Annotated in this window: 44 protein-coding genes and 2 pseudogenes (1 of these 46 running past the window's edge); 29 read left to right on the top strand and 17 right to left on the bottom strand. The window is 69.0% G+C overall.

Annotation, left to right across the window (positions count from 1 at the left end; all coding sequences use genetic code 11):
* On the bottom strand, positions 1 to 673 hold the 5' portion of the coding sequence (locus O3W51_RS48905; RefSeq protein ID WP_443048308.1) for a discoidin domain-containing protein. Its footprint begins 2,369 nt before the window's first position; the window shows 673 of its 3,042 coding nt (coding positions 1–673); its start codon is at positions 671 to 673; its stop codon lies beyond the left edge, outside the window.
* A gap of 414 nt (positions 674 to 1,087) precedes the next feature.
* A complete protein-coding gene (locus O3W51_RS20950) occupies positions 1,088 to 2,230 on the bottom strand; it encodes a LacI family DNA-binding transcriptional regulator (protein WP_244809532.1) in 1,143 nt (380 codons plus the stop codon).
* Between the two features lie 804 nt (positions 2,231 to 3,034).
* On the opposite strand from O3W51_RS20950, the gene O3W51_RS20945 reads away from it, so the two are divergent.
* Entirely contained in the window at positions 3,035 to 5,686 is a 2,652-nt protein-coding gene (locus tag O3W51_RS20945; RefSeq protein ID WP_269287142.1) for a discoidin domain-containing protein, read from the top strand.
* Between the two features lie 826 nt (positions 5,687 to 6,512).
* On the opposite strand, the gene O3W51_RS20940 is transcribed toward O3W51_RS20945, so the two are convergent.
* Positions 6,513 to 6,842: an MBL fold metallo-hydrolase gene (locus tag O3W51_RS20940; RefSeq protein ID WP_269287141.1), complete on the bottom strand. Its 330-nt coding sequence runs from the start codon at positions 6,840 to 6,842 to the stop codon at positions 6,513 to 6,515.
* A gap of 62 nt (positions 6,843 to 6,904) precedes the next feature.
* Here O3W51_RS20940 and O3W51_RS20935 point away from each other — a divergent pair, with 62 nt between their 5' ends.
* The 3 genes from O3W51_RS20935 (at position 6,905) to O3W51_RS20925 (ending at position 10,085) form a co-directional block, all read left to right on the top strand.
* Positions 6,905 to 7,336, top strand: coding sequence for a MarR family winged helix-turn-helix transcriptional regulator (locus tag O3W51_RS20935; protein ID WP_138353666.1), 432 nt, complete (start codon positions 6,905 to 6,907; stop codon positions 7,334 to 7,336).
* Between the two features lie 836 nt (positions 7,337 to 8,172).
* Complete coding sequence (locus O3W51_RS20930; protein WP_138353665.1) at positions 8,173 to 8,502, top strand: hypothetical protein; 330 nt, start codon at positions 8,173 to 8,175, stop codon at positions 8,500 to 8,502.
* A gap of 23 nt (positions 8,503 to 8,525) precedes the next feature.
* Positions 8,526 to 10,085, top strand: coding sequence for a sodium:solute symporter family transporter (locus O3W51_RS20925; RefSeq protein WP_138353664.1), 1,560 nt, complete (start codon positions 8,526 to 8,528; stop codon positions 10,083 to 10,085).
* Between the two features lie 12 nt (positions 10,086 to 10,097).
* Here O3W51_RS20925 and O3W51_RS20920 read toward each other — a convergent pair whose 3' ends face one another.
* The 3 genes and pseudogenes from O3W51_RS20920 to O3W51_RS20910 all read right to left on the bottom strand — a co-directional run.
* Positions 10,098 to 11,150 (bottom strand): hypothetical protein, encoded by a 1,053-nt coding sequence (locus tag O3W51_RS20920; protein WP_187145089.1) that lies wholly within the window; start codon positions 11,148 to 11,150, stop codon positions 10,098 to 10,100.
* 207 nt (positions 11,151 to 11,357) lie between these two features.
* Positions 11,358 to 12,068, bottom strand: coding sequence for a TetR/AcrR family transcriptional regulator (locus tag O3W51_RS20915; RefSeq protein WP_269287140.1), 711 nt, complete (start codon positions 12,066 to 12,068; stop codon positions 11,358 to 11,360).
* Positions 12,069 to 12,247: 179 nt separating this feature from the next.
* A pseudogene (locus O3W51_RS20910) lies at positions 12,248 to 13,369 on the bottom strand (methylmalonyl-CoA mutase family protein); the annotation flags it as partial.
* A gap of 557 nt (positions 13,370 to 13,926) precedes the next feature.
* On the opposite strand from O3W51_RS20910, the gene O3W51_RS20905 reads away from it, so the two are divergent.
* Positions 13,927 to 14,178, top strand: a complete 252-nt coding sequence (locus tag O3W51_RS20905; protein WP_138353662.1) for a DUF6059 family protein — start codon at positions 13,927 to 13,929, stop codon at positions 14,176 to 14,178.
* Between the two features lie 19 nt (positions 14,179 to 14,197).
* Here O3W51_RS20905 and O3W51_RS20900 read toward each other — a convergent pair whose 3' ends face one another.
* Positions 14,198 to 15,079 (bottom strand): SDR family oxidoreductase, encoded by an 882-nt coding sequence (locus O3W51_RS20900; protein WP_138353661.1) that lies wholly within the window; start codon positions 15,077 to 15,079, stop codon positions 14,198 to 14,200.
* Between the two features lie 185 nt (positions 15,080 to 15,264).
* On the opposite strand from O3W51_RS20900, the gene O3W51_RS20895 reads away from it, so the two are divergent.
* From O3W51_RS20895 to O3W51_RS20875, 5 genes are all read left to right on the top strand, one after another.
* A complete protein-coding gene (locus O3W51_RS20895; protein WP_138353660.1) occupies positions 15,265 to 15,939 on the top strand; it encodes a FadR/GntR family transcriptional regulator in 675 nt (224 codons plus the stop codon).
* Positions 15,940 to 16,257: 318 nt separating this feature from the next.
* Positions 16,258 to 17,433, top strand: coding sequence for a substrate-binding domain-containing protein (locus O3W51_RS20890; protein WP_187145088.1), 1,176 nt, complete (start codon positions 16,258 to 16,260; stop codon positions 17,431 to 17,433).
* A complete protein-coding gene (locus O3W51_RS20885; protein WP_138353658.1) occupies positions 17,418 to 18,980 on the top strand; it encodes a sugar ABC transporter ATP-binding protein in 1,563 nt (520 codons plus the stop codon). Before O3W51_RS20890 ends, O3W51_RS20885 begins: the two co-directional genes overlap by 16 nt.
* A 5-nt stretch (positions 18,981 to 18,985) precedes the next feature.
* Positions 18,986 to 21,265 (top strand): ABC transporter permease, encoded by a 2,280-nt coding sequence (locus O3W51_RS20880; protein WP_269287139.1) that lies wholly within the window; start codon positions 18,986 to 18,988, stop codon positions 21,263 to 21,265.
* 11 nt (positions 21,266 to 21,276) lie between these two features.
* A complete protein-coding gene (locus O3W51_RS20875) occupies positions 21,277 to 22,473 on the top strand; it encodes a flavin reductase family protein (protein WP_138353656.1) in 1,197 nt (398 codons plus the stop codon).
* Between the two features lie 59 nt (positions 22,474 to 22,532).
* Here the strand turns inward: O3W51_RS20875 and O3W51_RS20870 are convergent, their stop codons facing one another.
* Positions 22,533 to 23,180, bottom strand: a complete 648-nt coding sequence (locus O3W51_RS20870) for a TetR/AcrR family transcriptional regulator (protein WP_244809530.1) — start codon at positions 23,178 to 23,180, stop codon at positions 22,533 to 22,535.
* Between the two features lie 112 nt (positions 23,181 to 23,292).
* Between O3W51_RS20870 and O3W51_RS20865 the strand changes: the two genes are divergently transcribed.
* Both O3W51_RS20865 and acs read left to right on the top strand, forming a co-directional pair.
* Positions 23,293 to 24,021 carry a hypothetical protein gene (locus tag O3W51_RS20865; protein ID WP_138353654.1) on the top strand — a complete coding sequence of 243 codons (729 nt, stop codon included), beginning with the start codon at positions 23,293 to 23,295 and terminating at the stop codon, positions 24,019 to 24,021.
* 106 nt (positions 24,022 to 24,127) lie between these two features.
* Entirely contained in the window at positions 24,128 to 26,101 is a 1,974-nt protein-coding gene (gene acs, locus O3W51_RS20860; RefSeq protein ID WP_269287138.1) for an acetate--CoA ligase, read from the top strand.
* Between the two features lie 35 nt (positions 26,102 to 26,136).
* Here the strand turns inward: acs and O3W51_RS20855 are convergent, their stop codons facing one another.
* Positions 26,137 to 26,865 (bottom strand): GntR family transcriptional regulator, encoded by a 729-nt coding sequence (locus O3W51_RS20855; RefSeq protein WP_138353653.1) that lies wholly within the window; start codon positions 26,863 to 26,865, stop codon positions 26,137 to 26,139.
* Positions 26,866 to 27,345: 480 nt separating this feature from the next.
* On the opposite strand from O3W51_RS20855, the gene O3W51_RS20850 reads away from it, so the two are divergent.
* Genes O3W51_RS20850 through O3W51_RS20815 form a run of 8 tightly spaced genes read left to right on the top strand, consistent with a single transcriptional unit; the run spans position 27,346 to position 35,579 of the window.
* Positions 27,346 to 27,720: a cupin domain-containing protein gene (locus O3W51_RS20850; RefSeq protein ID WP_138353652.1), complete on the top strand. Its 375-nt coding sequence runs from the start codon at positions 27,346 to 27,348 to the stop codon at positions 27,718 to 27,720.
* Positions 27,717 to 28,964, top strand: coding sequence for a CaiB/BaiF CoA transferase family protein (locus O3W51_RS20845; protein WP_244809528.1), 1,248 nt, complete (start codon positions 27,717 to 27,719; stop codon positions 28,962 to 28,964). Before O3W51_RS20850 ends, O3W51_RS20845 begins: the two co-directional genes overlap by 4 nt.
* A 60-nt stretch (positions 28,965 to 29,024) precedes the next feature.
* Positions 29,025 to 30,293 (top strand): acyl-CoA dehydrogenase family protein, encoded by a 1,269-nt coding sequence (locus O3W51_RS20840; protein WP_269287137.1) that lies wholly within the window; start codon positions 29,025 to 29,027, stop codon positions 30,291 to 30,293.
* Positions 30,294 to 30,296: 3 nt separating this feature from the next.
* Positions 30,297 to 31,343, top strand: coding sequence for a quinone oxidoreductase family protein (locus tag O3W51_RS20835; RefSeq protein WP_138353650.1), 1,047 nt, complete (start codon positions 30,297 to 30,299; stop codon positions 31,341 to 31,343).
* Entirely contained in the window at positions 31,340 to 32,944 is a 1,605-nt protein-coding gene (gene mhpA, locus O3W51_RS20830; protein WP_417792480.1) for a bifunctional 3-(3-hydroxy-phenyl)propionate/3-hydroxycinnamic acid hydroxylase MhpA, read from the top strand. The genes O3W51_RS20835 and mhpA overlap by 4 nt, the downstream gene beginning before the upstream one ends.
* Positions 32,941 to 34,080: a DUF3500 domain-containing protein gene (locus tag O3W51_RS20825; protein WP_138353648.1), complete on the top strand. Its 1,140-nt coding sequence runs from the start codon at positions 32,941 to 32,943 to the stop codon at positions 34,078 to 34,080. Before mhpA ends, O3W51_RS20825 begins: the two co-directional genes overlap by 4 nt.
* Positions 34,081 to 34,140: 60 nt before the next feature.
* Positions 34,141 to 34,998 carry a fumarylacetoacetate hydrolase family protein gene (locus O3W51_RS20820; protein ID WP_138353647.1) on the top strand — a complete coding sequence of 286 codons (858 nt, stop codon included), beginning with the start codon at positions 34,141 to 34,143 and terminating at the stop codon, positions 34,996 to 34,998.
* A gap of 56 nt (positions 34,999 to 35,054) precedes the next feature.
* Positions 35,055 to 35,579 carry a nuclear transport factor 2 family protein gene (locus O3W51_RS20815; protein ID WP_138353646.1) on the top strand — a complete coding sequence of 175 codons (525 nt, stop codon included), beginning with the start codon at positions 35,055 to 35,057 and terminating at the stop codon, positions 35,577 to 35,579.
* 63 nt (positions 35,580 to 35,642) lie between these two features.
* Here O3W51_RS20815 and O3W51_RS20810 read toward each other — a convergent pair whose 3' ends face one another.
* Positions 35,643 to 37,364 carry a CocE/NonD family hydrolase gene (locus tag O3W51_RS20810; RefSeq protein WP_203218445.1) on the bottom strand — a complete coding sequence of 574 codons (1,722 nt, stop codon included), beginning with the start codon at positions 37,362 to 37,364 and terminating at the stop codon, positions 35,643 to 35,645.
* Between the two features lie 241 nt (positions 37,365 to 37,605).
* On the opposite strand from O3W51_RS20810, the gene O3W51_RS20805 reads away from it, so the two are divergent.
* Positions 37,606 to 38,307, top strand: a complete 702-nt coding sequence (locus O3W51_RS20805) for a FadR/GntR family transcriptional regulator (protein ID WP_138353644.1) — start codon at positions 37,606 to 37,608, stop codon at positions 38,305 to 38,307.
* A 547-nt stretch (positions 38,308 to 38,854) separates the two neighbouring features.
* On the opposite strand, the gene O3W51_RS20800 is transcribed toward O3W51_RS20805, so the two are convergent.
* From O3W51_RS20800 to O3W51_RS20780, 5 genes are all read right to left on the bottom strand, one after another.
* Complete coding sequence (locus O3W51_RS20800; protein WP_269287136.1) at positions 38,855 to 40,084, bottom strand: acyl-CoA dehydrogenase family protein; 1,230 nt, start codon at positions 40,082 to 40,084, stop codon at positions 38,855 to 38,857.
* 105 nt (positions 40,085 to 40,189) lie between these two features.
* Complete coding sequence (locus tag O3W51_RS20795; protein WP_138353642.1) at positions 40,190 to 40,741, bottom strand: nuclear transport factor 2 family protein; 552 nt, start codon at positions 40,739 to 40,741, stop codon at positions 40,190 to 40,192.
* Positions 40,742 to 40,851: 110 nt separating this feature from the next.
* Positions 40,852 to 43,122: a CocE/NonD family hydrolase gene (locus tag O3W51_RS20790; protein WP_138353641.1), complete on the bottom strand. Its 2,271-nt coding sequence runs from the start codon at positions 43,120 to 43,122 to the stop codon at positions 40,852 to 40,854.
* Between the two features lie 214 nt (positions 43,123 to 43,336).
* Positions 43,337 to 43,831: a flavin reductase family protein gene (locus tag O3W51_RS20785; protein WP_244809527.1), complete on the bottom strand. Its 495-nt coding sequence runs from the start codon at positions 43,829 to 43,831 to the stop codon at positions 43,337 to 43,339.
* 347 nt (positions 43,832 to 44,178) lie between these two features.
* Complete coding sequence (locus tag O3W51_RS20780) at positions 44,179 to 45,921, bottom strand: CocE/NonD family hydrolase (RefSeq protein WP_138353640.1); 1,743 nt, start codon at positions 45,919 to 45,921, stop codon at positions 44,179 to 44,181.
* A gap of 115 nt (positions 45,922 to 46,036) precedes the next feature.
* Between O3W51_RS20780 and O3W51_RS20775 the strand changes: the two genes are divergently transcribed.
* Complete coding sequence (locus tag O3W51_RS20775; protein WP_138353639.1) at positions 46,037 to 46,681, top strand: TetR/AcrR family transcriptional regulator; 645 nt, start codon at positions 46,037 to 46,039, stop codon at positions 46,679 to 46,681.
* 715 nt (positions 46,682 to 47,396) lie between these two features.
* On the opposite strand, the gene O3W51_RS20770 is transcribed toward O3W51_RS20775, so the two are convergent.
* The gene (locus O3W51_RS20770) at positions 47,397 to 48,161 is read right to left on the bottom strand and encodes a TetR/AcrR family transcriptional regulator (protein ID WP_198359439.1); all 765 of its coding nucleotides are present in this window, start codon (positions 48,159 to 48,161) and stop codon (positions 47,397 to 47,399) included.
* Between the two features lie 203 nt (positions 48,162 to 48,364).
* Here O3W51_RS20770 and O3W51_RS20765 point away from each other — a divergent pair, with 203 nt between their 5' ends.
* From O3W51_RS20765 to O3W51_RS20745, 5 genes are all read left to right on the top strand, one after another.
* The gene (locus O3W51_RS20765) at positions 48,365 to 50,035 is read left to right on the top strand and encodes an MFS transporter (RefSeq protein WP_244809525.1); all 1,671 of its coding nucleotides are present in this window, start codon (positions 48,365 to 48,367) and stop codon (positions 50,033 to 50,035) included.
* Positions 50,036 to 50,182: 147 nt separating this feature from the next.
* Positions 50,183 to 51,691 (top strand): flavin-containing monooxygenase, encoded by a 1,509-nt coding sequence (locus O3W51_RS20760; RefSeq protein ID WP_138353637.1) that lies wholly within the window; start codon positions 50,183 to 50,185, stop codon positions 51,689 to 51,691.
* Positions 51,688 to 52,860, top strand: coding sequence for a zinc-binding dehydrogenase (locus tag O3W51_RS20755; protein WP_138353636.1), 1,173 nt, complete (start codon positions 51,688 to 51,690; stop codon positions 52,858 to 52,860). The genes O3W51_RS20760 and O3W51_RS20755 overlap by 4 nt, the downstream gene beginning before the upstream one ends.
* 71 nt (positions 52,861 to 52,931) lie before the next feature.
* Positions 52,932 to 53,978 (top strand): tyrosine-type recombinase/integrase, encoded by a 1,047-nt coding sequence (locus O3W51_RS20750; RefSeq protein ID WP_138353635.1) that lies wholly within the window; start codon positions 52,932 to 52,934, stop codon positions 53,976 to 53,978.
* Positions 53,975 to 56,209, top strand: a complete 2,235-nt coding sequence (locus tag O3W51_RS20745) for a tyrosine-type recombinase/integrase (protein ID WP_244809523.1) — start codon at positions 53,975 to 53,977, stop codon at positions 56,207 to 56,209. Before O3W51_RS20750 ends, O3W51_RS20745 begins: the two co-directional genes overlap by 4 nt.
* A gap of 51 nt (positions 56,210 to 56,260) precedes the next feature.
* On the opposite strand, the gene O3W51_RS20740 is transcribed toward O3W51_RS20745, so the two are convergent.
* A complete protein-coding gene (locus O3W51_RS20740; protein ID WP_138353634.1) occupies positions 56,261 to 56,635 on the bottom strand; it encodes a hypothetical protein in 375 nt (124 codons plus the stop codon).
* A gap of 103 nt (positions 56,636 to 56,738) precedes the next feature.
* Here O3W51_RS20740 and O3W51_RS20735 point away from each other — a divergent pair.
* A pseudogene (locus O3W51_RS20735) lies at positions 56,739 to 57,089 on the top strand (hypothetical protein); the annotation flags it as partial.
* Positions 57,086 to 57,671: DNA cytosine methyltransferase (locus tag O3W51_RS20730; protein ID WP_269287134.1), on the top strand; the 586-nt coding region annotated here is incomplete at its 3' end. The pseudogene O3W51_RS20735 and the gene O3W51_RS20730, both read left to right, overlap by 4 nt.

Here is a 57,671-nt window from a genome sequence, read left to right as displayed (position 1 = left end):
AGGCGGTGGTCCCGGTGTCGGTGATCCAGTTACCGGCCGACGGGGCACTGCCGGACCCGCCGGCGAAGTTGTCGCTCCACACGGTGTTCCAGTTACCGGGCGGGGTGGTCGGCGTGGGCGTCTCAGTCGGGGTCGGTGTGGGCGTCGGAGTGGAGGTCGTGCCCGAGGTGCCGTAAACCTGGAACTCCCACAGCGCGTAGCCGTAGCCGTTGGAGCGGGCCGTCCCGTACATCCGCACGTAGCGGCCGGTGCCGGTGACGTTGAGTGTCTCCGTGCCTCCTACTCCGGTGCTGGTGCTGTAGACGTCGGCCCAGTTGGTGGCGTCGTCAGAGACCTGAATCTTGTACGCCTTGGCGGCGTTCTCCCAGTTCAACACGATTTTGCTGATGTTCGACGAGGCTCCGAGGTCGACCTGCAGCCACTGCGGGTCAGCCCAGGCGCTGGCCCAGCGGGTCGTTCCGTCACCATCGACTGCGGCGCTGGCGGGCGTACCGGCGCCCTCGACCGAGGATGCCGTAACGGTCTTCCCCTGCGAGAGCAGAGTGTCGTCGGCGTGCGCGGTCACCGGCCCGGCGGCCAACGCGTAAAAGAACAACGACAAGGCCACAACGGCCAGCAATACGTTGCGTACCGGGGCCGACGGCCGCAACAGCGCTCGGGGCGGGGCTCCCATGCGGGACTCCTGACGGGGTGGGTGCGGGGGTGTGGAGGGGTGGGAGTGCTTTGGGAACGCTCACCCGGAGAGCGCTCTCCAACCCACGCGATGGTTGCGCCTTTGTTTCGAAGACGTCAAGAGTTTTCCCAGAAGGCCTGGTTCCGGAACTGAGTGGACATCGACACACCGGGCAAAAGGCGCAAATACGTCGTCGGGATGAGTTCTGACATGCTCACACCCTTGACGCCCCAGCCGCGCATGCGGAACCTTGACTGAGTGGGAGAGCGCTCTCACACGGTGGTGAGTGGCCGCTACGGTGTTGCATCGCGGCGTATGCCCGCTCCGCACGGGGCCCCACACGACAGCCGGGACGTCTGCCTGGCCTGACCCCGGGCAGACGTCCCCTCCAGTGCCAAACGAGCGCGTGCCGCACTACCCCGACTGCCGTACCACCAGTACCGGGTCGAACACCGCCGAGCGGGGCCCAATTACCGTGCCCTCAATGCGCTCCAGCAGTATCCGTGCCATCTCCGCGGCCATCTCCTCGACCGGCTGGCGCACCGTCGTCAGGGCCGGCCTGCACTCCGTCGCCACCCTGCTGTCGTCGAACCCGATCACACTGACGTCTTCCGGGACCCGGCGCCCGTGCTCGCGCAGGATGTGCAGCGCGCCGTGCGCCATCAGATCGTTGGCGGCGAACACCCCGTCCAGATCCGGGCGCTCCGCCAGCAGCCGCAGCATCGACGCTTCCCCGCTGGCCTGGGTGAAGTTTCCCTCCGCATGGGGCACCCATGGCTCCCCCATGCGTGCCATCGCCTCCAGGAATCCGTCCCGGCGTTCCCGGGCTGCACGGATGTCGAGCGGCCCGGAGATCATCACGACCCGGCGGCAGCCGTTGGCGGCCAGGCGTTCTGCCGCCAGGCGCGCCCCCTCGGCGTGCGCCAGATCCACGAACCCCACCGGTACCGGCCGGGTGGGCCGGGCGAACAGCACCGCGGGCACATTAGCGGCGACCAGCAGCGCGGGCAACGGATCGTCCGCATGGGTGGAGACCACCACTGCACCATCAGCGTTTCCCTGCCGCAGGAAGGACACAACCTGCCCCCGGGCCTCGGCGGTCTCCGCCAGCATCAGCACCAAGTGCATCCCCAGCGGCCGCAGGAACCCCATCAGCCCGGTAATCACCCGGCTGAAGAAGGGGTCGTTGAATGCCTGGTTGCGGAACTCCTCCTCGATTCCCTCCCCCGCACCCGAAACCACCAGCGCCACCGACCCCCTGCGCCGGGTGATCAGCGACCGGGCCGCACCGTTCGGCACGTAGCCCACCTGCGCCACCACCAGCCGTACCGCCTCCGCGATGGCCGGATCCACACTCCTGGTGCGGTTCACCACCCGCGAGACCGTCGCCCTGGACACACCCGCCAGCCGGGCAACGTCTTCCAAGGTCGGAACGGTTCCGGTCCCAACAATCGGGGTCTGTCGCGGCGTTTCCACCGTCTTGTTATAGCAGAGGAGGAAAGCGCTCTTCCGGGGTGAGCAGCGCGGTATTCGCCGAGCCACATCCATCTGGTTCACATGATTTCGGCAACCTCGCAGTGGTTTGCCACGCCGTTTTGCGGCGCTTCGCTGCCTTGACGGACGCGCCGTGCCGCGGGGTCTGCGAAGAAGCGCCGACCCAGCGGTTCAAGATCCAGCTCGCACGGCCGAACCACGATGGAGCTGCTCAGGCCGGGTATCGGCCGCGGGCGGGCTCTGCGGATGGGGTGGGAGTACTCCCCCGACGTCGTAGAAGCGTGTCCAGAGCGCAAGTCCCGGCGGGGCTCCGGCGATGAGAACGAAAGATCAGCAGAACATGACAGGTGATTCGCCGTCGTTCTGCGGCGGAGCAGGCCTTCGTGGCGTGCCTGGCGGACGTTGAAGTACACGTAGCCCATCGGGCCGCTGAACAACAGCGCGGCCGGCCGCCTTACCGGCCCCGGTGCAACCAGGGAGCTGCCGACGAGCTGGATCAGGGCGCCCCACCATGCGGGCCAGGTGCCCACGGGGATGGCGGCACCCGAGCCCCCGCTGCCGCCCAGAACGCCGAAGATCGATGCGGACGGCGTGCGAAGGGGTGCTCACTTCGAAGCTGATCTGGCAAGCGCGCTTGCCTCGAAACCTCTTCTCGTCATTCTCCCGCCAGCCCCGCCAACCAGGGCCAAGGGGACTGGGGAGCGGCTGAGGTCGCACAACAGAGTGCGGCACGGGCATTGACATGCCTTGCCAGTTCCCTCAAGACTCCCCGGGAGAGCGCTCTCCCGTCCCTGATCTCAATGTCTCTCACTTCTTCCCCACCCCAACCGTAGGAGCCAATTCCCTGTGAGGCCCACCCCCCCGCGCATGAGACCTGGTGGCGGTCTCCGCCTGCCGGCCCTACTGGCAGCTGCGGTAACCATCGCAAGTGCCGCAGTCCTGCTGCCCCTGACCAGTGCGCACGCCGCCGACAGCCTGCTCTCGCAAGACAAGACGACTACCGCCTCCAGTCAGGAGAACTACGGAACCCCGGCCGCTGACGCGGTGGACGGCGACCTCGGCACCCGCTGGTCCTCGGCAAACACCGACGCCCAGTGGCTGCAGGTCGACCTCGGCACCGTCGCCACCATCAGCAAGGTGCAGCTCAACTGGGAGAGCGCCTACGGCAAGGCCTACCAGATCCAGACGTCCAACGACGGCAACACTTGGACCACCGCGTACTCCACCACCACGGGCACGGGCGGCAACGAAACCCTCAACATCAACGGTAGCGGCCGCTACGTGCGCATGAACGGAATCACCCGCGCCACCGGCTACGGCTACTCCCTGTGGGAGTTCCAGGTTTTCGGCTCGCTGGGTGGACCCACCACTCCGCCCACCACCATGCCGCCCACGACCACCCCACCGACAACGGACTGCGGGACAGCCGACGCCGCGCAAGGTAAGCCGGTTACCGCATCCAGCGAGGAGAACTACGGCACTGCGGCCGCCAACGCGGTCGACGGCAACCTGGGTACCCGATGGTCCTCGGCGAACACCGACTCTCAGTGGCTGCAGGTCGACTTGGGTTCCTCTCAGCCGCTCTGCCAGGTCGTGCTGAATTGGGAGAGCGCCTACGGCAAGGCCTACCAGATCCAGACGTCCAACGACGGCAAGACCTGGACCACCGCGTACTCCACCACCACGGGCACGGGCGGCAGCGAAACCCTCAACATCAACGGTAGCGGCCGCTACGTGCGAATGAACGGAATCACCCGCGCCACCGGCTACGGCTACTCCCTGTGGGAGCTGGCGGTGCACACCGGCACCGGCAGCACGCCCACCAGCACCCCGACACCCACGCCGACCAGCACCCCGAGCGGGCCGCCAGTCACCGGAGGCGGCGACCTGGGCCCCAACGTCCTGGTCTACGACCCTTCCACACCGGACCTCCAGGGCAAGCTGGACGCGCTGTTCAAGCAGCAGGAGACCGCACAATTCGGTCCCGGCCGCTACCAAATCCTGCTGAAGCCGGGCACTTACAACAACCTCAACGCGCAAATCGGCTTCTACACCTCGATCTCGGGCCTGGGCCAAGACCCGGACGCCGTCAACATCAACGGCGACGTGACCGTCGACGCCGGCTGGGCCAACGGCAACGCCACGCTCAACTTCTGGCGTTCGGCCGAGAACATGCAGCTCAACCCGGTCAGCGGCACCGACCGCTGGGCCGTCGCCCAGGCCGCACCGTTCCGCAGGATGGACGTCCGCGGTGGCCTGAACCTGGACTCGGCCAGCTACGGCTGGGCCAGCGGCGGCTTCATCGCCGACAGCAAGATCTCCGGGACCGTCGGCAACTACGCGCAGCAACAGTTCTACACCCGGGACAGCTCCATCGGCGGTTGGAGCAACGGCGTCTGGAACCAGGTGTTCTCCGGCGTGCAGGGCGCCCCCGCGCAGGGTTTCCCGAACCCGACGTACACCACGCTGGACACCACCCCGATCTCCGTCGAAAAGCCCTACCTTTACCTCGACCCCAGCGGCAACTACCAGGTGTTCGTGCCGTCCAAGCGCACCGAGGCCCGTGGCGTCTCCTGGGCTAACGGCCACACCCCCGGTACGTCCCTGCCGCTGAACCAGTTCTACGTGGTCAAGGCCGGTTCCACCGCCGCGAACATCAACCAAGCGCTCTCCCAGGGTCTGAACCTGCTGTTCACCCCAGGCATCTACCACGTCGACCAGAGCATCAACATCACCCGCCCGAACACCGTGGTCCTCGGCCTCGGCGAGGCAACCATCGTTCCCGACAACGGGGTCGTCCCGATCAAGGTCGCGGACGTGAACGGCGTACGCGTAGCCGGCCTGCTACTGGACGCTGGACCGGTCAACTCCCCGCAGATGATCCAGATCGGCACCCCCGGCTCGACGGCCGACCACTCCGCCGACCCAACCGTCATCTCTGACGTGTTCGTCCGCATCGGCGGCGCAGGCCCGGCCTCTGTCGGCACCGCCATGGAAGTCAACAGCAACAACACACTGATCGACCACACCTGGCTGTGGCGCGCCGATCACGGCGACGGGGCGGGCTGGAATACCAACCCGGCCACCTACGGCCTGGTCGTCAAAGGCAACGACGTCGAAGCCAACGGCCTGTTCGCCGAGCACTTCAAGAAGTACGACGTCGACTGGTTCGGCAGCAACGGTAAGACCATCTTCTTCCAGAACGAGAAGGCCTACGACGCCCCCAACCAGGCCGCCATCCAGAACGGCAACACCCTCGGCTTCGCCGCCTACAAGGTGGAGAACTCGGTGAGCTCCCACGAGGCATGGGGCCTGGGCAGCTACTGCAACTACTCCACCGATCCCACCATCCGCCAGGACCACGGCTTCGAGGTACCCGTCGTCCCCGGCGTGAAAATGCACGACCTGTCCGTAGTCTCGCTGGGTGGCAACGGCGAATACAACCACGTCATCAACGACATAGGCGCGGCCACCGTCGGCACCGGCACCACACCCTCCACCGTCACCAACTTCCCGTAACCACAGATTCCCGCTGCGACATCCCGCTCCCCCGCGTGGGCTGCCGTCTCTCGAAGAGAGACGGCAGCCCACGCTCAGCAATCGAAACCTGGCGCATCACCGAGGGCGCCGGGCGATTACTCACCAGGTGAGGAAACCTCACCAGCAGAACCATCGAGTCAGCCAGCAACTCCTGCTTGTGCATGGCATAACGGCCCGGCCGCCCCATGCTCTCCATGATGGACATCCCCCAAGGCAGAGCCCCTGGTCTCGGATGTCCGCCAAAACGGATCAAGCCCATCACTCATCACCTCGCCCCGGCTCGGCCGTCCACGCTCGTCGAGAGCCGAGCTGCTTGCTTTGGAGATCCGGTTCCGGTCCGCCGGCCGGGACCTCCGACGGCACCAGAGACATGCATCTCGACTCCGCGCATGCGTCAGGGTAAGCGGCGGCTGACGCAGCAGATGGCGTCCTGGGATTCCGCGTGGGCTCGGTGAGTGCTTCCTGTGGCCGGTCCGTGCTGGGGCTGCGCAGTCCCCGTTCGGTTCGCACTCAAGCCGACGGCCGAGTGTGGCGATGAAAAGCAGCGTTTGCCGCCGTGTTGCCGGGTAGGCCCGTTGGTCGCTGCACTACCCGGGAGGTCGTCGGAATCGAGCGATCGACTCAGCGCTGATTCGCAACCCGCGCGCGGGGCTCCACGTTGGCGACTCGCGGGCGGGTTCCCGCAGTGTGCCCCCGGGATTCCTTGAACCTGCGCGCCTCGCATTGCGCAGCCGCGAAGAAGCACGGGGGCACGTGCTTGCCGGAGCGAGCAGGTGGGAAGGCGATTGCGGCAGCGTTATGTCGGCTAACGTCGCGGCAACGCTACTGGCCGGGATGTGGGTAGTGAGTTCTTGACCTCGAAGGCGTCGCCTTCGCCGACCACGGCGACCCGTTGCGCGACTCCCTCCAACTGTGCGGCAACGGCCTGGTTGGTCCACACGCGAAGTGCGGGGTGGGCCTCCAGTGTCGCGCGCAGCCGGGACTCCTCGAAGTGGTCCATGTGCTCGTGGGTGATCAGGACGGCGTCTGCTCCGTCCATGGCGGAGGGTGCGGTGAACGCCCCCGGATCGACGACGACGGTGGTGTCGCCGTGCTCGACGCGTACGCAGGCATGTCCGAACTTGGTGATTCGCATAACAGAGACTATACAGCAAGGCTGTACAGTTTGGCTGGGTACATCGTCGGCAGACTCCGGCTATGCCTAGCAACGCCCCTCACCCCGAGACCCTCGAACTCGCCGCTGATCTGCGCGCCGCCCTCGGCAACCTGGTCCGTTTCCTGCGCCACGGCGACGAACTGCCGCAAAGCCAGGCCGCCGCCCTCGGGCTGCTGGTGCGCGACGAGCGCTCCTACACGGTCGCCGAACTCGCCGAACTTCAGCGTGTCCGGCACCAGTCGATGGCCCGCACCGTCGCCCTGATGGCGCGGGCGGGACTCGTCACCCAGCAGCCCCACCCCACCGACGGTCGCAAGCTGCTCGTTACTGTCGCGGAGGCCGGCCGCACCGCGCTACTCGACCAGCGCGCCCGCCGAGAACGCCTGATCGCCAGCACTATCGAGTCCCGTCTCAACCCGGCCGAACAGCACCAACTCCGCGCGGCGATCGACCTCCTGGAACGCCTGTCCTGAACCCCACCCCGCCTGGAAGCGCCGCTGGAGCCGCTGGCCTGTCGGAGGTCCGGATCCGGCTGTAGGGGAGCTGGTCCATTAGGTTGCGGCCCTGGCTTCCTCTTGGGTGATGTCATCGGCGCGGCACGTCCCGCACACGGACCGGTCGCCGAGCTGCCAGTCGCCGCCGCTCGCGGTGGTCCCTTGCCAGCTTCTCGGGCGCGCTCTGCCCGTTCTTGAGCGCCGGCGGGTATGGGTCAGGACCGGCGCAGCTCGGTGGTTCCGGTGTTCATGGTGGTTCCCCTCCCGGCGTCGAGTGGTGCTCTCCCGGTCCGGTGGGCCGGGGGCGTGGTGTCGGTGCGCTGCGCATCCGGATTCCGTTGGTCTCCGCCCGGGTGCGCGACGGTCTCAGGGTGCCTTGACGGGCTCGGGGGCGGCGCTGACGAGGTGGTCCACGCGCTCGTTTCAGAGCGCGGACGCGCGCTGCAGACTAGTAAGCCGTTCCAGGCGTCACGGGCACCCAAACTGCCACAGCGCTCGGCGAACTCCCCTCCCCTGTACGGGTCTCGGACTCCACCGTTTGGGTCCGGTTTTCGAACGGGCTGGTCAGTAGGGCTGGTGCGAGGTCCGGTCGGGATGCGTCGGGATTCGATCGGGCTGACGCCTTGACGGCCTTGCTTGCAGATCCCATGCTGACGTGTCGGACCTAATGGTTACCCCTATTTGGCTCGCTCGCTTCCCGCCTGTCCGCCACAGTTCGGATGCGGTGAGGCTCCCTGACCGCTTGCGACCCATGCGCCCAGGGGCCGTCGCCTGAGCTCGATTGATCAAGTGCAACGCACCGTCTGGGAGACCGCATGAGCTTGTTCGACCCCTCATCCCCCGGCGCGAGACCGTCGGCCGTCGGTAGCGCCGAGCCCCTGCGCCCGCTGCGTCGGGCCGCGGCGCGGTCACGACGGCGTTTCCTGATCCGGAACGGCTGCTGCTTCGCAGTGGTCATCGTGCTGCCCCTCGTGATGGGCGGCAGTTTCGGGACCGGCATCGGCGGCGGGCTGACCGTCAGCATGGTGGTGTTCCTGGTGCAGGCCGTGCTTCTGGTGGTCATTGCCGCCCGCTTCGATCACGATTTCCGCACGCAGTGCGACCCACTTAGCGCGCCCGAGAACGTCAACGGAGTGGTCCGTTGACCAGCCTCGCAGTTGGCGCAGGGTTGACAGCCACGCCCATCTTCGCCTTCCTGATGACCGTGTGCGCCACGCTCTTCTTGTGCGTGATGTTCAGCTCGTACGGCGACGAACTGAGCGAGTTCTATACCGCACGCAGCTCTTTGACCCCGCTGCGCAACGCCTTGGCCATGTGCGGCGATTACGTCTCGGTCCTCATCCTGCTGGTTGCCACCGGATCCGTGGCGCTCACGGGGTACGACGGTCTGACCCTGGCCGTGGGCTCAGCCACCGCCATGGGTGTGCTGCTGGTGCTGGCCCAGCCACTGCGCAACATCGGTCGCTTCACTCTCGGCGACACCTTCCGTGCCCGCTTCCCCGGCCGGGCCGCGCGCATCGCCGGGGCCGTCGTGACCTTGTCCTACTGCCTCCCCCTGGCCATGGTGCAACTGTCCGCGGCCGGGCGGGCCACCTCCGTGCTGGTCGGGTTGGACGGCAGCGGCGCCGGACAGGTCTGCACCGTGCTGATCGGCGTGATCATGATCTGCGCTGCCGCCATGGGCGGCATGCGCGGCATCAGCCTGCTCCAGGTCGTCAAGACCGTCCTGCTCCTGTGCACCCTGGTCGTACTCGTCCTCGCCCTGCTCAATCATCTGGGCTGGAACCTGAGCGCGCTGCTGAACGGCGCGGCCTACGGCAGCGGACATCCGAACGCCTACTACACGCCGGGCCTGTTGCAGGGGACCAGCTCCACCGGACGGTTTGAACAGTTGTCTCTTCTCGTCACGGTGATCCTCGGCGCGGCCGTCGCGCCCCACCTGCTGATGCGCCTCAACACCTCCCGGAGCGGTGCGGCCGCCCGGCGCTCCGCGACCGGCGCCCTCGGCCTGGTCGTCGTCCTCCACGTCATGGCCGTGGTGCTTGGTCTCGGCGCTGCGGCACTGGTGGGCGCGCATGCCGTGGCCGCGGCCGATCCCAGCGGCAGCTCCGCCCTGCTGCTGCTGGCCGTACAACTCGATTCCGGCGGGCTGCTCCAGGCAGCCGTGGTCTCGGCGGTGTTCATCACCAGCTTGTCCGTCGTCGCCGCGCTCCTGCTGGCTGCGGCATCCTCGCTGGTCCACGACGTGCTCGCGCATACCAGCCGGGACGGGCACATGGCGGCGCCGACCGAGATCAAGGCGGTGCGCTGGACGACCATCGTCATCGGCTGCGCGACCTTGGCGCTGGCGACCATCTGCTACAACTGGTCCGTCGCCTTCCTCGCCCATGTGGTCGCCGCCGTCGGCGCGTCGGCGATACTCCCGGCGCTGGTGTACGAGCTGTTCTGGAAGGGCTACACCCGAACCGGCCTACTGTGGACCATCTACGGCGGGCTCGGATGCTGCCTGCTGCTGCAGTTCTTCGGGCCCGCCGTCTCCGGCGCCCCCGCCGCACTCTTCCCGCACAGCGACTTCGCCTGGTTCCCGCTGCACACCACCGGCCTGGTGTCCGTCCCGGTCGGCTTCCTTCTCGGCTGGGCCGGCAGCACCCTCAGCACACGGCGCGGCGCCGCCCACGTCCCCTACGCGGAACTGGAGACGCGCGCCCTGAACGGTGCGAGCACGTGACCCGCCGGCTGATCACCGGGCCGGGGAGACCGCGCCCTTGGGGTGAGGGTCGGCGGCGGGCGACCGCCGGACGACGACGGGCTCGAAGCGGGTGGCGGCGGCACGCCGGCCGCGTCGGTCGGCGATGAGCGCGAGGGAGACCCCGAGGACGATCCAGCCCGTCAGGACCAGGGCGGGGGGACCTGCCGTGGCTCCGTCGAAGTAGGCGTTGGTGCGCAGGAGACTGCCGGCCGCACCCGGAGGCAGGAGCTGGCCGAAGCCGGCCCAACCGGCGGGGAGCCAGTGGGGCCCGGTGGCCAGGCCCGAGAGGGGGTTGCCCAGAAGCATCAGCATCGCCCCGCCGAGGGCGAACCCGGCCATGCCCAGCAGCGCCTGCAGACCGAGGATCGTGGTGGACATGGCGGTCATACCAAGCACGACACCGCAGGCGTTCAGCCAGTAGCCACCGCCGATGGAGCCGGTGGCGAACTGGAGTACCGCCGCGACAGCCGCGCCCGCCACCAGGGAGAACAACACGGCTCCGGCCAGCCGGGTGCGCAGGCCGCGGTGCCCGGGAAAGACGCCGCCCAGGATCAGCGCGGGAAAGATGCCACCGAAGATCATGGGCATCAGCGCCGCGGTCAGCCCCGCGCCACGCGGATCGTCCGCGGTGAAGGGCACCACGTCGTGGACGGACACGGATGTGCCCTGTTCCGCGGCGAGAGTCTTGGCCAGTGTGGTCAGGGCACCGGTCGCGGAGGGGGCTCCGGCGGTGGCGGTGTAGACGTCGAGTCCGCCCGCGTGCGGTGCCAGACCGCCGACGAGATCCTGATCCTCGACCGCCGACGTGAGATCCGAGGCGCTGCCGTAGACCTTGACGTCCCAGGTGTCGCCGCCCAGGCCTTGCTGCAGGCCGTGCGTGGCCTGCTGGGTGCCGGCGATCCCGATGGGGATGCGGTGTGGGCCGCTGTGCAGGGAGGGCAGCGCGAAGGCGCACAGCATGGTGGTGATCAGCGCTGCCAGGCCGAGGACGACCAGGACGAGCTTGCGGTGCGTGGCCGTGGATGCGGGGGCGAAGTTGTCCATGAAGATCATTCCGATCGCCGGATCCGCCCTGCGGGCAGGGCGGCAGCACTCGTGACGGACGGGGGTGTCGGCGTGGGCGCGGCGAAGCCGACGCAGGAGAGCGCAGGCTCACGTGATACTTGAGTACACCCTATCTAGATACAAGTGTCAATTCCGTAGCGAGCCCGTACCTCCCTGCGGATCGGCATCCGGAATCATCAGCAGCGACTACCCCTGCGGGCGCGCGCCGTCCTCCGCCGTCGGCAGAGCGACGGCACGCAGGAACGCTTGGGCGAACGTCTCGATGGCCTCGTCCCTCGTGGTCAGGTACTCGGCAGCCACCTGACTCGTGACGGGCCGCAGGAGGAGGTGCAGGAGAAGCGGGCTGACCATCTGCTGGGTCAACAGCAGCAGGGGCAGGTCACGGATGCGCCCGGCGGCCACTTCCGTCGCAAGCCACTCGCCGAGGCCGGCCAGCATGCGGGGAGTCAGGTTCTGAAAGGCGAATTGGACGTTCTTGTCGTGCGGCCGGGCAAAGACCTCGGCCAGGAGGGCCGGCAGGACCCGCGGCTCCCGCTCCATGGCGTTGCCGAGCAGGCGGTAGAGCTGGTGCACGGTCTCTTCCAGGCCGCCGTGCGGCCCGGCCAGAAACGCCTCGACGTCGACGATCGGACTGTAGCGCTCGAACACGGCCCGGAGGAGTTCGTCACGCCCTCCGAACGTCACGTAGAGGCTGGGCACCGAGCACCCGGCCGCAGCCGCGACCCGCTCGAAGGTGACCTTCCCCAGGCCTTGCTCGCTGATCAGAGCACCCGCCGCCTCGATGGCACGGTCCCTGACCGGCTTTCGGCCCCCGGGATCAACGCCCGCGGCCCGCAGCGCTTCGTCCAGGGAACGCCGGCTGCCTCCCAGTCTGCGCAGCAGTGTACTGCGGGACATGCCGGCCTCCCGGGCGATGTCCCGCAAGGTCACGTCGGCCGGAGCCAAACCGCTCGCATCCGCGGCTCGCAGAGTGGCTTCCACGATCGATGGGGGGACGGTGCCGGCCGCTGGCTCATTGATACGTGACATATCGCCCACTATAACTTCTACTTGCATACCGGACTGGATGCCGGGATCGCACGCGGCCCGACGGTCCCGGCGAGCCGGTCGGCGATCATTCCGGAGCGCAGGGCCTTCGCCTGTCCCCCGGCATGTTCGATGCTCTGGAAGAACTCCCATGCACCATGGGCGAGTTCATCGGTGAGCTTTTCCACGTACCAGGAGCCGCCCGCGGGGTCGATCACCCGCGCGAGGCGCGACTGCTCGACGAGCAGGGCGGAGGTGTTGCGCGCGCTCCGGCGGACGTACCCGCCGAAGGGACCGGGAGCGTCGTCCTCGAAGGACAGTGCGGTGACGGCTTCCGCGCCACCCGCTCCGGCCGACAGCGCGGCCATCGTCGTGCCCAGCATGTTCACCCAGGGGTCCCGGCGCCGTTTCATCAGCGGTGAGGACACCGCGTGTTGACGTTGCGCCGCCAGGTCGGCGGCGCCCGCCACCCGCGCCCACAGCCGCCGTGCCGCCCGCAACTTGGCGATGGTCACGTACCGGTCCGCGGTGGCCGCGTAGCGGAACTCCACCTGCGAGGACGCCTGTTGCTCGTTCATCCCCGCCTGCCGCAGCTCGCGGAGGTAGGCGGCTCCCGTCGCCAGCGCGCACCCCAGCTCCTGAGCGGCCGATCCGCCGGCTTCGTGCCAAGGCAGCGCGTCCACGGTGAGTGCCCGCAGCGCGGGGTACGCGTCCGCGCAGCGCCGCGCGAGGTACGCCGCCGCGCCGAAGCCGAGCACCTCACCCGTGCGTGCCTCATGGCCCAGCGGATCCGCCCCCAAGCATCCTCGGACAGTCGCCCGGGCGATCCCCTGCGCGTCGTACAGGCGCAGCAGCTCGGCTGCGGCCGGGGCGGCCTCGGCGCCCGCGTCAAGGATGACCGGCGTCAGACCGAGATGGACACCGTCCAGGACCTCGTCGAGCGCGAGCACAGGGATGGCATCGGCGCCGACGACCAGCCAGAGCGAGGTCACGCCGTTGTCCAGGTCGGCCAGGACGGCGGAGTTGTCCGGCACCGAATGCCGTTGGCGCATCTCCCATCCGGCAGGGGCGCCGCCCCCGGCCCACGCCCCGCGTGCGGACGGAACGGCGCCGGGGACACGGGTCCCGGGGAGCGCGGTACGTGATGCGTGAGAGGCCTGCGTGACGGTCCCTCCAGCGAAAGGATGATCTTCGTCGGGCAGGACAGCCATGGAACCCTCACAGGGTCGGTGAGCGAGTCGATGAACGCCTTGCGGCCCTCCGCAGCATAGTAGGACCGATTCCACAACTGTCAACACTTTGGCGCGGCATGAGGGAGGTGGGCATCGAGCGGGACTCCCCCGTACGGCTTCTCCGCCCGTGGAGCCATCCGTCTCCGCTAATCCTCGCGTCATAATGTTGACACTTTTAGTTCCCCTGGGCTTAAGTGCTGCTGAACACACGCCGTTCCACTGCACCGGCTACCACCCTCGGCGGCGATCCCCCATCAGCCTGCGACACGCCCACCGTTCGGCCCGCACACCCGCGGGGCCCGAACGGTGCCGGCATTCCCGTCGACCGGATCCTCACCCGCCGGGCGGCCTTCGTCGCCGCACGCGCCCGATCTGATCGAAGGCGTGCGGTGCATACGCATACCGGTGGGAGGAGACCGAGAATGGATACTCGTGACAGCGGCCGACGGAGGCCGGACATGACGGGGCCAGGACGTATTCGCCGTGCGCTCCGGAGCTTGCTGATTGCCATCGGCGAAGGCCTCATGGTCCACGGCGGACGGGACATGTACCTCGCGTCCCGGCCGGACCACCACGCGTGCTGGGAGCACGGCGGCAGTGCCGGCGCGGTGTGCCCGGCCGCGTTGCACGGGCCGCCCCCGGGCCATCCGGAACGGCTCTGTCCCGAGGTCCCGTTGACGGCCCAGGAGCACCAGTTGATGCGGGACCTGGGGCATCTCGGCTGGAAGTACCCGAAGAACAGCTGGTAGCCAGGCAGGTCGCCCGTTCCTACGCGGCACCGCCCACCAGGAACCGGGCGTACTCGCGCTGCGTGAACTGCTCGAACGTCGTCGGGCGCCGGCCGAGCAGCCACGTCAGCACGTTGGAATTCCCGATGAAGTCATGACTGCTGTAGTGGTCGGTGATCGCCCGCAGGAGCCGGGTCTGGTACGGAAACCGGGTCGGGTCGTCGGTTCCGAGGGCTGCTTTGAGAAAGTCCTCCGGGTCGATCCGCTCCGCGGTGATGTCGCGGCCCGTCACCTGCGCCACGGCGTTCGCGAGGTCGTAGGCCGTGTAGCGCCCCGGCGCCACCAGTTCGTACGTCGCTCCGGCGTGCGGGGCGCTGTCGGTGAGGACGGTGGCGGCCACTTCGGCCACGTCGTCCACGTCCACCATCGACTGGTAGCGCTCGAGCGCCCAGGAAAGGACGAAGACGCCCCTCTCGAACGCGGGCGTGAGCCGGTGGCGCAGCATGTAATTGGCGGGCTGGAGGATGGTGAACTCCATCCCCGAGGAGATGAGGTGCTCTTCGAGGTCGCGCTTGATCTCGTGTTGCACGAGGTCGGTGACGATCGCGTGCAGCGCGGAGCTGAGGACGAAGTGCCGCACGCCGGCCGCGCGGGCCGCGTCGATGGCGGCGAAGCCCATCTGCCGTTCATCGGGGTGCAGGGCCGGCCCGACGTAGTAGACCTTCTCCACGCCGCGCATGGCGCGTGTCAGGACCTCGTGGTCGGCGAGGTCGCCGACCACGACATCGGTGACGCCGGCGGCGCGGAGGACCCGTGCCGATGCGTCGGAGCGAACGCAGGCGCGGAGCGCGAGCCCGACCGCCAGGAGGCGTGGGTTCAGGAGCTTGCCCTGGTTGCCGTTTGCTGCCGTCACGAGTATCACGATGCGGTCTCCTTGCGAGCGGAACGTCCTCCGACGTAATAGACCTAACCATTAGGCCTGATCAGCTTGTGACGCGGGGGCGGGCCCGTCAAGACGTCCGGGCGGCGAATTGCGCCACGTCCGCGGATCGGCGCGACCCCGGCGGCGCCCGGTCGGGCATCGGAACTATCCGATAGGCTCCATCCATGGTCCTGCCTGCAAGCCGCACACGCGCCGAAGAGGTCGTGGTCTACGTCGAGGACTCGATCGACAAAGGCGGCTTGCGTCCCGGCGACCACATCGGCACCCGGGCCGATCTGCGGGAGCAGACCGGCGTCGCGCGGGCCACGGTCAACGAGGCGATCCGGCTGCTGCAGGAACGGCGCCGGATCGTGCTGCGGCCCGGCCCGGGCGGAGGACTGTTCGTCGCGGCGACCGATCCCGTGGTCAGGCTCGGGCGCACCCTCCTCACCGTCCACGGTGAGCCCCTGGCGGTCGCCGGCGCGATCGAGGTCCGTGAGCAGCTCGAGCCGCTGGTCGCCGCACACGCGGCGCAGCATCGCACGGCCAAGGACGGGCGCGAGCTCAAGTCGCTGATCGCCGCGATGAAGAAGAACCAGAACGACGTGCCCCGGTTCGTCTCGCTCAACTGGGACCTGCACGTCCGCATCGCGGCCATCTCGCCGAACGCCGTTCTGCGGGGTACCTATGTCGGCCTCTACGAGTTCGTCAACCAGGTGTCGCTGGTGACCCCTCAGCCCAGCGACAACGACAACATGGCGCAGCGTCTGCAGGTCCACAGCGATCTGGTCGCCGCCATCATCGCCGGCGATGTCGCCGCCGCCATGCTCGCCGCGGAAGCGCACCGCCACTCCAGCTGAGCAGGGCAGCCGCCCCGCCGGACACCGACGCGTCCCGCGGGCTTCCGGGGTGCGCGTACGCCGCCATCCGACGGCTGTAACGGTGGCTGCAACAGGTGCCTATCGGGCCTAACCATTACAGCTGATGCCAGGCGCCGAAACATGAGCGTCATGTCGCCGCAAAGCCCTTGACACGCTGGTCGAAGCGTTGCAGGGTACGGCCTATTGGTTCGGTCCATTTACCTCGGGAACATGTCGCAGGGATGCGAAGGCAGTCCCCAGAGCGAACCCGTTCGCAGCATCAGGTTCTTCTCTCGCAGACACAACGGAGTGTGCAAGATGCGCGCAAAATCCAGTGCTCCCAGACGCGGCAGCGACGCCCGCGGAGGTCTCCCCCGTCTGTCCGGAAGGACCGTCGCGGCATGTGCCTCGGCGATCGCCCTCGTGTCCGTCGCGGCCTGCGGCTCCTCATCGGACTCGCCCTCCTCGGACAAGCCGCAAACCGCGAACGTCACCGCGGTGAAGGCCGCACTCGCGCCCTACACGGCGCCGCCCACCGCGTTTCCGGTGAGTGAGCCGCTGGCGCAGCGGCTCGCAGGCGGCAAGAAGTTCGTCTACCTGCAGTGCTCGACGCCCATCTGCGCGGCCGTGGGCCTGTTCGTGCAGCAGGCGGTCGGCGGCATCGGCGGGACGTACACCGTGGTCAACGCCGGTTCGACAGCGCAGACGGCGCAGGCCGCCGCGTCCAGCGCGAACGCCCTGAAGCCGGACGCCGTCATCCTCGGCGCGATCGATCCGGCCCTGTTCGGCGGCGGTCTGAAGAAGCTGTCCCAGGACGGCGCCAAGCTGGTCTCGCTGCAGGTCGCCAAGGATGTGAAGCCGTACGGCATCACCTTCAACTACCTCGGTCAGGATCTGAGTCAGCGCAACGGGAAGCTGCTGGCCGACTGGGTCATCGCGCGCAAGGGCGCCGAGGCCGACGCGGTGCTCTACACGCTGCCCGCCCTCGACATCTCGGCTCCGCTGCAGAAGGCCTTCCAGGCCGAGATGAAGGCGAACTGCCCCTCGTGCAAGGTCCGCGCGGTTCCCGTCGACGTGGCCACCATCGGGACCACGGCGCCGCGCACCATCGTGACCGATCTGCAGGGGCACCGGAGCACCAACACGGCGGTGTTCGTCAGCCTCTCGGCGGCCGGAGGCCTGCCGGCGTCCTTGAAGGCGGCCGGCCTGTCCGTCACGACCGTGGGCTTCGGTCCCACCGCGGGCAACCTGCAGGACATCAAGGACGGCAAGCTGACCGCCGCACTGAACATCGACTTCCCGGTGTCGACGTGGACGGCCGTGGACGCGGCCGCGCGCCTCCTCGGGGGTGCCCAGCCGACGGCGAGCGAACAGGCCGGCGTAGTGCCCGAGCAGTTCCTGGAGCAGAAGGACATCACGTTCGACCCGACCCGCGGCTGGTCGGCGTTCCCCGACTACGCCCCGCGGTTCGCCAAGCTGTGGCTGACCCCCTGATGGCCGCCACCGCGGCGCCTCTGCTCCGCATCGAGGGCATGTCGAAGACGTTCCCGGGCCTCAAAGCCCTGGACGACGTGTCGCTGGAAGTCCATCCCGGGGAAGTCGTCGCGGTGCTCGGGCACAACGGCTCGGGCAAGTCGACCCTCGTCAAGATCCTGGCCGGCGTGCACCAGGCCGACCCCGGGACGGTCGTCGAGGTACGGGACGCCGCGGGCGAACTGGTCGCCGGAGCGGTGGCACGCGAGGGTCTGCACTTCATCCACCAGGACCTCGGTCTGGCCGACATCCTGACGACGGTGGAGAACCTCGGGTTGCACACCTCGGCGCGCGGACGGGCGTTCGCACCCGTCCGCGGCGCCGCCGAGCGACGCCGCGCCCGGCAGCTCATCGCCCGGTTCGGCGCCGACCTGGACGTGACGCTCCCGGTGGGCAGGCTGTCACCGGCGCAGCGCACGATCGTCGCGATCGCCCGCGCGCTGGACGGCTGGACCCGGCCGGACAACGTGCTGCTGCTCGACGAACCCACTGCGGCCCTGCACGGCGATGAGGTGCACGTGCTGTTCGAGGCGATCCGGCGGGTCGCCGCGTCGGGAGCGGGGGTCGTCTTCATCTCCCACCGGCTCGACGAGGTGCTCGAACTGGCCGACCGCGTGGTGGTGCTGCGCGACGGACGGGTCGTCGCCGAGCAGGCCACCAGCGAACTCGACCACGACACGATGGTGACGCTCATCGCCGGTCGCGAGATCGCCGAGACGGCCATCACGAAGCGGGACGAGGCCGGTGAGCCGGTGCTGACCATGGCCGGTGTCAGCGGCGCGGAGATCAGCGGCTTCTCCCTGACCCTGCACGCGGGTGAGATCGTCGGCGTCGGCGGCATCCTGGGCTCGGGACGTGAGCAGCTCGCACCGATGCTCTTCGGCGCCCTGCCCCGCTCCGGCGGCCGGGTGGAGGTTGACGGGCGCGAACTGATCCCCGACGACACGCTGGCGGCGATCGAGAGCGGGATGGCGTACGTACCGGCCGACCGCCGCCGCAGCGGTGTGGTGATGGAGATGAGCGTTCGGGAGAACCTGACGCTGCCACTGCTGCGACCGCTGCGACGGTCCTTCGGCCGTCTGGACCGGCGGGCCGAGCGGGCGCAGACACGCACGTGGATTCGGACCGTCGGATTGCGCCCGCCCAACCCCGAGCAGCCGCTGAAGCTGTTCAGCGGCGGCAACCAGCAGAAGGTCGTGCTGGCCAAGTGGCTGCGCGTCCGCCCCCGTGTGCTGCTGCTCGACGAGCCCACCCAGGGTGTCGACGTCGGCGCCAAGGCGGCCATCTACGACCTCGTCCTGGCCGCGCGGCGCGACGGGGCCGCCGTCCTGCTCTGTTCCTCGGACACGAAGGAGCTCGTGTCCCTGTGCGACCGCGTCCTGGTGCTCAAGGACGGCCGGGTGGTCAACGAGGTTCCGCGGGAATCCCTGACCGAGGAACAACTGGTCCGGGACGAGCTGGGGCTCCAGACGGCGGCCCGTGGCATCAGCACGAACGAACCGGAATGAGAAAGATGCAGACGACTGAGATCGCTGTGGGCCCCGCGCGGGCGACGGACGCCCCGGAGCCCGAAGTGGTGCACGAAGCAGACTGGCGCGTTCGGTTCCGGCGGGCGCTGGCGTTCGGGAACATATCGGCGCTGTACCTGCTCGCGCTGATGGTCGTGGTGTTCGCGCTGTGGGTGCCCGACACGTTCCTGACGTCGGGGACCTGGCGCTCACTGCTGTCGGACCAGGCGGTCACCTGCCTGGTGGCGGTCGGGCTCGTGCTACCGACCGCGGCCGGAGTGATCGACCTGGCGGTCGGTGCCCAGGTCGGGCTCGGAGCGGTCCTGGTCGCCCGGCTGCTCGTCGGCAACGTACCGATCCCGGTCGCGATCGTGCTGTCGCTCCTGGGCGGCGCGGCCGTCGGACTGTTCTCCTGGCTGATGATCACCCGCGCCCGGATCCCGTCCTTCATCGCCACGCTCGCCGTCAGTTCGCTGTTGGCCGCGGCGATCGCCTGGCTCTCGGAGAGCCAGCAGATCGTCGATCTCCCTGCCGGCTTCGGCAAGCTGGGCACGGGTCAGTTGCTCGGCATCACCTACCCCGTCTACATCCTGCTCGCCGTCGCCGTGCTGCTCTGGTACGTACTGGAACGCACACCCGCGGGTCGCCGCGTCTACGCCACCGGCGGGAACGTCAACGCTATGGGCGGCAGCAGCGAGGCCGCGGAACTGGCCGGGATCCGGGTCTCCCGGGTCATCCTGTTCTCGCTGATCACCTCGGGTGCGGTCGCGGGCCTGGCCGGCGTGCTGCTGACCTCACAGCTGTCGACCGGCGACCCCACGGTGGGACCCGGCTACCTGCTCCCCGTGATCGCCGCCGTCTTCCTCGGCTCCACCCAGTTCCGCGGCGGCCGCTTCAACATCTGGGGCACCGTCGTCGCCGCCTACACCCTCGCCGTCGGCGTCAAAGGCCTGCAACTCGCCGGCCTGCCCATCTGGATCCCCGACCTGTTCAACGGCACCGCCCTGCTCGCCGCCGTCGGCCTCGCCGCCTGGCGCAAGCCGCCGGTGACCCGCCGGGAAGCCATCCTCCGGCTGATCCGGAACAACACCACCACGGCCTGGACCGCCCGACGAGCCCGGCGCAGCGAGCTGCTCGCTCGGGCCGCCACCGCGGACGGTGCCGCGGCGCCCGCGCCGGAGACCGCCGGTGCTGCGGATGACGCGATGCACGAGGCGCGCTGGGTGGTCCGGGTGCGGCGGGCGGTGGCCTTCCAGAACGTGTCGGCGCTGTACCTGCTCGCGCTGATGGTCGCGGTGTTCTCGCTGTGGGTGCCCGACACCTTCCTCACGTCGGGGACCTGGCGGTCGCTGCTGTCGGACCAGGCGGTGACCTGCCTGGTGGCGGTCGGGCTGGTGGTGCCGACCGCGGCCGGTGTGATCGACCTGGCGATCGGCGCCGAGGTCGGGCTCGGAGCGGTCCTAGTCGCCCGGCTGCTCGTCGGCCACGTACCGACCCCGGTGGCGATCGTGCTGTCGCTCCTGGGCGGCGCGGCCGTGGGACTCTTCTCCTGGCTGATGATCACCCGCGCCCGGATCCCGTCGTTCATCGCCACGCTCGCGGTCAGTTCGCTGTTGGCCGCAGCGGTCGCCTGGGTCTCGGAGAGCCAGCAGATCGTCGACATCCCGGCCGGCTTCGGCAAGCTGGGCACGGGGCAGCTGTTGGGGATCACGTATCCCGTCTACATCATGCTCGCCGTCGCCGTGCTCCTCTGGTACGTACTGGAACGCACACCCGCGGGCCGCCGCGTCTACGCCACCGGCGGGAACGCTCAGGCCGCCGGCCTCGTCGGCGTGCGCACCACCCGGGTCATCCTGTTCGCGCTGATCACCTCGGGTGCGGTCGCGGGCCTGGCCGGCGTGCTGCTGACCTCACAGCTGTCGACCGGCGACCCCACGGTGGGACCCGGCTACCTGCTCCCCGTGATCGCCGCGGTCTTCCTCGGCTCCACCCAGTTCCGCGGCGGCCGCTTCAACATCTGGGGCACCGTCGTCGCCGCCTACACCCTCGCCGTCGGCGTCAAAGGCCTGCAACTCGCCGGCCTCCCGATCTGGATCCCCGACCTGTTCAACGGCACCGCCCTGCTCGCCGCCGTCGGCCTCGCCGCCTGGCGAAGGAGGCATACCACCCGCAGGATCGGACCGGGCCGCTTCAAGCGCCCACACCCGACGGCCCACCAGCCGTCCGCACCGAAACCCGGACGTCCCGGCGCCCTCCCGAACGTCCGCAGCTCCGACAGCAACTGAAGGAGAGATCCATGTCCAAGGCCATCGACTCCGCACTGTTCCGCGAGACGCTGGGGCACTACCCGACCGGGGTGGCCGTGGTCACCGCGATGGCAGAGGACGGCCACCCGGCCGGCATGGTGGTCGGCACGTTCTCCTCCGTCTCCCTGGACCCCCCGATGGTGGCGTTCTTCCCGGCCACCGGCTCCCGCAGCTTCCAGCAGCTCCGGACCGCCGAGGCCTTCTGCGTCAACGTCCTGGCCGCCGACCAGGAAGCGCTGTGCCGCCGCTTCGCGGCCGGTGGAACGGACAAGTTCGACGGCGTGCGCTGGCGGCTCGGAGAGCTCGGTTCGCCCATCCTCGAGGACGCCGTGTCCTGGATCGAGTGCACCTACCAGGACATCCGCGAGGCGGGCGACCACTTCATCGTCCTCGGGCTCGTGCAGGACCTGGCCGTCGAACGGTCGACACTCCCGCTGCTGTTCTTCCAGGGCGGCTACGGACGCTTCTCCCCCGGCTCCCTCCTCGCCTCCCCCGATCCCGACCTGATCCAGGCGGCACAGCTGGCCGAGACGATCCGGACCCAGATCGAGGACCTCAGTACCGAACTCGCGGTCAACTGCGGCGTCCTGGTCAAGATCCGCGGAGACGCGGTACAGGTGCTCGCCGCGAACGGAGGATCCGTCGCGGAACCGTTTCCGCTCGGCCACCGGCAGCCGATCATTCCGCCCCTCGGAGCGGCCTTCCTGGTGAACTCGCCGGCGGCGGAGGTCGAGGAGTGGCTGGAGCGCGCCCCGGACGACCGTGCCGACCGCCGCGACCTCCACCGTGCCCGGCTCGACAAGGTGCGCGAGTGCGGCTACTCCCTGCTGGCCGCCGAACCCCGCCTGATCGAACGCCAGCAGGCGGCCCTGTCGGCCTTCGAGGAGTCCGACCGCCTGCCGCGGCATGAACGCGCGGTCCGGCAGGCGACCTCCGAGCTCGCCGAACTGTTCTGCCCCGACCTGCGGCCCGGCGAGCAGTACGACCTCGCCTCGATCGTCGTCCCCGTCCCCACCTCCGCGGAACTGCCGACGATGGCGATCCGGATGGCCGGGTTGCCCGCTGCCGTGTCGGCGGAACGCATCGAGTCCTGGGTCGACCGGCTCCAGCAGGTCGCGGCCGCGGCCGGGGCGGCCATGAGCGGCGCGGGCGACCGGAAGCAGCAGGACGACCACGCCGAGGCGTAGGGACGGGGGCACCCGTGAGGACCGGATCGCGGTGCGATGCGCTCGCGCCAGGCGCAGGCTCAGGCCTGGACGGCGGAGCGGCGGTCGGGCGTGAGGAGGTAGGCGATCGCCATGTCACTGAGTTCGTCCGCATACCGGTGGGCCGCGTCACCGGTGGCGGCGTCGGGGCGCACGGAGTTGTGGAAGCAGGCGCCGAGGATCGCGCGGGCCGCCGTGTCCAGCGCTGCCGGGCGGTCGGAGCGCCGAATCTCGTGGGAGTGGGGGGCCGCGGCTTCGAGCAGCAGGCGGTGGATCGTGGTGATGGTGCGAGACCCCCGGTCGAGGGCCTTGGCTCCCCGCACGCGCAGCAGCTCGGGGAAGAGCGTGCTGTTGTCGGCGAAGGACTGCAGCAGCGCGTGCGCATAGGCGTCCATGACACCGGACAGTGACGGCCCGGCCGCGCGCAGCCGCTCGGCCACGTACTCCTCGCGCCGTTCCAGCATCCGCTCGGACAGGGCCGTGACCAGCTGTTCCTTGTTGTCGAAGCGCCGGTAGATCGAGCCGACGGCGACGCCGGCGCGCTGGGCGACACCCGTCATCGTCATCTCCTCCAGCCCTGCCGAGGAAGCGATCTCCTCGGCCGCCTGCAGGACGCGAGCCAGCGTCGCGGCGCTGCGGGCCTGCCGGGGTTCCCGGTAGGGCGCGGGGCGGTCCGGCTCATCAGTCATGTCCCGCATGGTATCGGCGGCGTCCTCGCAAGAAGTCTTTGACAAGTGCTGCACCCTTTCGGGTATCGTCGTGAATGTGAATTCGCATTCACATTCTACTGGAGGTTCCACCATGACCGACAACCAGCCGTCCGCCCCCGTGACCGTCTCGCTCGAAGCGGGGATCCCCGGCGGCGGGAGCATCGACGACTTCGAGCTCTTCTACGCGCGCCGCGCCCTGCACCGCTTTAGGACCCGGCTGGGACGTCAGGGGCTGCTCGACCTCCTGGCGAGCGACATCGAGGAAGGCAACGCCTTTCTGCGCGAATGCGCGCGCGTCTCCGAGGGCAGCTTCAAGGCGGGCACGACCGTGCTCGCGGCCCAGGGCATGGCCGCAGGAGAGTTCCTGGCCTGGATGGACAAGGCGTTCGCCGCCGCCGACGACACCGCGCTCCTCGCGGCCCACCCCGAGCACTACGCGATGGGCGCCGAGAACGGCGGCCCGCCTCGCGTGGTGGAGAACATCGGCCCGCACGTCTGCTCGTTCTACATGGGCGGATGGGGAACGGACGCGATGGCCTGGGCCGAGGACGTGGCCGAGCTCCTGCCGATGTCCGATTTCCCGCACAAGATGTCCTCGAACCTCTTCCTGGCGGACGGCACGGTCGTCGGGCGGGCGCTGATCCAGTTCGGCGACACCCCGGACGGCTTTACGGCCAACCTGACGGTCTACTTCCCCACCGCCTGCCCTGACGACGTCCTGGAGCACCACCTGCGGCACTACGCCGTCGAGTTCCGGAACTGGATCGTCGCCGCCGCGGCGATCGCGCCTGAGACCTGGGCCGCGCCCACTCCTGCTTGACCATGTGCGTCGAACGTGTCGGGCGGTTCGGATCCGGCAGGGGTCTGCTGCCCGACGCCTTCCTCCGCACCCGGCACCCGGCACCGGCCAGAAAAAGGAAACGGACATGTCCACACCACGGGATCGTGACGACGCCGCGGCGAGCCGCCCGCCGGGGATGAGCCGGCGTTTCGCTCCGCCGGCCGAGCTGGCCGCATCCGCCAACGTCACCGCGGACGCGTACGCGCTGGCCGAGTCGGACCGCCCGGCGTTCTGGGCCGAGCAGGCGCGCCGGTTGAGCTGGGAGATCGAACCGACGCAGACGTTGGACTGGTCGAACCCGCCGTTCGCGAAGTGGTTCGCCGACGGCAAGCTCAACGTGGCCTACAACTGTGTCGACCGGCACGTCGAGGCGGCCAACGGCGACCGGGTCGCGATCCACTTCGAGGGCGAGCCCGGCGACAGCCGCGCGATCACCTACGCCGAGCTCAAGGACGAGGTCAGCCGGGCCGCCAACGCGTTGACGGAACTGGGCATCGAGGCCGGTGACCGGGTCGCGGTGTACCTGCCGATGATTCCCGAGGCCGTGATCGCGATGCTCGCGTGCGCGCGGGTCGGGGCGGCGCACTCGGTGGTCTTCGGCGGGTTCTCCGCCGACGCGGTCGCCTCGCGGATCCAGGACGCCGACGCCAAGCTCGTCATCACCTCCGACGGCGGCTACCGGCGGGGCAAGCCCTCCGCGCTCAAGCCCGCCATCGACGAGGCCGTCACGAAGTGCCCGACCGTCGAGCACGTCCTGGTGGTGCGCCGCACCGGCCAGGAGACCGCGTTCACCCCAGGCCGGGACGTGTGGTGGCACGAGGTCGTCGCCCGGCAGTCCGCCCAGCACACCCCGCAGGCCTTCGACGCCGAGCACCCGCTGTTCATCCTCTACACCTCCGGCACCACCGGGAAGCCCAAGGGGATCCTGCACACCTCCGGTGGCTACCTCACCCAGACCTCCTACACCCACCACGCGGTGTTCGACCTCAAGCCGGAGACCGACGTCTACTGGTGCACCGCCGACATCGGCTGGGTCACCGGCCACTCCTACATCGTCTACGGGCCGCTCGCCAACGGCGCCACCCAGGTCATCTACGAAGGCACCCCCGACACCCCCCACCAGGGACGCTTCTGGGAGATCATCCAGAAGTACGGGGTCACCATCCTCTACACCGCGCCCACCGCGATCCGCACGTTCATGAAGTGGGGCGACGACATCCCCGCGAAGTTCGACCTGTCCTCCCTGCGCGTGCTGGGCAGCGTCGGCGAACCCATCAACCCCGAAGCGTGGATGTGGTACCGCGAACACATCGGCCACGACCGCTGCCCCATCGTGGACACCTGGTGGCAGACCGAGACCGGCGCGATGATGATCAGCCCGCTGCCCGGCGCCACCACCACCAAGCCCGGCTCCGCACAGCGCGCCCTGCCCGGCATCGCGGCCACCGTCGTGGACGACGAGGCCAACGAGGTCCCCAACGGATCCGGCGGCTACCTGGTCCTGACCGAGCCGTGGCCCTCGATGCTCCGCACCGTCTGGGGCGACGACCAGCGCTACATCGATACCTACTGGTCCCGTTTCCCCGGCCGCTACTTCGCCGGTGACGGCGCGAAGAAGGACGACGACGGCGACATCTGGCTGCTCGGCCGCGTCGACGACGTCATGCTCGTCTCCGGCCACAACATCTCCACCACCGAAGTCGAGTCCGCGCTCGTCTCGCACCCCAAGGTCGCCGAGTCCGCCGTCGTCGGCGCGGCCGACGCCACCACCGGCCAGGCGATCGTCGCGTTCGTCATCCTGCGCGGCACCGCCACCGACTCCGACACCCTCGTCGCCGAACTCCGCGACCACGTCGGCAAGACGCTCGGCCCGATCGCCAAGCCCAAGCGCATCCTCATCGTCAGCGAACTCCCCAAGACCCGCTCCGGCAAGATCATGCGCCGACTCCTGCGCGACGTCGCGGAAGGCCGGTCAGTGGGCGACACCACCACGCTCGCCGACGCCGGCGTGATCGCCTCGATCCAGCGGCAACGCGCCGCGCAGGGCCGGGAGGACTGAGCGAAGGTGGTGAAGGGGCGCGGACCGGTGCGCGGTCACGGACGGCAGGCGGCCGCCAGGGCCCTGCGGATCCGGACGGGCTCGTACGTGGGCGACGCCATCGACAGGACGACGAGGGCGGTGCGGCCGAGGTGCGCCGCCAGGGCGTGGGCCGCGGCGTCCGCGTCGCCGGACTTCACGGCCTCGGCGATCGTGCGGTGCTGGTCGCCGGTACCCGCTTGCCACTCGAGCGGGTTCCACGACACGAAACAGAGGCGATAGCGCGTGGCATGGTCCGACAACAGGGCGAGTTCACGTTCCAGGCGGGGCCCGGACGGGCGGATCAGAGCGCGGTGGAACTGCTCGTGCGGGCGCTCCCACAGCTCGACGTCGCCGGTGCGGGCCGTCTCGTCCATCTCCTCGAGCAGCTGATCGAGGAGATGGAGGTCGTCATCGTGCATGCGCGGAACCGCGATCCCGATGGCCAGCGCTTCGAGGCTGATGCGCATGGCGTAGAGCTCGTCGAGGTCCTCGTCGCTGAACGCCGCGACACGGGCGCGGTGTTGGGACTCCTGCTGGACGAAACCCTCGCGTTGCAGGATGCGCAGCGCTTCGCGCAGGGGGCCGCGGCTCACCCCGAGCCGGCGGGCGAGCTCGACCTGCGACAGCGGATCGCCGGCGCGCAGCTCCCCCCGCATGATCGCGCGCCGCAGCTCGTGGTGGGCCCTGCTCACCTCGTCCGGGTGGACGGGGGTGTCCGCCACCTCGACCGACCGTTCCGTCATCGCCTGTCGGCCTCTCGCGGGTTTCTCAACGCTGACCTCTCGTGCCGCGGATGGGCGGCTGTCCTGGAAGGGCTCGGACGGGTGCAAGTTACCACCGTAGCCGATCCCGATCGGCGACCTGCTGACATTTTATCGGCCTCGGGAGCCGCCGCTGCCGCAACGCGATGGCATATCAGCACGTCAGAAGCCTATCTACACAGCAAGGCCATCAGAGGTCGCTAAAAGTGTTGACATTTTGAGGGCGTCTTCTAGAGTGATGTCTCACCAGCACCACCTTTCTCCGGCGGCCTCGACGGCCTTTCGCGCCAGGCGCGACCGTGTCGGACACGGAGGGCGAACCGCCGAGGCGGCCGCACCGTCTCCGCCGCTCGGACATCCCGCGCCGGGTTCCCACCGGACGGCCTCGCCCGTTCCGCCCCGGGGACGACCACCACCGCACCTACCCGACCTGCGGCCCAGCCAGAACGGATCGACCCGATCATGCCGATACACATCGCCCGGCTCGCCCAGGCCCAGCGCTTCCAACCTGCCGGCCACTACGATGTCGGCCCCCTCCACCTGTTCGGCGGCGAGAAGTACGACGGCGCCGTGACGGTGGCCCTGTCGCACTACCTGCCCGGGGGCCGCGCGGACCTGTCACCGGTTCCGATCCAAACGCTCTACCTCGTGCTGACCGGCACCCTGACGCTCACCGACGCCGACGGCCGCACGTGGGACCTGCACGCCCTCGACGGGGCGCGGCTCACCTCCGGAACGCCCCGCAGTGTCGAGAACCGCACGAACCTGCCCGCGAGCATGCTGGTGATCCGGCCGAACCCGGACGCCTCACCGGTGAAAGCTGAGGTGCAGCCGTGACCGAAGCACTGAACGAAGCGCTGGACGGACCCGTGGACGCACCCTCGAACGGGCCGCTCGCCGGACTCCTCGTCATAGACCTCAGCCGGGCACTCGCCGGCCCCCAGGCCGGGATGATGCTCGGCGACCTGGGAGCCCGCGTCATCAAGGTCGAGTCCCCGGCCGGGGACGACACCCGGTCCTGGGGGCCGCCCTTCGTCCCCGCCGACGACGGCACCGAGGTGTCGTCGTACTTCCTGTCCTGCAACCGGAACAAGGAGTCGATCACCCTCGACCTGAAGCGGGACGAGGACGCGCAGCTGCTCGCCCGGCTCGTCGAGCGGGCCGACGTCCTGCTGGAGAACTTCAAGCCGGGCACGCTGCAGCGGCTCGGCTTCGGCAGCGACCGGTTGATGCGGCTCAACCCGCGCCTGGTGGTGCTGTCCATCAGCGGTTTCGGGCACGACGGGCCCGAGTCCGCCCGCGCCGGGTACGACCAGATCGCGCAGGGTGAAGCCGGGCTGATGTCCCTGACCGGCCCGGACGCGGACCACCCCCAGCGCGTCGGCGTGCCGATCGGTGACCTGCTGGCCGGCATGAACGGCGCGTTCGGCGTGCTGGCGGCGCTGCGAGAGCGCGACCGCACCGGCCGGGGGCAGATCGTCCGTACCTCGCTGCTCGCCGCGGTCGTCGGCGCGCACGCGTTCCAGGGGACCCGCTGGACCGTGGCCGGCGAGGTCGGCCGGGCCCAGGGCAACCACCACCCCTCGATCGCCCCCTACGGACTGTTCCGCTGCGCGGGCGGCAGCGTGCAGATCGCCTGCGGGAACGACGCCATGTGGGGCCGGCTCTGCGAGGCGTTCCAACTCCCTTCCGACGACCCGCGCTTCAGCACGAACTCCGTCCGGGTGGCGAACCGAACCGCACTCACCGCGCTGCTGGACGCCGTCTTCGCGCCCTACGATCCGGCCGAACTGCTGGAACGGCTGGCCGACGCGGGCATCCCCGCAGGCCGCGTCCGCAGCCTGGACGAGGTCTACCAGTGGGAGCAGACGCGCTCGCAGCGGCTGCTGCTCGACGTCGAGCACGAGAGCCTGGGGAAGATCACCCTGCCCGGATCACCGCTGCGGACGTTCACCGTCGACGGCACCGGCGCCGAGACCGAGACGACCAGCGTCGGCGACGGTGCGCCACCGCTGCTCAACGCCGACGCCGACGCCATCCGGGGCTGGCTGGACGAACCGCTGCCGGTGCCGCCGAGGTGACCTCCGGGAACCCCCGACCCACCGCATCCGACTCGCAGAACATCACAGGAGATGACGAAGATGTCAGCGACACACGACACGTCCGAGAAGCTCGCCGAGGTCCTCGAGAAGGTCAGGACACTCGGGCCCACGCTGCGCGAACGCGCGCTGGAAGCGGAGCGGGCGGGCCGCCATTCGGACGCGACCATCGCTGACCTCGACGCCACCGGTGTCTTCGACATCGGCAGCCCCGCCGAGTTCGGCGGGTACGAGTTCTCCGTCCGGCAGCAGCTCGACGTCGTCTCCGAGGTCGCCAAGTGGGACGGCTCCTGCGGATGGACCGTATGGGTCGGCGCGTCCACCAACTGGATCCCCGCCGGCTCGGGCGCCCGGGTCGTCGAGGAGGTCTACGGCCCGGCCTGGGTGGGGCCGCGGGTCTCCGGCTCGAGCCACTTCCCCGCTTCCCGAGGGCGCGCCAAGCGGGTCGACGGCGGCTGGATCCTGTCCGGGGGGCCCTGGACCTTCGGGAGCGACGCGCTGTGGGCGCCCTACACCAACCTCGGCTGCATCGCCGACGACGGCGAGGGGCCCTACCTGGTGGGCGCCCAGGTACCGCTGGACGAGCTGCGCTTCCTCGACGACTGGAAGGTCGCCGGCATGCGCGCCACGGGGAGTGTGTCCATCAAGCTCGCAGGCGACGAGCTCTTCGTCCCGGAGCACCGCTGTGTCGACTTCCGTGACATCACCGGCGCCCGTCTCGACAGCGGCCTCAAGGGGTCGATCTGGCAGGCCCCGTCACTCGGGTGGGCGTTCAGCCTGATGGCCGGCATGTCGATCGGCATCGCCCAGGGCGCTTTGGAGCGCTTCCTGGAGCGCTCCAAAGGCCGGCCGGTGCGCGGCACCACCTACAAGAACCAGCTGGAAGCCCCGCTGACACACCTGATGCTGGCCGAGGTCCACTCCAAGCTTCAGTCCGCGACGCTGATGACGCGGGCCAACGCTGAGGAGACCGACCGGCTGGGCGCGCTCGCCGCCGCCGGGACGCCAGCCGATCCGGAGTACCTGCAGAAGTTCAGTGCCCGCGTCCTGGTGGAGACCGCTTACGCGGCCAAGTGGTGCGCGGAGGCGATCGAGCTGCTGCAGCGGAACTCCGGCTCGACGGCGATCATGGAGAGCGAGCCCATCCAGCGGGCCTGGCGCGACGCACGGGTCATCACCCTGCACGGCGCGCTCAACCTCGAAGCCCTCTCCGAGAACTACGGGCGGCTGATGGCGGGATCCCAGCCGCACAACTTCGCGGGCATCACCACCCTCGACCGCTTCGCGCCGGCCCCCGTGAAGCAGGGCTGACCCATGACGACCCCACCCGCGTCCGAAGGTGTGGCAGCCGCCGTCATCGACTCCCCCGGCGCCGCACCGCGGCTGGGGTCGGTCGTGCTGCCGGCGTGGACGTCCGGCAGCACCCTGGTGGCCGTGGTCGCGGCGCCGTTGAACCCGCTCGACCTGGTCATCGCCTCGGGAACGTTCCACTCCGTCCGCCACGAAGCCGCCTACGTCCCCGGCAGCGAGTGTGTGGGCGTGGTGCTCCGGTCCGACCGCCATCCGCCCGGCAGCTGGGTCTACGCCGAGTGCCACGCCTCACCGGCCGCGCCCGGCGCCTTCGCCACGCAGGTCCTCGTCCCCGACGACGACGTGCTGCCGCTGCCGCACGCTCTCGACCCGGTGACGGCCGCGGCCGTCGGCAACTCCGGTATGGCCGCGTTCATGCCGCTGGTCGAGCAGGCCGGCCTGCGCCCCGGAGAGACGGTGCTGGTCCTGGGCGCCACCGGCGCCGTCGGACAGATCGCCATCCAGGTGGCGCGCCGGATCGGCGCGGGCCGGGTGGTCGGCGTCGCCCGCGACCGGGCCGCGCTGGAGAGCCTGCTGCTGCTCGGTGCGGACGCCGTGGTCGCGCTGCGGGCGGACGAGAGCGCCGAGGAGCTCGCCGTCCGGCTACTGGCGGCCGCGGGACCGGTGGACGTCGTCCTCGACGGCCTGTACGGCGTGCCGCTGGAGGCGGCGCTGCGGGCGTGCGCACCACGGGCGCGGGTGGTCAACATCGGCAACCCGGCAGGTGTGACCGCGCAGATTCCCGCCGGGCTGCTGCGCGGCAAGCAGCTGAGCCTGTCCGGGTTCGCCGGCCTGCACACCCCGCTCAAGGACAAGCAGCCCGCGCTGACGTGGCTGTGGGACGCGCTCTCCCGCGAGGAACTCCGAATCGAGGTCCGCGGCTTCGCGCTCGGGGAGCTGCCGTCGGTCTGGCGCGCCCAGGCCGCGTCCCCGCACGCCAAGTACGTCCTGCTGCCCGACCCGGCCCGCCTTCCCCACCCGTCACCACACGACCGGAGCACGCGACCGTGACCTACCCTCCTCCGGTGTCCGCCCTCCGGCCGGACGTCGACTGCGTCATCGTCGGCGGCGGCCCCGTCGGCCTGCTGACCGCCGTCCTCCTCGGCCGGGCCGGCCTGCGGGTGGCCGTCGTGGAGCGCCAGCCGCAGCGCTATCCTTCGCCGCGTGCGTGCACCATCGACCACGAGGCGCTGCGCATCCTCCAGTCCGTCGGACTCATGGACAGCCATGCCGACCTGTTCGAACCCTCCCGGGGCGAACGCGGCGGGTACGAGTTCCGCAACGGCGAGGGCGAACTCCTGCAGGCCATCGACTGGAACAGGACCGCCGAGTCGGGATGGGCGAACACCAACGGCTTCTACCAGCCCGACCTGGAAGCGGTCCTGGAGGACCTGGCGCTCGTGACACCGGGCGTCACGGTCCACCGCGGCTGGACGTTCCAGGCCCTGACGCAGGACGGTGAGGAGACGACCGTCCAGCTGGCTCCCGCCGGGCGCCCGGAGGAGGCCCTGCCGGTCCGCTCACGGTGGCTGGTCGGCGCCGACGGGGCAAACAGCTCCGTCCGCTCCCATCTGGGCATCGGCGTCGGCGACTCGGGTTTCCAGGCCGACTGGCTGGTGGTGGACTACCGGCCGCTGGTGGAGGAGCAGTGGAGTGCCTTCGTCACCCAGTACTGCGACCCAGCGCAACCGGCCACCGCGGTCAACAGTGGTCCGGGACGGCGGCGCTTCGAGTTCATGCGCCCCGCGGACATGACCGTCGAGGAGCTGGGCCGTGACAGCACCGCCTGGCGGCTCATGGCGCCCTGGGGGGTGACACCGCGGACCGCCGAGCTGGAACGGCACGCGGTCTACACCTTCCGGGGCCGCTGGGCGCACACGTGGCGCGTGGGCAACGCCTTCCTCGCCGGTGACGCCGCCCACCTCATGCCCCCGTTCCTGGGGCAGGGCCTGTGCGCGGGCCTGCGGGACGCGCGGGCGCTCGCCTGGCGGCTGGCCATGGTGCACGGCGGACTGGCGGCGCCGTCGATCGTGGACACCTACGGACCCGAGCGCACCGGACACGTCCGGGAGATCATCGACGAGGCGGTGGCTGCGGGCCGGGTGATCTGCGAACTCGATCCCGATCGCGCGGCCGCCCGTGACGCGGAGATGCGGAAGCGGTCGCGTGACGCCGAGGCCGCCACCCGGCAGCCGCCGCACCCCCGCCTGGGTGAGCCGTCCCTGACGCTCACCGGGCGCGGGCACACCGCGGGACGGCTGGCGCCCCAGGGGCGGGTCCGCGTCGGCGCCAGGACCGGCCTGTTCGACGACATCGTCGGCGGCGGCTGGCAGCTGGTCAGCCGCGCCGGCGACCCCTTGGCCCTCCTGCCCGACGAGGACCTGTCCTGGTTCCGCGGCATCGGTGGCACGGCCGCCGACGTGTCGGGTGTGGGCGCCGTCCAGGACGTCGACAGTGCCTACGCCCGCTGGTTCACCGAGCACGACTGCCAGGTCTTCCTGTCCCGGCCCGACTTCTACGTGTTCGCGGCCGGACAGCACGCCGACATCCCGCACTTCGTAGCGCGTCTGCGCCGGAGCATCGAGCCGGCTCCCGTGAAAGGAACGCCATGACGGCAACGCACCACCACACCCCGAACGGTGAGCTTCCCCCCGTGCACCAGCCGCGGGCGGGTGGTTCGTTCGACGCGACAGCGGTCACGTTCGCCGCGATGGGCTTCTTCGACGGCCTAGCCGCCGACCAGCGCGCACGGGTACTGCTGCCCGCCACGGACCCCGGCAGGACGCACTGGAACTTCCTGCCCGAGTCCGGTCGGCCCGGCCTCGCGCTGGGAGAGCTCGACCGCTACCAGGAGGGACTGGCGCACCGGTTGATCGCCGAGTCGATGTCGATGCCGGCCTACGCCCGGGTGGTGCAGGTGATGTCCAACGAACACCTGCTGCGTGAGTTGAACCAGCCCGTGTTCGGCCACATCGCACCCATCTTCCGTGACGCTCGCGGCTACTTCCTCACGTTCTTCGGCCAACCGCAGCCGGACACCACCTGGGGCTGGCGGCTGGTCGGCCACCACCTGTCGATCAACATCACCGTCGTCGACGGCGACCTGGTCAGCGCCACCCCGTTCCTGCTCGGCGCCGAACCCGCCCGCTTCGGCCCGTTCCGGATCCTCGGCGAGGAGGAGGATGCAGGCTTCGAGCTGCTCGACAGCCTCACCGGCTCCCAGCGGCAGACGGCGATCATCCACTCCCGGCCGCCGGCGGACTTCGTGACCCGCACGGTCGCCACGATCGGCGACGTCGAGTACCCCGCCTACCACGGGGTGGGCCGCCGCGACGCGATGATCACCGACGAGGACCGCAAGGCGCTGGCCTACTTCCGCGACCACCCCCGCGGCATTCGCGCCGGCGACCTCTCCCCCGCCCAGCGCGGGCACTTCGACACACTGCTCGCCCACTTCGTCGAACGCTCCCGCCCCGGCCTGGTCGGCTTCGAGATGGACCGCATCGCGGCCGCCGGCGGCGTCGACGATCTCCGCTTCGCCTGGGCGGGCGGCACGTCCATCGAGCAGCCGCACTACTTCCGCATCCAGGGCCCGACGACCCTGATCGAGTTCGATAACGCCGAGGACGACGCCAACCACGTGCACAGCGTCTGGCGCGACCCCTCCAACGACTTCGGCGCCGACCTGCTGATCCAGCACCACCTCGACCACGACCACACCGGCTCCCGCGCGGACGGCTCCGCCTGACCGGTGCGAACCGCTCACCCCTAGGCGCAAGCCGTCGCGGAAGACCGCGAAAGGACACACATGAAGATAGTGGGCGTCAGACGACCCCAAGGCGGTTCCGGCGTGGAGGTCGCCACCCTGGCCGAGGGACACCCTGAAGTGACCGTCATTGCCTCCCTCACGGATTTCTGGGCCGACCCGGTAACCCATCTGTCCCGGTCACCGGTCGGCCCCACCCTCGCCGTCTCGTCCGTCGAGCTGGTCCCCCCGGTGCTGCCCGACGCGCGGGTCTTTTGCATCGGGCTCAACTACCTGGACCACGCGGCGGAGGGCAGCTATCGGGACCAGCCGCTGCCCACCTGTCCCACGCTGTTCGCGCGCTGGCCGCGGTCCTTGACCGTGGACGGGGCCGAGGTCCCCGTGCCCGCCAACGAGGCGGGCCTGGACTGGGAGGGCGAGGTCGTCGCCTGGGTCGGCGCCCCCCTCGTCGACGCTTCCCCCGAGGAGGCTCTGGCGTCGGTCGTCGGCTACTCGGCGTTCAACGACCTGACGGCGCGCCGGGCGCAGAAGCTGACCTCGCAGTGGATTCTGGGCAAGAACGCGGACCGGTCAGGGCCGATCGGCCCGATGGTGCCCGCCACGGAGGTGGGTGACCTCAAGCAGGGCCTGCGGCTGCGGACCCGCGTCAACGGCGAGACCGTGCAGGACGGCCGTACCGACCAGATGGTCTACACCGTCGGGGACACGCTGTCCCTGATCTCCCACACCCTGACCCTGCGCCCCGGTGACCTGCTCGCCACCGGCACACCGGCAGGCGTCGGCTACAGCCGCACACCCCCGTGGCTGCTGCAGCCGGGGGACGAGGTCGAAGTCGAGGTGGAGCGGCTCGGCGCCGTGCGCAACTTCATCGTGGGTAACGACCGGCGCACCCAGCACTGAACGCTTCCGCGAGCCGTACAACTCCCGCACACCCCAGCGAGATTGAGGACCACATCATGACTGTTGAGCACGACAAGGCCGAGATCATCGAGATCATGAATCTCTACGCCCTCGCGCTGGACGCACACGCCTGGGACCTGTTCGACCGCGTCTTCGCCGAGGATGTGACCGCGGAGTTCGGCCCGGCCGGCGCGGCCTGGCACGGCCTCCCCGAGTTCAAGCGCTCCTTCGCGGAGTTCCACGAGACCCTGGACGGCCACCAGCACACGATGATGGGCCACCTGGTGCACGTCGATGGCGACCGGGCGAACGCGTTCAGCTACGGCAACTGGGTGCTGTTGCGCCATGCCGCCGACGGCGGACCGGTCTGGGAGGGGACGGGCTGGTACGACGACGAACTCGTGCGCACCGGGAACGGCTGGCGCATCCAGCGACGCGTGTGCCGCTTGATGTCCTGGAGCGGCAACCCCTCGGTACCCGAGCCGAACCGCGAGCACAACCCCGACATGCAGCTCAACGTGCTGCGCGAGCACAGCCTTGCGGGGAAGATCGAGTTTTTGAAGGCCATCGGTGCGAAGTAGCGTCTGATGCTACGAGCACGACTGAGGGGCGGCCCGTCGCGGGCCGCCCCTCAGTCGTTGCCGTCAGCTGTTCAACACCGGCAGCTGCAGATAGGACGCGTGCTCCCCGCCCGTGTGGATGACGTGCTTGCCGCTGTTGCGCGGCAGGTAGTCGCGCGTTGCCGGCATGTGCGCACCCACCAGGTTCCGCCCGCTGACGACCAGGCGCAGCGCCTCACCGGGGTGGAACAGCAGCCCGATGGGGAGCAGGTCGATCTCGACATCGACGATCTCCCCCGGGGCCAGCTTCTCGACCCGGTCGAAGCTGTGGGCGGGCACGGTGTCGGTCGACAGTTTGTCGTCCCGGTGCCGCGCGGACACGCGCAGGCGGCCGTTCGAGCCCTTGTAGCGCAGGACGGTGGCGCCGTGCTCGGTGATGTCCTGCATCAGCGCGCCGTGGTTGGGCACGGTGAACTCCTGCAGCGGTGTCCCCCACCGGTCCAGCTTCTGCACCAGGACGAACAGGTCCATGTCGTCGGCGCCCTGCGCCTCGACCCACAGGTGCGCCTTGGGGTAGCCGACCAGGGTCGTCTCCTGGTCGAAGGCGACCGTGAAGGAGACTAGACCCGGGTCCGCCTCCGTGTCGTAGGGCACCGGCGTTCCCTCTGCGGCGGGCGCGGTGGCCAGCGTGCGTGTAGTGCCGTCGAGGTAGTACCTGACCGGATCGGCGTCCTGCGGGGGGAAGCAGTCCGCGACGTGATCGGAGCTGGCGCCGCCTTCGAGGTCGAGCAGGCTGTAGCGGACCCGCGGCGTCTGCTGCCAGCCGTTGTCCATGCCCTTGAGGTAGTGGTCGAAGAATCGGCGCAGGTCCTCGGTGTTGGCCTGGTCGTAGTAGTCGGGCCATTCCTGGGTGCTGTGGATGCGCAGCCACTTGTCCTGCGAGGCGATCCTGCGCCAGGCCCGGAAGGTACCCGCTGTGTGCAGGGTGTTGGTGTAGCTGGCCACGACGTAGGCGGGCACGGTGACCCGGTCGAAGCGGGCTGTCTTGTCCTCCCAGAGCCGGTTCATCAGCGGGTGGCGCTCCACCTCCGCGAGGATGTCCTCGCGTTCGTTCTTACCGGCGTAGCTGTGCTTCTGTAGCCGTTCGGCAAAGCCGATGTCGGGCATGCCGCCGCGCATGGTCAGGTCGCGGTAGATGTCGCTGAAGCCTTCCACCGGGTTGATCGCCGCGAGGTGGGGCGGCTGTTCGGCGGCGGTGAACCACTGCGCGATGGCGAGGTAGGAGGTCCCGCTCATCGCGACCTTGCCGCTGCACCAGTCCTGGACGGCCAGCCACTCGATGAGGTCGTGACAGTCCTCGCCCTCCTGACGTCCGAACATCACACTGTCGCCCTGCGACTGGGCGATGCCGCGCGGGTCGGGGTTGCAGACCGCGTAGCCCTGTGCGCACCAGTACGCCGGGTCGGGTCCCTCGAACTTCTGCAGTCCCGACAGGGCCCCGTTGTCGATGCCGAGCATCCCGAACAGGCCGACGACGCTCGGACCGGTGCCCTGGCTCTTGCCGTACGGGCTCCAGGCGACCAGGACGGGGACCTTCTCGGTGCCCGCTGGACGCAGTACGTCCACGTAGATGGTCACGCCGTCGCGCAGGACGACCGCGACATCCTTCTCGAACACGATCTCCGTCTGCAGCGGACGGTACCGCGGGTGCAACTGGTAACCGACCGGCAGGGTCTGGACACCCGGTTCGAATGCGCTCAGCAGTCCGTGCACGATGCTCGGCTCGTAGCTCGAGGATTCGAACACTGTCTCTTCGTGGATCATTTCTGCTTCCATTTCGATCTACTGCCGACGCGGACGCCGAGGTCAGCGCGTTCAAGGGCAGACGTCAACGGCATCCGCGAGGTGCGGTCCGCGTGCGCGTGAAAGCCCCTGGGGTGACGCCACGGTCCAGGGGACGAACGCGGCTTTAAAACACCCGTATGTTTCGCATGTTTGCGATGCTGCTACGGCCTTAGGCGCCTGTCAAGGGACTAGGATCCGGTGCATGCATTCGCGCCCACCCGGCCTCGCTCAGTACCTCGCCTCCGAGATCGAGGAGCTGATCGGCACCCGCTGCCTGCGTTCCGGCGACCGCATCGCCACGATGGAGGAACTGCGGACACAGACCGGGTACGGCCGCGCCACCATCGGCGAGGCGGCTCGTCTGCTCACCGAGCGGGGAAGTGTCGACGTGCGCCCGGGGCGTGGGGGTGGCCTCTTCGTCGCCCAGGTCAGCCCGGTTGTCCGCTTGCGTCAGACGCTCCTGACCGTGCCCCACGGAGCCCCGACGGTGGCGGACGCGATCGCCGTCCGCGATGCCCTCGAAGAACTGGTCATCGTGGAGGCCGCCGCGCACCGGACCGACGGCGACATCCGCGACCTCGAAGCCCACCTGGACGCGATGCGACGCGCGGGCGACGACCTCGAAGCGTTTCTTCGTGCCAACTGGGAGCTGCACGAACGCATCGCAGCGGTGTCTCCCAACCCGCTGGCCCGCGCCATGTACCTCGGCATGATGCGCTGCATCGCGGAACTGTCGGTCCGGGCCGACAGCCAGGACACCTCAACGGCCAGCGTCTACCTGACCCAACGGCTCGCTGTGCACGAGGACATCGTCGAGGCAATCCGGCTCGGCGACGCCGATCGCGCACGGGCGGCCGCCGCCGCGCACCGGAGCAGCACGGCGTCTGGCGTGGCGCCGCCCTGAACACCGCCGCCGCACGGCGCCGGCATAGGGCGAGCCGAAAGCGCCGTGCGGTAGGGCGCGTGGAGCTCCACCCGTGGGCACGCGTCATCAGGACTGGGCGGCTGGCAGGCTGCGTAGCGCTCCGACGTGCGGATCACTCCCGCGTGAGTCCTGAATAGAAGAATTGGTGCTGCGTGCAGGTCCAATCCCAAGAGGAGCGGGGCATGCCACACCGACCTTGCTGCCGAGATCCGGCGGTCGCGCAGCGCGCCGGCGTCTACTTGCCCGCGGTCAGTTCCTCCGAATGACGCCCATCAGCCGCTCACTGGCCCACCAGGGATATCAGGGCGTGTGTCATAGGTCGAAGTACGTCAGGACGACGCGGCGCTCGACCGAGCCGTGGCGCTGCTGGCGAATCTCCGCCCCGCGTTGCGCTGTCGCACCGGCAGCAACACGGCTCGACCCGGGCCCACAGCTGGTCTGAACCCACCCTCGGTTCCTGCCGCGCTAGGCTACCGAAACCAGTGACACGCCCCGCACGCCAAGTCACCCCGTTGTGTCAGCCGTTCTAGGAGCGGCGTTCCAGGACGCTGGTGAAGGACGGCGCGACCTCAACACCGCACAAGGCCCGTCCGATGTTCTCCATCCACGTGTCGATGGTGTGGGCCGCGTGCAGGCTGCCGGCGCGACAGTTCCTGGCGATCAACTGGAGTGGTTGCCGTTTCGTGATCGCGGATGCCCCCGAGGCGCGGAAGAGCGTCTCGATCGCGGAGCTGCACGCGTCCCAGATGTAGGCGACGTCGGTGTGGAATTGGAGTGTCTGGCGATCAGTGGGGTCCACTGCACGGCGTTCGCATTCGTCCAGGGCGGCAACCGCCGCGTCAGCCACCAGGCTCGCGGCGCGGATCTTGCTGTGCGCTCGGCCGACGGTGAGATGCGTGATGGGTGCGACGGCCTGGTTCGCGTACGGAGAGTACGCGATGGTCCGCCTCCCGAGTGTGCCGAGGAAGACGTCCATCGCGTGGTCGGCCATGCCCAGCGCCGTGCCGGTCCCGGTGACGAGCGAACGGGCGAGTCCTCCTCGTCGCGGTCCGCGGCCCTGTGCGGTCAGCTCGTCGATCTGCGACGCGAGCAGAGCGGGGGTGCTGAACCGCTCGTCGGGTACGAAGAGTTCGCCGTCGGTCGCTACGGTCTGACTGCCGGTGGCGGCGAGTCCCATTGCCTGCCAGTCGTCCTGTGTGACGAGCGAGTCCTTAGGCACGAGGACCATGCCGACTTTCGTGTCGTCGGCCGGGTCGTAGTAGACGGCGAGGTATCCGTGCGAGGCGTGGACGCTGCCGGTCGCAAACGGCCACTTTCCCTCGACCATCCAGCCGCCGTCGACCCGTCGCGCGGTTCCCGACATCCGCCGGCTCGTGCCTCCTACCGCGAAGGTACGGTTCCCGACCCACCGGGACTCGTACACCGGCGTAACGACGGCCTGGGGGAAGGAGAAGCTCCACAGGTTCCCCCCTGCGGCCGCCCAGACGACCCAGGAGGTCGCCCCACATCCCGCGCCAAGAGCGCGGTAGATGTCGTGCAGTTCCCGCGTGGTGAAGTCCGCGCCGCCAAAGCGTTTCGGAGTGGTCAGGGTGAACACGCCGGCAGCGTCGAGACGCTCGATGTTCTCCTGGGGGATGCGACGCTGCTGTTCCGCCACGGGCTGCTGGTCGCGAAGCCACGGCTGAATCTTGTGTATCCGGTCGGCTATCTCGTGTGCGGATGGTTGCCGTTCGTTCGCATTGGTGCGCAGGGTCATGGCCCATGACTTTCTCGTGATTCGTACTCGCGATGTCCGAAGGGTCGACATACCGCTCCTGTAGCGGCGGACGCATCCTGCGCCGGTCGCCGAAAGCGGATCAGATCAGGAAGGCCAGTTGTCGTCCGCCGACGGCACCCCGCCGAAGCCGGCGACCGGGCGAAGGGACGGATCGGAACCGTCGCGTCGGCCTGCCGAGGCGTCGGGGTGGTCGTCGAACCAGCCGTCGGCGGGGTACTTGTACATCCAGTCGACGATCAGTTGGCGGCGGGCGATCAGCCACAGCCCGTCACGGCGCTCGAACCGGTCCAGGTAACGTGCCCAGAGCTTGACGGACTCGCCTTTCCACTGATGGCTCTCGGAGCCTTGGTGATCAGCCTGGAGATACGTCTCGACGTGAGCGATGTCGGGACCGTTGAACTCGATGAGGCTGTTCCCCAGGGAATGCATGGTCCGTACGAAGCGCGGCATCTCCCCTGCCAGGAAGTCGACGAATCCGGATACGGGACCGATATGCAGGCTCGCGGGAAACTGGACCCAGGCGTCCTCGTGGAACACGCTACGCACAAGGTCCATGTCCACCCGGTCCAGGCCGCGACAGTAGCGGAGCAAGGCATCGTGGATGTGAGCACGGGCGCTCAGTTCGTCGACATTCATCGGCGTTTCCCTCCAAAGGGATCGGTGTTTGGGGCTGAAGTGGGCGAGGCGGAGCCGCGAGTGGGGAGGCCGGCCGGATACGTGCCGGGCTGCTTCGGGGCCGACGGCCTTCAGCACTCCCGCGCGGGAAGAACGGGCAGCTGTACGAAGCTGGGGTATTTCGGTCCGGTGTAGACCGTGTTCCGCGCCCCGTCGTGATAGGCCGGGTCGTAGGCGTGACGCATACCGTGGCCGACCCCGGTGTAGGGCTGGACATCGATACGAAGGCGATGCCCCTTCCTGACCAGACCGGTGTTCGGGATGATCTCTATCTCGACCGGGACGACCTCGCCGTCCCGCAGGGGGGCGTAGTCGTCCTGCAGGTGCGTGTGCTTGGGCCGGTAGCCGGTCGAGCGCTCGGGATCCAGCGTGCGGTGTGATGCCTTGAGCCAGCCTTTGGCCAGTGGGTAGAAGCGTGTGGAGATGCCGGGGATCAGTGCCGGACCGCAGTAGTCGACTTCGCGGTCGTCGGTATCCAGCACGCGCACAGCCACGTAGACGTCCATGTCCGTAGCGGTGCTGGCCATCCACAGCACCGCTTTGCTGTAGCCGGCGAGAACGGTGTCCTCCAGTAGCGGCTCGCTGATGAAGGTGGCGCCCGGAGCGCAAGGCGCACTCGCCACGGCGCCCGTGCCGGTCGCCGGCGGGATGCGGGGTGCGTTCAGGTCCACTTCGGCGGAGTACTCCACGAAGCGATCGTCCTCGGGCGGGGTGCGCGCCAGGCGCAGGACGTTGTCGCAGGGCAGGCCGACGTTGCTGCCGAGGGGCGTGGCGTCGAGATACCAGCGGACGTACTGGGTGCGGGCGACCGGCCACTCCTGCTCCTCCTGCAGGTAGGAGCAACCGCGCCCGGTTCTGATCTCCAGGCGGACCGGGGGCCTGTCCATGATCCCGTTGTCGATCCCCTTGAGCCAGTGGTCGAAGAACGCCATGTGCTCCTCCACCGCGGCACGGGAGTACGACTTCAGGAACCAGTCCTCCCAGAAGTCGATCTTCTTGTTCGGGGTAGGGGTGTTGAGGTAGGTCTCGCTGCTTCCGAGCTGGTGGAAGTTGCCAGGATGTGTCGTTGCGGCAACCGTCCACAGGGGCACGGTCACGTCGCGGAGATCAGGGCTCATCAGCACCTCGGACCGGGGCCCGAATACCGCCGACGGGTCGGAGTCCTTGAAGGGGTTGGTCCGGGCGATCTCCAGGAAGTCCTTCGCGTCGACCTCGCCGCAGATCGCCGGCACGATGCCGTGCTGGAACCAGCCGGGAAAGAACTCCTCGTTGAGGATGCCTCCGGTGTACATGACCTCCTCATAGAGGTCGGTGTCCGTGCCGATCGCGATCATGGCCTTGAGGTGCGGCGGCTTGAGGCTGGCCACCGCGTGCTGGCTCACCGCGTAGTACGACATACCCCACAGGCCGACGCTGCTGTTGGACCACGGTTGCGCCGCGGCCCACTCGATGGCGTCGTAGTAGGCCTCCGCCTCGTCGATTCCCCAGATTCCCAAGGTCCCGGGACTCCTGCCGGCGCCGGGGCTGTCGATGCGCACGAGGGCGTAGCCACGCGGAATCCACGCCGCGGTGTTGATGCTTTCGTGGTTCTCGTACTCGTATCCATCCGGGTTGCCCTGAAAGTACCTCTCTTCCATCTGCTCATGGTGTTCGGCGTCCTGCTCGCTCGCGATGGAGTGATGGACGAACGCCCGCCCGTAGACACCGCAGTTCATGATGACGGGAACCGGTTCGGGGGTGTCCGGGCGATACACGTCCGCGTACACGAAGGAGCCGTTGCGCAGCGGGATTCTGACATCGCGGAAGCGCCGGATGCCAAGGACGTGGCGCCGTACCTCGTTGCGCGCCGCTGCCGGCGAGGTGACCGTTCGGGGTGCGACGCCGCCGATGACCTTCGCCCGGTTGAGCTCGTCGAGGAGCGTTGCGACCATCGGATCGCCCGTGAATGCCTGAACGGGATCGGCGGGAGCTCCCGGGAGCGAAGCGAGTCCGTAGCGGAAGTCGATGGGGCGGTTTCCCACCAGGGCGTGAATTTCCGGCGTAAGAAGGATTCCATCGTCCGGACTGTCGTGGTGATTGAGCGTCAGCAGGAATCGTGCGATGTTGGTCAGCCCCGGGTCCGCCAGCTTGTCGAGGCTGCCGTCCACCCGCGCAACGAGGTCGGCGAGGGTGAGCCTCTTCGCCCCGCGCGCCGCACCGACCAGGACCGCACCGACCGAGAAGACGACGACCTCACCGTCCCGGAACGCAAATGTGCCGTCATCGTCCGTGAATCCCGAGCAGGTCGGGGTTTCGAACCGCAGACCGATGACGGGTCCTGCCATATTTCCGCTGCGCAGCATGGTCCTCTGCTTTCGAGTTCGGAACGATCAAAAGGTGATGGTCCGTGTGGGTCCGGTGCGCGCGACGCCACTGCCAGAGGGTGACCTCATGCCTGGCGGCGACAGGGCTCCCCGTGAGGTGCTCACTCCAGGTGCACTCCTGAGGTGCATCCCGAGGTCGGGATCCGGGGCACTGCACGGGTCCGTTTGCGGGACGGGCGACCCGACCGGGTCGTCAGACACTGGCCAGGCGTCGGAATCTGCTGCCGTGGAACACCAGCGGGGACATGTCGGGCGTCGCACTGAGGCCGTGGATCTGCATCAACACGATGTCGTGGTCGCCGCAGGAGACTTCTTCGCGGATCGTGCAGTCCAGCCACAGGGTCGCACCGTCTACGAAGACGGCTCCGTCCTCGGAGGCGAACCAGTTCGTGCCGGCGAAGCGGTCGCCGGCCCTGCCGGCCAGCCGGGTGCATATCTCGTCCTGGCCCTCGGCCAGCACGCTCAGCCCCAACCGTGGTTGCTTCCGCAGCTTCGGCCACGTGGCGGACGTGTGCTGAACGCACAGGGACACCAACGGGGGGTCCATGGATACCGATGTGAACGAACTCGCGGCCAGCCCCAGGGGCTCTCCCTCGTAGCTCGCGCACACGGCGGCGACTCCTGACGGAAAGCACCCGAAGGCCCGCCGCAACTGCGCGGTTGCCATCACCGGCTCGATACCTCTCACTTCGTCCTCCTTGTCTGGCCGCCGCCCGGCATCAGCCCCGCTCAAAGCAGGCGTGTCGAAGTGCCATGCGACGGGATGCGCATGGCGCGGACGGGAGCGAACTGTCAACGAGATGTGCGTGTACGGTCGTGTCCGCGCGGGCGTTGGGTGGCGCATTCGACCGCGTCGGTCAACGGCGCGGCGACCTGCGACCGGGTCGGTGTGCGTCCGCCGGGTGTGATCCTCGACCCGACACGGTCAGGGAACTGGCTCCGGCTCGTGGTCTGCGGGGAATCCCGGGTGCGGAACCGCGTGGCCGCGCACGCTCGGGGGGTCCGCGAACCGCAAGGCTCGGTCCGCCATCGGGATCAAGCCGGTTTCACCGGCAGTTGCAGATACGAGGCGCGATCGGCGCCGGTGTGGATGACGTGTTCTCCGCCGTGTGGGGTGGTGTACTCACGGATCCCGGGCATCATCGGACCCAGGAGCGAGCGGCTGCTGATGACGAGGCGAAGTTGTTCGCCCGGGTAGAACACGAGACCGACCGGGAGAAGGTCGATCTCGACCTCGACGACCTCGTCGGGTGAGAGCTTCTCGACCCGGTCGAAGCTGTGGGCGGGGACGTCCTCGGTCGACAGCTTCTCGTCCAGGTGGCGCATCGAGACGCGCAGCCGTCCGTCCGCCCCCTTGTACCGCAGGATCGAGCCACCGCGTTCGGTGACGTCGTGGACCCGCGCGCCCTGGTTGGGCACGGTGAACTGCTGCAGTGGCGTGCCGTGCGCGTCGAGCTTCTGAACGAGGAGGAACAGGTCCATGTCGTCCGCCGCCTCCACCTCGACCCACAGGTGCGCTTTGGGATACCCGACCAGCACGGTCTCCCGCTCGAAACGCGTCACGAAGGACACGGTGTCCGGGTTGGACCCCACGGCGTAGCCCGCCGTCGCCCCGACGGTCGGCGCCACAGGCCCCAAGGTTCGCGACAGGCCGTCGAGATAGTACTTCGTCGGCGTGACGTCCGCCGGCGGGAACTGGTCGGCCGGGACGTTTACCCGGTCGCCGCCCTGGAGATCGAGCACGGAGTAGCGCACCCGGGGCGTGTTCTCCCAGCCGTTGTCCTCGCCCTTGAGGAAGTGGTCGAAGAACCGGCGCAGGTCCTCCCTGTTCGCCTCGTCGTAGTAGTCGGGCCATTCCTGGCTGTTGTGGATGCGCAGCCACTTCTCCGCGGACGCCATTCGGCGCCATGCGCGAAACGTTCCCGCGGTGTGCAGCGTGTTGGAGTAGCTGGCGACGACGTACGACGGCACGGTGATCCGATCGAAGAGTGGGATTTTCTGCTCCCACAAGTCGTCCACCAGGGGGTGGCGTTCGGCTTCCGCGATGATGTCCTCCTTGCGTCCCCTGCCCCGAAAGCTGTGGTCGCGGAGCTGGCGAGCGAACCCGTGGTCGGGCACGCCACCGCGCATCACCAGATCGCGGTAGACATCACTCACGCCCTCCCACGGGTTGATCGCCGCCAGGTGCGGGGGCTGTTCGGCGGCGGTGAACCACTGCGAGACCGCGAGGTAGGAGGTCCCGCTCATCGCGACCTTGCCCGTACACCACTCCTGGACGCCCAGCCACTCGATCAAGTCGTAGCAGTCCCGGCCTTCCAGGCGGTCCCAGAGGACACTGTCACCTTCGCAGTCAGCCACACCCCGGACGTCCGGGTTGCAGATCGCGTAGCCCTGCGCGCACCAGTACGCCGGGTCGGGGCCCTCGAACTTCTCGAGCCCGGACACGATTCCGTTGTCCAGTCCGACCAGACCGAACACACCCATCACGCTGGCAGAGGTTCCCTGGCCCTTGCCATACGGGCTCCACGCGACGATAACCGGCACCTTCTCAGCGCCGGCGGGTCGCAGCACATCGACACGGATGGTCACACCGTCACGCAGTGTGACGGCGATGTCTTTTTCGAGCACGGTGTCGACGGGCAACGGCTTGAACGGCGGCGCGATCCTAAACCCCGCCTCCAGCGTGCGGGTTCCGGGGTCGAAGCCACTCAGAATCCCGTACCGATCACCCGACTCCAGCGGGTCGGACGGCATGAACACCTTCTGGATTTCACTCATGGGAGCGCCTCGCGTCTCTGTTCCCGTAACGGGCTGTGGCCGCACTGCGAGCGTAGCCCCGTCGACGTCATATCTCAACACCTGTTGAGATTCATTCGGGCGGTAGTTTTGGGGCATGACTGCGCACACGAATACCGCCGCGGCCGGGCGCCGCGGACGCCGGCCTGGGACGAGCACGACCCGTCAGGCGATCCTCGACGCGGCCAGGGCCCGGTTCGCGGCCGACGGCTTCACCGCGACGACCATCCGAAGGGTCGCGGTCGACGCCGGGGTGGACGCGTCGCTGGTGATGCAGTTCTTCCGGTCGAAAGACGAGCTGTTCGCCGCTGTGCTGTCCATCCCCCAGGACGCTCTGACGCGCTTCAGCGCCGCATTCGAAGGGACCGACGATCACCTGGGCGAGCGCGTGGTCCGCGCCTTCCTTGATGTGTGGGAGGGAGACGCGCGCAGTTCGGAACCGCTCATGGCGATGCTCCGCGGCGCCATCGTGAATGACCAGGCCAACGGACTGCTGCGGGAGTTCCTGGAGGAACGTCTGCTCGTCGACGCTCTCACGTCGCGCGCGGTCGACGACGCGACGCTCAGAGTGGGAATCGCCTCGTCGATGCTCGTCGGGCTCATCGTAGGACGAGGCGTCGTCGGCGTCCCGACGCTCACCGGAGCGGACCGCGAAGCACTGATCGCCCTCGCGGGGCCCGCCGTGCAGAGCATCCTCGTCCCGCCGCCGGCGTCCGATGATGAAACGTACTTCGAGGACTGAAGCCGATGACGGCCGACTGAAGACCTTATATCGCGTGCCGCGGCTACCACGGCGTCCAGCGAGCCTGACAACGGCGGCTGATCACCTTATGCACGAAAAGCCCTGATGCCCTCACGCCGTTGCATCTACCTGCCACGCGACTTGACAGCGGGCGCCGCTGACGTTGACCGAGTGCTTGTCGCTCATCAGCCTCCGGAGCACCTACCGAATAGCCGGCCCGAGCGTGATGACCTTCGAGCCGAGCTGCCTTCCTCAGCGAGGCACGGATCAGTTCCACGCCGCCCAGCCCGACGGCTTCTTCGTCATCCAGGTTGACCTGGTAGGAGCCGCCGTACCCGCCGGCGCCCTCCGGGCAGCTGCGGCATAGCAGCGGGAGGCGGCTTCGGCATGGCGACACCGCGCGGCTCCCTCACGGAGGAGACCACCGGCCACCTCCTTCAGATTTGGTCGGTCAGATGGAGCAGCAGGGTCTTGAGGTATCGGGCGAAGCGGCCCATCAGAACCGTGCGGTCGTTCGCCGTCCACTGATGGGCTGAGCTGAACTGGATTTCGTAGCCGCTCTGAAGCCGGGAATGATCTCCTGGGTAGATGGGAAGTGCAGTCCGCGGCCACGCCCTTCCGAAAAGGGCGTGTTGCGGCGTGTTTGCCGCACGCTCATGTCACTGGCCCCCTCCCCTGCGCAGTTTCCTCTCGGTTCCCCGGGTCAGGGCGGTCGTCACTCGTCGGGGCTGACCAAGAGCGCGAGGGCGAAGCCGGTGAGGTGGTCGGCCAGCACGTCGGGGTCATCCGCCATCCCCCGCTGCAGCCAGTCGATCAGAACCTCGGTTACACCGGCCACCAACCCCAGCAGTACTCGGTCGTGGCGCAGGACGTCGTGCGGTTCAGGCAGGGTTCGGCGAATGAGCTGGCCGAACAGGTCGGCATCCTTGCGCAGCAGGCCACGGCGCCGCAGTTCCATGCGCGGGGCGTTGATGTAGATGACCCGTGCAGAGTCCGGGTGATCGGCGAGCAGGTGCACCAGCGTCGTCATCATCGGCCGCAGCAGTGCCGCGAGGTCGGCGGGTTCCTCCGGCGCCGCCGCGGCCAGACCGGCGAGCAGCCAGTCGTTCTGCCGCCGGTGCACCGCGAGCAGCAGGGCCTCACGGTCGGTGAAATGTTCGTAGAAGTAGCGCTTCGACACCTTCGCGCGCGTGCAGACGTCGGCCACGGTGACGTCGTCGAACGCGCGCGCGGCGAAGAGTTCCAGGCCCGCCCCGATGAGGCGTTCACCCCGGTCGGCAGCGCGTGCCTCCCGGGACTGCCCCCCGTAGGTCTCGCCCCGCACCCGTTCGCCCGCCGCTCGCTCGCTCAACCCGTTTCCCCTTCCCCAACCCGCATCCTCCCGCTCCAGCGGACGGCCCGCGCTCCGACCATAGTCACTGGTGCGGCGAACGGCCGAATAAATCTGGAACTCGTGCGTTCCAGAACCTTGCGCGCCCACCGGACCCGCTCACATACTGCTTGCCACACCGCCCTCCCGGCGATCCACGGCGCACCGCGGCGCCGCACGGATCTGCCCGGGGAGAGCCGCGCGGGAGCGTTCCGGCCGTCCGGACACCTGCGATCTCACACCTGTGATCTCACCCCCGCGATCTCCCGAACCGCTCTCCAGCCCGGCACATCTCTCACCGTAGGAGCCGCCGCGTGTCCGTCCCATCCCTCGTCATGGACGAGACCCCACCGGGGGTGGTCTCCCGACTGTGGAATCGCGACCTGCCCGCCTATCCGCGACCGGCACGTCGCTACACGTACCTCGGGATCGTCGTCATCACCACGGTGGTGCTGTACTACCTGCTGTACATCCAGTACGCCGTCGCCACGTCGATCATGGCGCACTACGACATGACGTTCGGCTACTTCATCATGCTGTCGGTGCTGGGCAATGGGATCGGCGCTGTCGCCTCCCTGGTGGCAGGCCTGGCGGACCGGTGGGGCCGGGCCAACATGGTGGTCTACGGCGTGCTGCTCGCAGCCGTCCTCGTCCTGCTCCTGCCGAGCGCACCGAACAAGACGATGTACCTGGTGCTGTTCGGGGCCCTGTACTTCATCGAGGGCATCGTCCTCGTCGCGACGCCCGCTCTCATCCGTGACTTCTCACCGCAGCTCGGCCGCGCCACCGCCATGGGGTCATGGACTATGGGCCCGGTCCTGGGCAGCCTCGTCGTCACCACGGTGACCAGCGCGACGCTCGACACCTCCACCTGGCAGGACGAACTGCGCTACGCGGGAGTGGCGGCCCTCGTCGTCTTCGTCGTCGCCCTGTTCGGACTGCGGGAACTCTCTCCCGGGCTGCGGGACCAGGTCATGGTGAGCTTGCACGACCGCGCTCTGGTCGAGGCCCGCGCGCAGGGCGCCGAGCCCCGGTCACCGGGCTCCGGTCACTGGCGGCAGATGCTGCGCCCCGGCATCGTCGGGCCGGCTTTCGCCATCAGCGTCTACCTGCTGTTCTACTACGCGGCGGTCGGCAACCTCGTGATCTACTACTCGGCCCTCTACGGCTACAGCGAACAGCGGGCCAACGCCCTCGCCAACTGGTACTGGGCGCCGAGCGCCGTCGCGCTGATCGCGGCGGGAGTCGTCTCCGACCGGCTGCGGGTGCGCAAGCCCCTCATGATCGTGGGCGGTGTCGGATCCGTGGCCTGTACCGCGGTGTTCGCCTCACTGGCCACCAGCCAGGACACCGGGTACTACACGTTCGCCTGGCTTTTCGTGGCCATGGGTCTGTTCAGCGGGTTGACGTACGGGCCGTGGATGGCGGCCTTCACCGAGACCGTCGAGCGGCACGACCCGGCGGCCACCGCGACGGGGCTGGCGGTGTGGGGGTGGATCCTGCGGGTGGTGGTCGCCGTGTCCGCCGCGGTCCTGCCGATAGCGGTGACCTCGGTGACGCCGATCGTCGAGCACGGTCACGAGGTCCAGGCCGCGCAGGCGCAGGCCGGTCCCGCCCTCGCCGTGGTGAACGCCCACCCGAGTCTGTTCGCCGAACTCGCGGCGCATCCGCCGGGTCAGGCCCCGCTGGAGCTGCAGACCAGAGCGGTGAAGGAGGTGGGACCGGCCGACCTGGCCCTCGTCCAGAAGGCGCAGCCCCAGCTCAAGATCCTCCAGGAGTACGGAGCCAAGGTCCAGAAGGCGTCCGCGGAGGGTCCCGCACAGTGGCGTGACTGGTGGCTGGTCTGCATGGGCGGACAGATCCTGTTCCTGCCGTTCGTCTTCGCCATGAAGGGCCGGTGGAGCCCGCGCCGGGCGCGCGAGGACGCCGAAGCACACCAGCGGGCCGTGGACCTGGAACTGAGCCGGCTCACGCAGTCGGCCTGACGCCGAGGCAGCCCGGACGATCCGACGGCGCGTGCGGGGACCGCGGGTGTACTTCTCCCCCGGCAGTCCCCCACCGCCGCGCTCCCGCGAAGCCGGGGCATGGCGCGCACAGCGATCGGCACGACGCACACAGAAGGATGACACTCCGTGGTTCAGCACGCTCAAGTACTCATCGTCGGCAGCGGCTTCTCCGGCATCGCGCTCGGACGCGCACTGCGGAAGTCGAAGTTCACCGACTTCCGCATCCTCGAACGCGGATCCGACGTCGGCGGAGTGTGGCACTCCAACACCTATCCCGGATGCCGCTGCGACGTCCCCTCCCACCTGTACTCCTTCTCCTTCGCCCCCAATCCCGACTGGACCTCCACCTACTCACCGCAGCCCGAGATCCAGGAGTACCTGCGGCACTGCCTGGACCGCTTCGGACTGCGCCCGCACCTGCGCACCGGGATCGAGGTCGAAGAAGCACGCTGGGACGAGGACGACCGGCTCTGGCACGTCACGACGAACACCGGACCGTGGACGGCGCAGGTCCTGGTCAGCGCCGTGGGCCCACTCACCGAGCCCAAGCTCCCCGACGTCCCCGGCATCGACCGCTTCCAGGGCACGATCATGCACTCGGCGCGCTGGGACCACGACCATGACCTGACCGGCGAGCGGGTCGCCTCGATCGGCACGGGCGCCTCCGCGATCCAGTACGTCCCCGAGATCGCCGACCGGACCGGCCGGCTCTTCGTCTTCCAGCGCAGCGCCCCCTGGATCACCCCCCACGACAAGCGGTCCATCACCGACGCCGAGCGCGCGAAGTTCCGGGCCCGCCCGCTGCGCCAGAAGATCGAACGCGCCAAGGTGTACGCCGCCAAGGAACTGCTGGTACTCGGCTTCGTCAAACGTCCGCGACTGATGAAGGTGCTCCAGAACGTCGCCGCCAAGCACCTGGAACGACAGGTGCGGGATCCGGCGCTGCGCCGTGCCCTCACACCGGACTTCACCCTGGGATGCAAGCGGATCGTCCCCTCCAACACCTGGTATCCCGCCCTGCAGAGGCCGAACGTGCAACTCGTTCCCCGGGCGCTGCGCGAGATCCGCGAGCGCAGCGTGATCGACTCCGCCGGCATGGAACGCGAGGTCGACACCATCGTCTTCGGCACCGGCTTCCACGTCACCGACATCCCCTTCGCCGACAAGGTGCGCGGACGCGGCGGCGAGTCGATGAGCACCGTCTGGGCGGGCTCGCCGCGCGCGTACCTCGGCGTGTCGGTTCCGCGCTTCCCGAACTTCTTCATGTTCCTCGGCCCCAACTCCGGCCTGGGACACAGCTCGATGGTCTACATGATCGAGGCGCAGGCCGAACACGTGAAGAACGCCATCCGCGCCCTCGACCTCTCCGGCGCGGCCAGCATCGAAGTGGACCAGCGGGTCCACGACGTGTACAACGCCGAACTCGACCGCAAGCTGGCCACGACGGTGTGGGAGACGGGCGGCTGCCAGACGTTCTACCGCGACGCGAACGGCCGCAACGCCACCCTCTACCCCGACTGGACCTTCGCGTTCCGCCGCCAGGCCACCCGGTGGAAGCCGGACGCGTATCATCTCGCCCCGCCCCCGCCCCGATCCGGACGACGGCACCCCGTCATGACCGAGGACGCGTCATGAAGGCCACGGTCATCATCCAGGGCCGGCTGGAACTGGTCGACCTGCCCGCCCCGCGCCCCAGGGCCGGCCAACTGCTGCTCGATGTGCGGCGATGCGGGATCTGCGGCTCGGACCTGCATGCCCGTCTACACGGTGACGAGCTCGCCGACACGCTCGATGTGTGCGGCTACCCGCGCTACATGCGCTCGGAGCAGCGCGTGGTCATGGGGCACGAGATCTACGGCGAGGTCGTCGAATACGGCCCCTGGACCTCAGGCCGGATCAAGCCCGGCACACCGGTGGTCGCTGTCCCCCTGGTCCGGTACGGGCACCAGGTCGACGGCATCGGCCTGTCCGCCGACGCCCCGGGCGGGTACGGCGAGCAGGTCGTCGTCCAGGAGTCGCTCACCCTGCCCGTCCCCAACGGCCTGCGCCCCGATATCGCCGCGCTCACCGAGCCCATGGCGGTGGCCTGGCACGCCGTCAACCGCGGCGACGTGACACGCAAAGACACCGCGATCGTCCTCGGCTGCGGCCCGGTGGGGCTCGCGGTCATCTCCGTGCTCAAGTCCCGCGGGGTGGCCACCGTGATCGCAAGCGACTACTCCGCAGGCCGACGGGCGCTCGCGAAGAGCTGCGGAGCGGACATCGTGGTCGATCCCAGCGTCGAAACGCCCTGGAAGGCGATGGGCGACGGCCACGGCTTCATGACTACGATGCCCGAGGAGTACGGCGCCGGCATCGACGCCATCGAAAGCATGCAGCGGCTTCCGGTGCCCTGGTGGGTCACCTGGCGGGCCCTGGACAAGGTGGGCGTGACCCGACGGAAGCGCCCGGTGGTCTTCGAGTGCGTCGGCGTTCCCGGAATGCTCGACGGTGTCATGGCGGCGGCACCGCTGCATTCGCGCGTTGTCGTCGTGGGCGTCTGCATGGGGTCCGACACGATCCGGCCCTCACTGGCCGTCAACAAGGAGCTCGATCTGCGGTTCGTCGTCGGTTACACCCCGCTGGAGTTCCGCGACACCCTCCACGCACTCGCCGACGGAACCCTCGATGCCTCGCACCTGGTCACCGGAAGGGTGGGGCTCGCCGGCGTCAACCACGCTTTCACGGCCCTCGCTGACCCCGAAGCGCACGCCAAGATAGTCATCGACCCCACCATCGAAACGGAGCAGATCCTGACCACGTGACGCAGCACGTCTGGGAGGCGAGAGTGTCGGCATCGGTATTATGTGGAATCGACCGGGGCTAGCTTGGAGCCATGGTCGATGTCCCGTGGGACAAGTTCCCTACCCTGGCAGCGGACCAAGAAGCCCGCAGGTGGCTGCAGTTCATGGCCAACATCGGGCGGGCGCCGAACACGATCGACGCGTACGGCCGCGCGGTGGAGGACCATCTGCGGTTCTGCGCCGCGGAGGGTACGGAGCCGCTGTACGCGAAGGCGGACACGGTGGCGGCGTGGGTCGGGGAGATGTTGGAGCGCCCGCCTGGCCGGCCGCGGGGGAAGGGCGCCAGTCGGGCGGGGCCGGGGCTGGCGAACGCGACGGTGCAGCAGCGGCTCGTGGCAGTCCGTTCCTTCTACGAGTTCCTGGTGGAGGACGGACTGCGGGAGCGGAACCCGGTTCGGCGCGGGCAGGCGGCCAGACGAGGGCGCCGGCCCAAGCGGGGTCTGGTGCGGCGTATCGAGCAGGCGCCGTGGATACCGACGGAGGCCGATTGGCAGCGGATCCTGGAGGCTGCTCGTGCCGAGCCGCTGCGGAACCGCCTGATGGTCTCGCTCGCCTATGACGGCGCTCTACGGCGCGAGGAACTCGTCCAGTTGTCCGGCGACGACTTCGATCCCGCCTACAGCCTCATCCGGCTGAGGGCGGAGACGACGAAGTCCAAGCGGTCGCGGGAAGTCACCTACGGGGAGGCGACGGGGCAGCTATTCATGGCCTACCTGTCCGAGCGACGCAGTTCGGTCGGCAGGGTCGGAGGGCCGCTGTTGCGGTCGACGTCGAACCGGAACCCGGGCGGTCCGCTCGGAGCGTCGAGCTGGTCGAAGATCGTCGAACGTCTCAGCAGCACGTCCGGTGTCAGCCGCCTTTCCACGCACACGTTCCGGCACCTGCGGCTGACGGACCTGGCCCGGGCCGACTGGACCATCGATCAGATCGCCCAGTACGCCGGCCATCGCGACCTGGCTACGACCATGCGCTACATCCACCTGTCCGGACGTGAGCTCGCAGCACGTTTCCACCGGGCCAACACCACCCTCCACGCCGACCGCGAGCGACTCCTCGCCCGTCTTCTGGAGACACCGTGAACCACACCCCCGGCCACCGGCTGACCATGCACCTGCTGCCCGGTCTCATACCGAAGGAGGTGACCGCACTGGAGCACATCGCCCCGTTGAATGCGATGCACGCCCGGGCAGCGGCGGAGCTGGCACGCCTGATCATCCCGATCGATGAGGTCACCTCCGCCTGGGATCCGGGCAAGGCACGCTCGGCGCGGTTTCGCTTGTTGAAGGAGGTCCACCGGCAGCAGAGGCCGTACTGGACCTGGGACGAGGAAACCTGGGCAGAGGCCTCAGCGGAGGCCGGGGCCTTCCGGTTTCATTTCGCGGCTCTGGGCCACCAGCTCGGTGGGCACCACCGCTTGCACGGCACCGCCGGCATCACCAGTCTGGCCCGGCTTGCGGACCTCGTCTTCGGCCCGCAGGCCATCCAGCCCGCGGTCGATGCCATCGCGGAGACCCTGACCGCCTGGCGTAACTCCACTCACCTGCTGCCCTGGCAGGTCCGCAACACGACCATCGACGTGCTCCTGAGCAACAACAGCCCTCACCTGGAGGACCTGCGCGAACCCCTCCTGGAAGAGCTGATGGAGCACTACCGCTCCACCGGCGCGACGAGCCGCCGGCGCGGCTTGTTCAAGATCTCCCGCGTCCTGGCCGACAAGGGCATCATCTCCTCGCCTCTACGCACCAACCAGGACAAGGCCGGGCCGGAAACCGCGGCCCTGGCCACGGTCCCGTCCCCGTGGCGGGATGCGGCTCTGCGGTGGATGCGGCTGGTCACTCACGAACCCGGGACAAAGCGGTCGATGCTCTCGGCCATCCTGGTCGCCGGCCGATGGGCAGCCGAGAAGCACCCTGAGGCGGTCGCTCCCGAGCACTGGACGCGTGACATCGCGGCCGAGTACATCGCCGACACGATGACTGCCAACGTCGGGCAGTGGGCCGGTCACAGCCGCAACCGCTCCCGCTTCGGCCAGCCGCTGAGCCCCGCTGGGAAGGCCAACCGGATCGACAGCATCAGAGGCTTCTTCAACGACCTCATCGAATGGGAGTGGATCAAGCCGAGGTTCGACCCGCGGCAGGTGTTGAGCATGCCGCTGTCGCTCCGGGCACTCATGGGACCCAACCCGCGGATCATCGACGACGCGACCTGGGCCAAGCTCATGGCCGCCGGGTTGACGCTCAACAGCGAGGACCTCAAGCCCTACGGCACCCCGCGGGCCCGCTCAGCAGGCTGGCAGGCCACCTACTACCCCATCGAGATGGTCCGGGCCATGGTCGGCGTCTGGCTGTTCGCCGGCTGCCGCATGGACGAGCTGCGCCGCCTCGACCTGGACTGCATCACCTGGGACGAAGGAACCGACGAACGGAGCGGCGAGACCTACCGCATCTGTCTGCTGCACATCCCGCGGAACAAAATTAGCCGGCCCTTCGCCAAGCCCGTCGACCCCCTCGTCGGAGAACTGATCGACGCCTGGAAACTCGTCCGCTCGCCCCAGCCCGACCTCGCTGACCGCAAGACCGGCCTCCCCCGCCAGCACCTCTTCTGCCACCGCGGCCAACTGGTGGGTAACGCCTACCTCAACGACAACATCATCCCGGGCCTCTGCCAGAAAGCCGGCATCCCTGCCGAAGACTCCCGCGGCGCCCTCACCAGCCACCGCGCCCGCAGCACCATCGCCACTCAGCTCCTCAACGCCCGAGACCCCCTCACCCTCGGCGACCTGCAGCAATGGCTCGGCCACAAGCACCCCGCCAGCACCCGCTACTACGCCAAGATCCTCCAACGAACCCTGACCGCCGCCTACCGGAAAGCCGACTACTTCGCCCGCAACATCCGCACCATCGAGGTCCTCATCGACCGCGACAGCATCCTCACCGGCGCCGCCGCCGGCGGCGAACAGCCTTGGAAGTACTACGACCTCGGCGACGGCTACTGCAGCTACGACTTCTTCGCCAAGTGCCCCCACCGCATGGCCTGCGCCCGCTGTCCCTTCTACGTCCCCAAGGAGTCGACCAAGGGCCAGCTCCTCGCGGTCAAGGACGGCATCAACAGGATGCTCGAACAGGTCGACCTCACCGACGACGAGCGCGAAGCACTCGAAGGTGACCGCGACGCCGTCACCGCGCTGGTCGAGAGACTGGCCGACATCCCCACACCTGCGGGGCCCACACCCAAAGAACTGGGCATCGAGTCCGCCTTCATCCCCCTCACCCAGCTCACCGGCACCATCTCCCGAGAGAGGAACAGCTGAGCAAGACCGGCCGCCTTCACCAGGCCGCGATCGCCTGCGGACGGTATCCACTCAGGGTTGGGCATCCACGTCTGCGATGAGCTCCGCCGCGGTGACGCCCGGCTGGACTCGAACATCGAAGTTGTATCCCTGATCGCAGAACACCAGCTCAACGGAATCCGGCATCAGCCGACGAAGCAGGCAGGCGACCTGCCCCGAGTCTGCCAGGGCCGCGTCCAAGTACAGGCCCGTCCCATCCTCCGGCAGAAGCACCTCGCCCGGGCCCTCGCCCGTGCAGAAGCTCCAGCTGAAGGCACATACCTCACTGCGTTGCGTCGGACCGGCTTCGACCTCCGCCCAAAGTTCGGTGATCCCAGAAGTCACGGCGGCTGAGCTGACCCGCCAGGTGGTGGTCGAACCATCGAAGAACGCCATAAACGCAGCCATGCCGCGTGTCTACCACGCCCGCTCACGCACCCCCCAACCGCCCCGGGAGGGCGCTCCCTCCCCCAGACGAAAGGTCACGAACCTGTCTCGATTCTCAATAACTTGCCCCTTCCACGGCAACGCGCAGTGGCGAAGCATCCGGGACACCTCGCCGGCGGAGTGGGCGGATGTCGTCGCGTTCGACGCCGCGATCCGCAAAGGCAACGCCCGCGCCAATGCGACCGGCAACCGGCTCCTGGGGCAAGCATTCCTCCACCGTTCCCGCGTGCCGCTCGACCAGGCCCCGATCGACCACGTCACCGCCGCCGAACGGGCAGCTCTCCCGCAGTCATCCGGCGACACCGATACGGACGCGGACGAACTGGAGCAGGGAGCCGCTGACGGGTGCTCCCCGTGGTCCTGCCGCGGATCCGCGACGGAGCCGGAACAGGACGACTTCGAGCTGGCCACGTGATCTTGGACCTCTTCGCGGGGCCGGGCGGCTGGAGTAGGGCCCTGACCGTGTTCGGGGTTCAGGACGTGGGTCTGGAGTGGGACGAGTGGGCCAGCAAGACCCGTCGGGCGGCCGGCCTGTTGACCGTGCGGACGGACGTGGCGCGGTATCCGACGTGGCCCTTTGTCGGCCGGACCCGCGGGCTGATCGCGTCTCCGCCGTGCCAGGCATGGAGCACAGCCGGCAAACGACTTGGCCTGCTGGACCAGCCGCTCGTGCACGAGGCCGTCGATCACCTCGCCGCCGGACGCGACACACGCGCACGCCTCGTGGCCCTCTGCCGCGACGAGCGCTCCCTGCTCGCGGCGGAGCCGATGCGCTACCTCCACGCCCTGAACACCGTCGGCGAGCCCGAGTGGGTGGCCATGGAGGAGGTACCGGACGTCCTGCCCTTGTGGAAGCAGTACGCGGCCGTACTGCGGGCGTGGGGATTCAGCGTGTGGACGGGCATCCTCAACGCCGCCGACTACGGCGTACCCCAGACGAGACGGCGGGCGATCCTGCTCGCCTCCCGGGTCCGCACAGCCCAGCCCCCTGCCCCGA

Origin of the sequence: Streptomyces sp. H39-C1 (assembly GCF_027158125.1) — a bacterium.
GTDB classification, from domain to species: Bacteria; Actinomycetota; Actinomycetes; order Streptomycetales; family Streptomycetaceae; genus Actinacidiphila; species Actinacidiphila fildesensis.
Note: the sequence above shows the minus strand (reverse complement) of the source record. Positions and strands in the feature narration are given on the sequence as shown.

Coding starts and splice junctions, on each gene's coding strand:
- O3W51_RS20945 (WP_269287142.1), top strand. CDS start 3,035: ATGAGACCTGGTGGCGGTCTCCGCCTGCCGGCCCTACTGGCAGCTGCG.
- O3W51_RS20940 (WP_269287141.1), bottom strand. CDS start 6,842: ATGCGAATCACCAAGTTCGGACATGCCTGCGTACGCGTCGAGCACGGC.
- O3W51_RS20935 (WP_138353666.1), top strand. CDS start 6,905: ATGCCTAGCAACGCCCCTCACCCCGAGACCCTCGAACTCGCCGCTGAT.
- O3W51_RS20930 (WP_138353665.1), top strand. CDS start 8,173: ATGAGCTTGTTCGACCCCTCATCCCCCGGCGCGAGACCGTCGGCCGTC.
- O3W51_RS20920 (WP_187145089.1), bottom strand. CDS start 11,150: ATGGACAACTTCGCCCCCGCATCCACGGCCACGCACCGCAAGCTCGTC.
- O3W51_RS20915 (WP_269287140.1), bottom strand. CDS start 12,068: ATGTCCCGCAGTACACTGCTGCGCAGACTGGGAGGCAGCCGGCGTTCC.
- O3W51_RS20895 (WP_138353660.1), top strand. CDS start 15,265: ATGGTCCTGCCTGCAAGCCGCACACGCGCCGAAGAGGTCGTGGTCTAC.
- O3W51_RS20890 (WP_187145088.1), top strand. CDS start 16,258: ATGCGCGCAAAATCCAGTGCTCCCAGACGCGGCAGCGACGCCCGCGGA.
- O3W51_RS20880 (WP_269287139.1), top strand. CDS start 18,986: ATGCAGACGACTGAGATCGCTGTGGGCCCCGCGCGGGCGACGGACGCC.
- O3W51_RS20875 (WP_138353656.1), top strand. CDS start 21,277: ATGTCCAAGGCCATCGACTCCGCACTGTTCCGCGAGACGCTGGGGCAC.
- O3W51_RS20870 (WP_244809530.1), bottom strand. CDS start 23,180: ATGACTGATGAGCCGGACCGCCCCGCGCCCTACCGGGAACCCCGGCAG.
- O3W51_RS20865 (WP_138353654.1), top strand. CDS start 23,293: ATGACCGACAACCAGCCGTCCGCCCCCGTGACCGTCTCGCTCGAAGCG.
- acs (WP_269287138.1), top strand. CDS start 24,128: ATGTCCACACCACGGGATCGTGACGACGCCGCGGCGAGCCGCCCGCCG.
- O3W51_RS20855 (WP_138353653.1), bottom strand. CDS start 26,865: ATGACGGAACGGTCGGTCGAGGTGGCGGACACCCCCGTCCACCCGGAC.
- O3W51_RS20850 (WP_138353652.1), top strand. CDS start 27,346: ATGCCGATACACATCGCCCGGCTCGCCCAGGCCCAGCGCTTCCAACCT.
- O3W51_RS20840 (WP_269287137.1), top strand. CDS start 29,025: ATGTCAGCGACACACGACACGTCCGAGAAGCTCGCCGAGGTCCTCGAG.
- O3W51_RS20835 (WP_138353650.1), top strand. CDS start 30,297: ATGACGACCCCACCCGCGTCCGAAGGTGTGGCAGCCGCCGTCATCGAC.
- O3W51_RS20825 (WP_138353648.1), top strand. CDS start 32,941: ATGACGGCAACGCACCACCACACCCCGAACGGTGAGCTTCCCCCCGTG.
- O3W51_RS20820 (WP_138353647.1), top strand. CDS start 34,141: ATGAAGATAGTGGGCGTCAGACGACCCCAAGGCGGTTCCGGCGTGGAG.
- O3W51_RS20815 (WP_138353646.1), top strand. CDS start 35,055: ATGACTGTTGAGCACGACAAGGCCGAGATCATCGAGATCATGAATCTC.
- O3W51_RS20805 (WP_138353644.1), top strand. CDS start 37,606: ATGCATTCGCGCCCACCCGGCCTCGCTCAGTACCTCGCCTCCGAGATC.
- O3W51_RS20800 (WP_269287136.1), bottom strand. CDS start 40,084: ATGACCCTGCGCACCAATGCGAACGAACGGCAACCATCCGCACACGAG.
- O3W51_RS20795 (WP_138353642.1), bottom strand. CDS start 40,741: ATGAATGTCGACGAACTGAGCGCCCGTGCTCACATCCACGATGCCTTG.
- O3W51_RS20790 (WP_138353641.1), bottom strand. CDS start 43,122: ATGCTGCGCAGCGGAAATATGGCAGGACCCGTCATCGGTCTGCGGTTC.
- O3W51_RS20780 (WP_138353640.1), bottom strand. CDS start 45,921: ATGAGTGAAATCCAGAAGGTGTTCATGCCGTCCGACCCGCTGGAGTCG.
- O3W51_RS20775 (WP_138353639.1), top strand. CDS start 46,037: ATGACTGCGCACACGAATACCGCCGCGGCCGGGCGCCGCGGACGCCGG.
- O3W51_RS20755 (WP_138353636.1), top strand. CDS start 51,688: ATGAAGGCCACGGTCATCATCCAGGGCCGGCTGGAACTGGTCGACCTG.
- O3W51_RS20750 (WP_138353635.1), top strand. CDS start 52,932: ATGGTCGATGTCCCGTGGGACAAGTTCCCTACCCTGGCAGCGGACCAA.
- O3W51_RS20740 (WP_138353634.1), bottom strand. CDS start 56,635: ATGGCTGCGTTTATGGCGTTCTTCGATGGTTCGACCACCACCTGGCGG.